This window comes from Propioniciclava sp. LT294 (assembly GCF_059516005.1).
In genome coordinates this window covers 168187-223233 of sequence record NZ_JCAKNG010000006.1, presented here as the reverse complement: position 1 = coordinate 223233, position 55047 = coordinate 168187, and the positions used below count along the sequence as shown (strand labels likewise).

60 protein-coding genes (2 of these 60 cut by a window edge) are annotated in these 55047 nt (G+C 71.7%); 31 read left to right on the top strand and 29 right to left on the bottom strand.

The genetic code is table 11. The annotated features are described in order from the left end of the window. The 6 genes from cysK to AC5YDA_RS10220 form a co-directional block, all read right to left on the bottom strand. A protein-coding gene (cysK, locus tag AC5YDA_RS10245) for a cysteine synthase A (RefSeq protein WP_496189272.1) crosses the window boundary here: on the bottom strand, positions 1-549 show its 5' portion. Its footprint begins 381 nt before the window's first position; 549 of the gene's 930 nt are visible here — the first part of the coding sequence; its start codon is at positions 547-549; its stop codon lies off the left edge, out of view. Positions 550-611: 62 nt separating this feature from the next. After that, positions 612-2429, bottom strand: a complete 1818-nt coding sequence (locus tag AC5YDA_RS10240; RefSeq protein WP_496189271.1) for a DUF429 domain-containing protein — start codon at positions 2427-2429, stop codon at positions 612-614. 106 nt (positions 2430-2535) lie between these two features. Beyond that, positions 2536-3381: a methyltransferase domain-containing protein gene (locus AC5YDA_RS10235; RefSeq protein ID WP_496189270.1), complete on the bottom strand. Its 846-nt coding sequence runs from the start codon at positions 3379-3381 to the stop codon at positions 2536-2538. 3 nt (positions 3382-3384) lie between these two features. Next, positions 3385-4143: an SDR family oxidoreductase gene (locus AC5YDA_RS10230; protein WP_496189269.1), complete on the bottom strand. Its 759-nt coding sequence runs from the start codon at positions 4141-4143 to the stop codon at positions 3385-3387. Continuing rightward, positions 4124-4924 carry an SURF1 family cytochrome oxidase biogenesis protein gene (locus AC5YDA_RS10225; protein WP_496189268.1) on the bottom strand — a complete coding sequence of 267 codons (801 nt, stop codon included), beginning with the start codon at positions 4922-4924 and terminating at the stop codon, positions 4124-4126. Before AC5YDA_RS10225 ends, AC5YDA_RS10230 begins: the two co-directional genes overlap by 20 nt. Further along, positions 4921-5250, bottom strand: coding sequence for a DUF3099 domain-containing protein (locus AC5YDA_RS10220; protein ID WP_496189267.1), 330 nt, complete (start codon positions 5248-5250; stop codon positions 4921-4923). Before AC5YDA_RS10220 ends, AC5YDA_RS10225 begins: the two co-directional genes overlap by 4 nt. Before the next feature lie 51 nt (positions 5251-5301). On the opposite strand from AC5YDA_RS10220, the gene fabG reads away from it, so the two are divergent. The 5 genes from fabG to AC5YDA_RS10195 are packed head-to-tail and all read left to right on the top strand — an operon-like array spanning position 5302 to position 9367. Further along, on the top strand, positions 5302-6015 hold the full coding sequence (gene fabG / locus AC5YDA_RS10215; protein ID WP_496189266.1) for a 3-oxoacyl-ACP reductase FabG: 714 nt from the start codon (positions 5302-5304) through the stop codon (positions 6013-6015). Positions 6016-6035: 20 nt separating this feature from the next. After that, a complete protein-coding gene (fabI, locus tag AC5YDA_RS10210) occupies positions 6036-6809 on the top strand; it encodes an enoyl-ACP reductase FabI (protein WP_496189265.1) in 774 nt (257 codons plus the stop codon). Positions 6810-6860: 51 nt separating this feature from the next. Continuing rightward, positions 6861-7667 (top strand): ABC transporter ATP-binding protein, encoded by an 807-nt coding sequence (locus tag AC5YDA_RS10205; RefSeq protein WP_496189264.1) that lies wholly within the window; start codon positions 6861-6863, stop codon positions 7665-7667. Between the two features lie 2 nt (positions 7668-7669). After that, on the top strand, positions 7670-8134 hold the full coding sequence (locus AC5YDA_RS10200; protein ID WP_496189263.1) for an NfeD family protein: 465 nt from the start codon (positions 7670-7672) through the stop codon (positions 8132-8134). 60 nt (positions 8135-8194) lie between these two features. Continuing rightward, positions 8195-9367 carry an SPFH domain-containing protein gene (locus AC5YDA_RS10195; RefSeq protein WP_496189262.1) on the top strand — a complete coding sequence of 391 codons (1173 nt, stop codon included), beginning with the start codon at positions 8195-8197 and terminating at the stop codon, positions 9365-9367. Here the strand turns inward: AC5YDA_RS10195 and AC5YDA_RS10190 are convergent, their stop codons facing one another. From AC5YDA_RS10190 to AC5YDA_RS10175, 4 genes are read right to left on the bottom strand one after another with little or no spacing between them, the layout of a single operon-like run. Further along, positions 9368-10354: an SDR family oxidoreductase gene (locus tag AC5YDA_RS10190; protein ID WP_496189261.1), complete on the bottom strand. Its 987-nt coding sequence runs from the start codon at positions 10352-10354 to the stop codon at positions 9368-9370. A 48-nt stretch (positions 10355-10402) separates the two neighbouring features. Further along, the gene (locus AC5YDA_RS10185) at positions 10403-10912 is read right to left on the bottom strand and encodes a uridine kinase (RefSeq protein ID WP_496189286.1); all 510 of its coding nucleotides are present in this window, start codon (positions 10910-10912) and stop codon (positions 10403-10405) included. A 59-nt stretch (positions 10913-10971) separates the two neighbouring features. Beyond that, on the bottom strand, positions 10972-12645 hold the full coding sequence (locus AC5YDA_RS10180; RefSeq protein WP_496189260.1) for a phospho-sugar mutase: 1674 nt from the start codon (positions 12643-12645) through the stop codon (positions 10972-10974). Next, the gene (locus tag AC5YDA_RS10175) at positions 12645-13448 is read right to left on the bottom strand and encodes a purine-nucleoside phosphorylase (RefSeq protein WP_496189259.1); all 804 of its coding nucleotides are present in this window, start codon (positions 13446-13448) and stop codon (positions 12645-12647) included. The genes AC5YDA_RS10180 and AC5YDA_RS10175 overlap by 1 nt, the downstream gene beginning before the upstream one ends. A gap of 70 nt (positions 13449-13518) precedes the next feature. Between AC5YDA_RS10175 and AC5YDA_RS10170 the strand changes: the two genes are divergently transcribed. Both AC5YDA_RS10170 and AC5YDA_RS10165 read left to right on the top strand, forming a co-directional pair. Further along, on the top strand, positions 13519-14937 hold the full coding sequence (locus tag AC5YDA_RS10170) for an NAD(P)H-quinone dehydrogenase (protein WP_496189258.1): 1419 nt from the start codon (positions 13519-13521) through the stop codon (positions 14935-14937). Positions 14938-15039: 102 nt separating this feature from the next. Continuing rightward, entirely contained in the window at positions 15040-15969 is a 930-nt protein-coding gene (locus AC5YDA_RS10165) for a DMT family protein (protein WP_496189257.1), read from the top strand. On the opposite strand, the gene AC5YDA_RS10160 is transcribed toward AC5YDA_RS10165, so the two are convergent. The 8 genes from AC5YDA_RS10160 to AC5YDA_RS10125 all read right to left on the bottom strand — a co-directional run bounded on the left by AC5YDA_RS10160 (position 15954) and on the right by AC5YDA_RS10125 (position 26319). After that, positions 15954-17006, bottom strand: coding sequence for a glycosyltransferase family 2 protein (locus AC5YDA_RS10160; RefSeq protein WP_496189256.1), 1053 nt, complete (start codon positions 17004-17006; stop codon positions 15954-15956). The two genes, AC5YDA_RS10165 and AC5YDA_RS10160, sit on opposite strands and share 16 nt — an antisense overlap. Before the next feature lie 107 nt (positions 17007-17113). Further along, the gene (locus tag AC5YDA_RS10155; RefSeq protein WP_496189255.1) at positions 17114-18880 is read right to left on the bottom strand and encodes an acetyl/propionyl/methylcrotonyl-CoA carboxylase subunit alpha; all 1767 of its coding nucleotides are present in this window, start codon (positions 18878-18880) and stop codon (positions 17114-17116) included. A 126-nt stretch (positions 18881-19006) separates the two neighbouring features. Then, complete coding sequence (locus AC5YDA_RS10150; RefSeq protein WP_496189254.1) at positions 19007-19906, bottom strand: decaprenyl-phosphate phosphoribosyltransferase; 900 nt, start codon at positions 19904-19906, stop codon at positions 19007-19009. A gap of 88 nt (positions 19907-19994) precedes the next feature. Further along, the gene (gene icmF / locus AC5YDA_RS10145; protein WP_496189253.1) at positions 19995-23174 is read right to left on the bottom strand and encodes a fused isobutyryl-CoA mutase/GTPase IcmF; all 3180 of its coding nucleotides are present in this window, start codon (positions 23172-23174) and stop codon (positions 19995-19997) included. A gap of 20 nt (positions 23175-23194) precedes the next feature. After that, entirely contained in the window at positions 23195-23812 is a 618-nt protein-coding gene (locus tag AC5YDA_RS10140; protein WP_496189285.1) for a Maf family protein, read from the bottom strand. Then, positions 23809-24441: a DUF937 domain-containing protein gene (locus tag AC5YDA_RS10135; RefSeq protein WP_496189252.1), complete on the bottom strand. Its 633-nt coding sequence runs from the start codon at positions 24439-24441 to the stop codon at positions 23809-23811. Before AC5YDA_RS10135 ends, AC5YDA_RS10140 begins: the two co-directional genes overlap by 4 nt. Before the next feature lie 67 nt (positions 24442-24508). Continuing rightward, complete coding sequence (locus tag AC5YDA_RS10130) at positions 24509-24748, bottom strand: acyl-CoA carboxylase subunit epsilon (protein ID WP_496189251.1); 240 nt, start codon at positions 24746-24748, stop codon at positions 24509-24511. Then, complete coding sequence (locus tag AC5YDA_RS10125) at positions 24745-26319, bottom strand: acyl-CoA carboxylase subunit beta (protein ID WP_496189250.1); 1575 nt, start codon at positions 26317-26319, stop codon at positions 24745-24747. The genes AC5YDA_RS10130 and AC5YDA_RS10125 overlap by 4 nt, the downstream gene beginning before the upstream one ends. Before the next feature lie 71 nt (positions 26320-26390). Here AC5YDA_RS10125 and AC5YDA_RS10120 point away from each other — a divergent pair, with 71 nt between their 5' ends. Beyond that, on the top strand, positions 26391-27164 hold the full coding sequence (locus AC5YDA_RS10120; RefSeq protein ID WP_496189249.1) for a biotin--[acetyl-CoA-carboxylase] ligase: 774 nt from the start codon (positions 26391-26393) through the stop codon (positions 27162-27164). Between the two features lie 75 nt (positions 27165-27239). Here AC5YDA_RS10120 and AC5YDA_RS10115 read toward each other — a convergent pair whose 3' ends face one another. After that, on the bottom strand, positions 27240-27878 hold the full coding sequence (locus AC5YDA_RS10115) for an alpha/beta fold hydrolase (protein WP_496189248.1): 639 nt from the start codon (positions 27876-27878) through the stop codon (positions 27240-27242). 39 nt (positions 27879-27917) lie between these two features. On the opposite strand from AC5YDA_RS10115, the gene AC5YDA_RS10110 reads away from it, so the two are divergent. After that, positions 27918-28352, top strand: coding sequence for a GtrA family protein (locus AC5YDA_RS10110; protein WP_496189247.1), 435 nt, complete (start codon positions 27918-27920; stop codon positions 28350-28352). Between the two features lie 13 nt (positions 28353-28365). Here the strand turns inward: AC5YDA_RS10110 and AC5YDA_RS10105 are convergent, their stop codons facing one another. Continuing rightward, entirely contained in the window at positions 28366-29079 is a 714-nt protein-coding gene (locus AC5YDA_RS10105) for a Type 1 glutamine amidotransferase-like domain-containing protein (RefSeq protein WP_496189246.1), read from the bottom strand. A 57-nt stretch (positions 29080-29136) separates the two neighbouring features. On the opposite strand from AC5YDA_RS10105, the gene AC5YDA_RS10100 reads away from it, so the two are divergent. The 3 genes from AC5YDA_RS10100 to AC5YDA_RS10090 all read left to right on the top strand — a co-directional run bounded on the left by AC5YDA_RS10100 (position 29137) and on the right by AC5YDA_RS10090 (position 32428). Then, positions 29137-30330, top strand: a complete 1194-nt coding sequence (locus AC5YDA_RS10100) for a 5-(carboxyamino)imidazole ribonucleotide synthase (RefSeq protein WP_496189245.1) — start codon at positions 29137-29139, stop codon at positions 30328-30330. Beyond that, positions 30323-30817, top strand: a complete 495-nt coding sequence (gene purE / locus AC5YDA_RS10095) for a 5-(carboxyamino)imidazole ribonucleotide mutase (RefSeq protein WP_496189244.1) — start codon at positions 30323-30325, stop codon at positions 30815-30817. Before AC5YDA_RS10100 ends, purE begins: the two co-directional genes overlap by 8 nt. 87 nt (positions 30818-30904) lie before the next feature. Further along, the gene (locus tag AC5YDA_RS10090) at positions 30905-32428 is read left to right on the top strand and encodes an LCP family protein (protein ID WP_496189243.1); all 1524 of its coding nucleotides are present in this window, start codon (positions 30905-30907) and stop codon (positions 32426-32428) included. A gap of 19 nt (positions 32429-32447) precedes the next feature. Here the strand turns inward: AC5YDA_RS10090 and AC5YDA_RS10085 are convergent, their stop codons facing one another. Then, the gene (locus tag AC5YDA_RS10085; protein WP_496192945.1) at positions 32448-33278 is read right to left on the bottom strand and encodes a serine hydrolase; all 831 of its coding nucleotides are present in this window, start codon (positions 33276-33278) and stop codon (positions 32448-32450) included. A 28-nt stretch (positions 33279-33306) separates the two neighbouring features. Further along, positions 33307-33993 carry a TIGR03089 family protein gene (locus tag AC5YDA_RS10080; RefSeq protein ID WP_496189241.1) on the bottom strand — a complete coding sequence of 229 codons (687 nt, stop codon included), beginning with the start codon at positions 33991-33993 and terminating at the stop codon, positions 33307-33309. A gap of 35 nt (positions 33994-34028) precedes the next feature. On the opposite strand from AC5YDA_RS10080, the gene AC5YDA_RS10075 reads away from it, so the two are divergent. From AC5YDA_RS10075 to AC5YDA_RS10065, 3 genes are all read left to right on the top strand, one after another. After that, positions 34029-35105 carry a mannose-1-phosphate guanylyltransferase gene (locus AC5YDA_RS10075; RefSeq protein WP_496189240.1) on the top strand — a complete coding sequence of 359 codons (1077 nt, stop codon included), beginning with the start codon at positions 34029-34031 and terminating at the stop codon, positions 35103-35105. An 11-nt stretch (positions 35106-35116) separates the two neighbouring features. Further along, positions 35117-35809, top strand: coding sequence for a hypothetical protein (locus AC5YDA_RS10070; protein ID WP_496189239.1), 693 nt, complete (start codon positions 35117-35119; stop codon positions 35807-35809). Positions 35810-35928: 119 nt separating this feature from the next. Next, positions 35929-36183: a WhiB family transcriptional regulator gene (locus AC5YDA_RS10065; protein ID WP_496192944.1), complete on the top strand. Its 255-nt coding sequence runs from the start codon at positions 35929-35931 to the stop codon at positions 36181-36183. Positions 36184-36185: 2 nt separating this feature from the next. Here AC5YDA_RS10065 and AC5YDA_RS10060 read toward each other — a convergent pair whose 3' ends face one another. Continuing rightward, positions 36186-36632 (bottom strand): metallopeptidase family protein, encoded by a 447-nt coding sequence (locus tag AC5YDA_RS10060; protein ID WP_496192943.1) that lies wholly within the window; start codon positions 36630-36632, stop codon positions 36186-36188. A 68-nt stretch (positions 36633-36700) separates the two neighbouring features. Between AC5YDA_RS10060 and AC5YDA_RS10055 the strand changes: the two genes are divergently transcribed. From AC5YDA_RS10055 to ahcY, 6 genes are all read left to right on the top strand, one after another. Next, on the top strand, positions 36701-37072 hold the full coding sequence (locus tag AC5YDA_RS10055) for a DUF3499 domain-containing protein (protein WP_496189236.1): 372 nt from the start codon (positions 36701-36703) through the stop codon (positions 37070-37072). Between the two features lie 9 nt (positions 37073-37081). Further along, complete coding sequence (locus AC5YDA_RS10050; protein WP_496189235.1) at positions 37082-38440, top strand: phosphohexomutase domain-containing protein; 1359 nt, start codon at positions 37082-37084, stop codon at positions 38438-38440. Then, a complete protein-coding gene (locus AC5YDA_RS10045; RefSeq protein ID WP_496189234.1) occupies positions 38437-38637 on the top strand; it encodes a Trm112 family protein in 201 nt (66 codons plus the stop codon). The genes AC5YDA_RS10050 and AC5YDA_RS10045 overlap by 4 nt, the downstream gene beginning before the upstream one ends. Continuing rightward, positions 38634-39647 carry an SIS domain-containing protein gene (locus AC5YDA_RS10040; RefSeq protein ID WP_496189233.1) on the top strand — a complete coding sequence of 338 codons (1014 nt, stop codon included), beginning with the start codon at positions 38634-38636 and terminating at the stop codon, positions 39645-39647. Before AC5YDA_RS10045 ends, AC5YDA_RS10040 begins: the two co-directional genes overlap by 4 nt. Beyond that, positions 39644-40090, top strand: a complete 447-nt coding sequence (locus AC5YDA_RS10035) for a type II 3-dehydroquinate dehydratase (protein ID WP_496189232.1) — start codon at positions 39644-39646, stop codon at positions 40088-40090. The genes AC5YDA_RS10040 and AC5YDA_RS10035 overlap by 4 nt, the downstream gene beginning before the upstream one ends. A 128-nt stretch (positions 40091-40218) precedes the next feature. Beyond that, complete coding sequence (gene ahcY, locus AC5YDA_RS10030; RefSeq protein ID WP_496189231.1) at positions 40219-41634, top strand: adenosylhomocysteinase; 1416 nt, start codon at positions 40219-40221, stop codon at positions 41632-41634. On the opposite strand, the gene AC5YDA_RS10025 is transcribed toward ahcY, so the two are convergent. The 3 genes from AC5YDA_RS10025 to AC5YDA_RS10015 are packed head-to-tail and all read right to left on the bottom strand — an operon-like array spanning position 41628 to position 43020. Continuing rightward, positions 41628-42242: a hypothetical protein gene (locus tag AC5YDA_RS10025; protein ID WP_496189230.1), complete on the bottom strand. Its 615-nt coding sequence runs from the start codon at positions 42240-42242 to the stop codon at positions 41628-41630. The two genes, ahcY and AC5YDA_RS10025, sit on opposite strands and share 7 nt — an antisense overlap. After that, positions 42239-42739 (bottom strand): SixA phosphatase family protein, encoded by a 501-nt coding sequence (locus AC5YDA_RS10020; protein ID WP_496189229.1) that lies wholly within the window; start codon positions 42737-42739, stop codon positions 42239-42241. The genes AC5YDA_RS10025 and AC5YDA_RS10020 overlap by 4 nt, the downstream gene beginning before the upstream one ends. Continuing rightward, positions 42736-43020 carry a DUF3039 domain-containing protein gene (locus AC5YDA_RS10015; RefSeq protein ID WP_496189228.1) on the bottom strand — a complete coding sequence of 95 codons (285 nt, stop codon included), beginning with the start codon at positions 43018-43020 and terminating at the stop codon, positions 42736-42738. The genes AC5YDA_RS10020 and AC5YDA_RS10015 overlap by 4 nt, the downstream gene beginning before the upstream one ends. A 41-nt stretch (positions 43021-43061) precedes the next feature. On the opposite strand from AC5YDA_RS10015, the gene AC5YDA_RS10010 reads away from it, so the two are divergent. The 4 genes from AC5YDA_RS10010 to AC5YDA_RS09995 all read left to right on the top strand — a co-directional run bounded on the left by AC5YDA_RS10010 (position 43062) and on the right by AC5YDA_RS09995 (position 48154). Further along, positions 43062-44429: an MFS transporter gene (locus AC5YDA_RS10010; RefSeq protein ID WP_496189227.1), complete on the top strand. Its 1368-nt coding sequence runs from the start codon at positions 43062-43064 to the stop codon at positions 44427-44429. 89 nt (positions 44430-44518) lie between these two features. Beyond that, positions 44519-45013, top strand: coding sequence for a MarR family winged helix-turn-helix transcriptional regulator (locus AC5YDA_RS10005; protein ID WP_496189226.1), 495 nt, complete (start codon positions 44519-44521; stop codon positions 45011-45013). Positions 45014-45053: 40 nt separating this feature from the next. After that, entirely contained in the window at positions 45054-47198 is a 2145-nt protein-coding gene (gene malQ / locus AC5YDA_RS10000; protein WP_496189225.1) for a 4-alpha-glucanotransferase, read from the top strand. Next, the gene (locus AC5YDA_RS09995) at positions 47198-48154 is read left to right on the top strand and encodes an acyl-CoA thioesterase (RefSeq protein WP_496189224.1); all 957 of its coding nucleotides are present in this window, start codon (positions 47198-47200) and stop codon (positions 48152-48154) included. Before malQ ends, AC5YDA_RS09995 begins: the two co-directional genes overlap by 1 nt. Before the next feature lie 7 nt (positions 48155-48161). On the opposite strand, the gene AC5YDA_RS09990 is transcribed toward AC5YDA_RS09995, so the two are convergent. Together AC5YDA_RS09990 and AC5YDA_RS09985 are read right to left on the bottom strand one after the other, a co-directional pair. Continuing rightward, positions 48162-48752 (bottom strand): isochorismatase family protein, encoded by a 591-nt coding sequence (locus AC5YDA_RS09990; protein ID WP_496189223.1) that lies wholly within the window; start codon positions 48750-48752, stop codon positions 48162-48164. Further along, the gene (locus tag AC5YDA_RS09985) at positions 48752-50095 is read right to left on the bottom strand and encodes a nicotinate phosphoribosyltransferase (RefSeq protein ID WP_496189222.1); all 1344 of its coding nucleotides are present in this window, start codon (positions 50093-50095) and stop codon (positions 48752-48754) included. The genes AC5YDA_RS09990 and AC5YDA_RS09985 overlap by 1 nt, the downstream gene beginning before the upstream one ends. 74 nt (positions 50096-50169) lie before the next feature. Between AC5YDA_RS09985 and clpS the strand changes: the two genes are divergently transcribed. The 6 genes from clpS to murI are packed head-to-tail and all read left to right on the top strand — an operon-like array spanning position 50170 to position 54439. Beyond that, positions 50170-50481, top strand: coding sequence for an ATP-dependent Clp protease adapter ClpS (gene clpS / locus AC5YDA_RS09980; protein WP_496189221.1), 312 nt, complete (start codon positions 50170-50172; stop codon positions 50479-50481). Further along, positions 50478-51035: a DUF2017 family protein gene (locus AC5YDA_RS09975; protein ID WP_496189220.1), complete on the top strand. Its 558-nt coding sequence runs from the start codon at positions 50478-50480 to the stop codon at positions 51033-51035. Before clpS ends, AC5YDA_RS09975 begins: the two co-directional genes overlap by 4 nt. Before the next feature lie 50 nt (positions 51036-51085). Continuing rightward, positions 51086-51343, top strand: coding sequence for a FeoA family protein (locus tag AC5YDA_RS09970; protein ID WP_496189219.1), 258 nt, complete (start codon positions 51086-51088; stop codon positions 51341-51343). Further along, complete coding sequence (gene feoB / locus AC5YDA_RS09965) at positions 51340-53334, top strand: ferrous iron transport protein B (RefSeq protein WP_496189218.1); 1995 nt, start codon at positions 51340-51342, stop codon at positions 53332-53334. The genes AC5YDA_RS09970 and feoB overlap by 4 nt, the downstream gene beginning before the upstream one ends. Further along, a complete protein-coding gene (locus tag AC5YDA_RS09960) occupies positions 53331-53618 on the top strand; it encodes a FeoC-like transcriptional regulator (RefSeq protein WP_496189217.1) in 288 nt (95 codons plus the stop codon). Before feoB ends, AC5YDA_RS09960 begins: the two co-directional genes overlap by 4 nt. An 11-nt stretch (positions 53619-53629) precedes the next feature. Next, positions 53630-54439, top strand: coding sequence for a glutamate racemase (gene murI / locus AC5YDA_RS09955; protein WP_496189216.1), 810 nt, complete (start codon positions 53630-53632; stop codon positions 54437-54439). Here murI and AC5YDA_RS09950 read toward each other — a convergent pair. Next, positions 54421-55047, bottom strand: partial view of a SulP family inorganic anion transporter gene (locus AC5YDA_RS09950; protein WP_496189215.1) — the 3' portion only. The gene runs 1164 nt beyond the window's last position; the window shows 627 of its 1791 coding nt (coding positions 1165-1791); its start codon lies off the right edge, out of view; the stop codon is at positions 54421-54423. The genes murI and AC5YDA_RS09950 overlap by 19 nt on opposite strands.

Here is a 55047-nt window from a genome sequence, read left to right as displayed (position 1 = left end):
CGTGATGGTGCCGCCGGTGCCGACGCCGGCCACGACGATGTCGACGGTTCCGTCGGTGTCGTTCCAGATCTCCTCGGCCGTCGTGCGGCGGTGGACGTCGACGTTCGCCTGGTTCTCGAACTGGCGCACGAGCACGCCGCCCTGCTCGGCGGCGATCTCGTTCGCCTTCGCCACGGCGCCACGCATGCCCTCCGGGCCGGGCGTGAGCACCAGCTCGGCGCCGAAGGCCCGGAGCAGGGCACGACGCTCCTTGGACATGGTCTCCGGCATGGCGAGCACGACGCGGTAACCGCGCGCGGCGCCGACCATCGCCAGGGCGATACCGGTGTTGCCCGAGGTCGCCTCGACGATGGTGCCGCCGGGCTTCAGCTCCCCGGACGCCTCCGCGGCGTCGATCATCGAGACACCGATGCGGTCCTTGACGGAGTTGGCGGGATTGTAGAACTCGAGCTTGGCCAACACGGTGGCCCGGGACTCCGGCAGGAGCTTGTTGATCTTGACCAGCGGCGTGCGACCGATGAGGTCGGTCACGTTCTCGAAGACGTTCATGGGGGAAACCTACCCGGGCGCCCGGCCGCCGATGAGGGATTTGGCCCCCATGGCGTCGTGCGTCACGACTCCTGGCGCCGGCTCGGGTCGTGGCCCATCTTCTCCAGTCGCGCACGCAACAGCCCGAGTCGGTGCGCGTTGCCGTGCAGTTCGAGGTACCGGCCGCCGAAGAGCGCGAGCAGGGCGTCGTCGAGGCGACGGACGGCGCCGGGCGGGTACTGGTAGCCCATGCGGTCGGTGATGCCCGAGGAATCCACGGTGGGAAGCAGCTTGGCGAGTTCACGCAGCGACGTGATGCCGAGCTCGAGCAGCAGGCCCGACACCCATGTGTAGTGCTCGGTGCGGGACCAGCCCGCGTCCGGGTAGTGCCCGGCCAGGAACGCCGCCAGTTCCTGGTGTCCGATCCGAGGGTCCAGGGCGTCCGTCTGGGGCAGTTCCGCGGATCCCTCCCGGCGCAGTTGCTCCCGGATGACCTCGAACTCGCGATCGGCCAGCTCGAGCAGTCCGGCGGCCAGCGTGAACCGCCTGTTCAGGTCGGGGGCGAGCACGTCCGGAATCGTGCCCTTGTAGCGGATGTCGTGCTCGAACTCGGCCCAGGCGTGCTGGAGCACCGTCCGGATCTGGATCTGGGCGCTCTGCACCCGCACGGCGTCGGTGGGCACGTCACCGACCCAGGCCGGGTCGAGGGCGACCTGCAGGTGCCGGCTGGTGTAGCCGTAGCGGCCCTCGCTGGCCGTCTCCCGGCCGAGGTCCTTGTCGGCGACGACGCGGAGCTGGTCGGCCACCAACTCGGCGACCGCCGCAACGTCGCTGGTCACGTACGTGATGACACGGACGCCGATCTGGTCGGTGATGTCGCGCAGCGGATCGACGTAGAGCAACACTCCGTCCGCCGCCTTGTTGGTCTTCTCGGCGAAGGAGGCCACGCTCTTGCCCCGCCAGGCCACGTCCAGGTAGTTGATGCCGGCGTCGTCCAGGACGCCGGTCAGCCAGGAGGCCAGTCGCGACGCCAGCTGCTCCACCACCGGCTGCACCTGCGGGTAGGCGTTGACGGCCTCCTTGGCCAGGTGTCCCGGCTCGCCCGTGGTGGGGGAGGGCTCCGCCGGGACGGGAGGGGCGGCCGCCGGTCGACGCGGTGCCGGACGCAATCCCTCGGGGAGTGTCGGCGTCACGATGGACCCGGACTCGGCGTCCCCGTAGGTGGTGAGCGATTCCGGACGCACGTGAGCCAGCATGGCCACGTACGCGCAGACGACGGCATCGACCGGGTCCTCCCATCGACGCAGCTCGCTCTTGCGGCTGGCCCCGGCCACGCCCGCGACGAGGGCGTCCCACTCGGCGCAGCCCTCCAACCGGAGGGGGACGGCCGCGTGCTCCAGCCCCTGGAGAAGGGAGATGAGGCGCAGCATCTCGGCGTGCAGCAGGTGGAACGGGCGGTTGGCGCGCTGCTTGTACTTCACCGTCCGCCCCAGCCGGAACAGAGCGACCATCGCGGCGTGCGGGTACACCTCCACGGCGCGACGCCGGGACGCCGAACCCGGGTCGATGTCGAGCCCGAGACGCGCGGCCACGCGGGCGCCCCGCGGGCCCTTGCTGAACTCAGGCTTGCGGGTGTTGGACGGGTGCGTGCCGGCATCGAAGCGGGCGAAGTCCCGGCTCAGTGCCGTCTCACACGGTCTGTTCCCGGTCGGGTTCGCGACGATCAGGGGGGCGTCGATGCCCACCACGCAGTCACCGGAGAGGTGGTCCGTGAGCGCCTGGACGATCGAATCGTCACTGGTGGCCCGGCCCAGGCGGAGCAGGTGTCCCGCGTCGTCCAGGACGGCCAGACCCGTCGGAGCGCGCTCACCCCAGGCGAGGTCGATTCCCACGAAGTGCACGGTGCCATCCTCGCGGACCGGGGGCGGATGTGGGGGCCGGAGCTGTAGACCAGCACGAAGTGGTCGGTACTCCAACCACGTCGTGCGGGTCAACGGGGCTCGGCGGTCACGGTGAACCATCTCCCGTGGGGATCGCCCGCCCCTTCCGGAACAGCCAGACGCTCACAGCCACCTCGGTGTCGACCGCGTCCACGGCGTCCGGGACCCCGTGGAACGCGTTGGGTCCCATGCCGATCAGGTCGCGGGCGAGCTCCGCACCCGCGGCCAGCGGCGTCCGGACGCGTTGGCGCGCCACCACCTCGAACAGGCCGGACGCGCTGCGCAGCAACCGTTCGTCCTTGTCGGCCTCGATGGACAGCAGGCCGTGGCGCCGGCGGAGCGAGGCGAGGTGCTCCGGATCCGGGGTGACGACGATGAGCAGCCCCGCGTCGGCGAGGACGCGGGCGAACTCGGCCATGTTCCGGGGGGCGAACAGGCACGTGACCAGGGTGAACCGGCGGGACCGCAGCGGCAGGGTGCCCCAGGCGTCCGCGACGATCGAGGCACAGCGGTCGTGCGCCTTCGCGGCCCGGCGTGCGGCGGGGACCGAGACGTCCACGGACAAACCCCGGGCGGCCGGCAGGACGTCCAGCAGCCGGGCCAGGTGGTGGCCGGTGCCGCCGCCGATGTCGAGGATCGTCCGGGCGCTCAGGGCCCGCTGGGCCAGGACGGCGTCCACGGCGTCGAAGGCGCCCGAGGCGAGGACGCGTGCCCGGGCGTCCACCATCGCGGCGGTGTCGGCGTTGGCGGGCTGTGCGGTGCCGAGCAGGTTGAGGTGTCCCTGCCGGGCGACGTCGTAGGAGTGGCCCGACCGGCAGGAAGCGCGGGCGATCCGGCCGCCCTCCTCGATGAGGTCGAGCGGCTCGGAACAGGCGGGGCAGGCGAGCAGCCCCCGAGCGGCGTCCAGCCCCACGGGTCAGAGGCCCCGCAGGCGGCCGCCGTCGACGGGGACGATGCAGCCGGTCATGAAGGACGCGGCGTCCGACAGCAGGAAGGCGGCGACGCGACCGAACTCGACCGGCTGCCCGATGCGGCGCATCGCCGAGGAGCGGCCCATGTCGGCCAGCGCGGCGTCCCTGTCCTGCGTCTGGTCGACCAGCCAGTTGATGCGGTCGGTCTGGATCGTCCCCGGCATGATGCCGAAGGCCCGCGACCCGGAGTCGCCGAACTCGTCGGCGAGCTGCGTGATGAGCATCGCCAGGCCGGGGCGGGTCACGTTGGAGGGAGCCATCGTCGCCAGCGGTTCCTTGGCCGAGGTGGAGAGCACGAACCCGAGCGCCACCGGGCCGGACGCCGCCTTCACGACCTCGCGGGCGGTGCGGAGCGCCGCCACGACGACGGAGTCGAAGGCGGCCAGGTACGTCGCGTCGTCGACCTCGAGCACCGAGCCGCGCGGAGGCCCGCCGACGCTGACCAGGGCGCCGTCGAGGCGTCCCCAGGTCGCGATCGCGAGGGCGGCGGCCCGGGCGGCGGTGTCGGGCTCGATCAGGTCGGCGGCCAGCGCCACGGCGTTGTCGGCGCCCAGCGCGGCCACGGCGTCGGCCAATGGCTGCTCGCGGCGGGCGACGAGCACGACGCGGGCCCCCTCGGCCACGAGTTGGTCGGCGGTCGCGCGGCCGAGGCCGCCGGACGCGGCGGTGACGAGGAAGACCTTGTCAGTCAGTCCGAGATCCATGGGTCGTCTCCTGGTTGGGTGCGGTGGCCTGGGCGGCGGTGGCCCGCGCGGCGCGCTCCCTGGCGCGCCGGCGGTCCTTGATGTCGTTGCGGATGAGGATGAGCAGGCCGATCCCCGCGATCGCGGTGAACGCGAACCACTGCATGGCGTAGCTCCAGTGCGGGCCCTCGGTCGGGGGCGGCGGGGTGATCGGGCGCAGCTCCGGTGACTGGGCCGGGGTGACCTCGATGAGTGAGATGAACCCGTTCACCAGGGGGCGGCCGACCCATGCGGTCAGCACGTCCGAGTTGACCAGCCGGACGGTGTTCTCCGTCGGGGTCATCTGGTTGAGGTTGCCCTGCTCGTTGCGCCGGACGTACCCGACGAGGCTGACCTCACCGGACGGGGGAGCGGGGAAGACCTTGGGGAAGTCCTGGCCCGCGGGACGCTCGACGAAGCCCCGGTCCACGAGCACCGTCTCGCCGGTGGCCGTCACCAGCGGCGTGACGAGCTCCCACCCGGTCGCGCCGTCGAAGCTGCGGTAGCGGGCCTGCACCTGCTTGTCGGCCAGGAACGTGCCCCGCACGGTGACCCGCTGCCACTGGTCCGCGTCCTGGATCTCGCGGGTGAACACCTGCTCGAAGGGTTGGACCGGGGCCGCCTCGTGCTCGGCCGTCGTCGCGTTGCGGTCGCGCCGCTGGTCCAGCCTGTCCAACTGCCACTGGCCGAGGTTCACGAACGTGAAGCCCACGGCCACCACGAACACCGTCATCAGTGCCCACCGCAGCCACGTCCGCCTCACTGATCGTCCTCCTGCTCCACATCACCCTGGATGACCTCGCCCGCCGTGAGGGAAGGGAGTTCGGGTGGCTCCCCGTCGCCGGTGACGGCGGTGCCCGGCCGATTGTCCTTGGCGTTGGCCAGCAGGACGGCGACGCCCGGCAGCAACGCGGCCGCCACCAGCAGGACCACGTTCCACGGGGTCGGGGCGACGACCGCGGCGAGGAAGAAGGCCACGCGGAACGCCATCGACACGAGGTAACGCCTGGTGCGCTGGTCGGTGGACAGGCTCGCGCCGGGCCGTGCGCTCGTGATGAGCGACGGGGCAGCGTGCACGCGTCCAGCCATGGTTGCCAGCCTACGCCTCACCCATGACCCTTCTCACGCTACGGTTGTCCGGTGAATCAGACCTCGCGCAGCATCCTCGTCACCGGTGGGGCCCGCGGCATCGGCCGGTCCATCGTGGAGGAGTTCCTCGCCCAGGGCCACCGGGTGGCCGCAGCCAGCACGTCCGGCAAGGCGCCCGAAGGGGCGCTCGGCATCGCGTGCGACGTCTCGGACGCCGCCTCCGTGGACGCCGCCTTCAAGGCCGCAGAGGGGGCGCACGGCCCCATCGAGGTCGCCGTCGCCAACGCCGGCATCACCAAGGACACCCTCATCCTGCGCATGAGCGAGGCCGACTTCGATGCGGTCATCGACGTCAACCTGAAGGGTGCCTTCAACGTGGCCAAGCGGGCCTCGAAGTCGATGCTGCGGGCCCGGTACGGCCGCATCATCCTCATCGGCTCGGTGGTCGGTCTCTACGGTTCGCCCGGCCAGGTGAACTACGCGGCGTCCAAGGCGGGCCTCGTGGGGATCGCCCGCTCGCTGACCCGCGAGCTCGGCAGCCGCAACATCACGGCCAACGTCGTCGCGCCCGGCTTCATCGAGACCGAGATGACCGCGGTCCTGTCCGAGGACACGGTCTCCGGCTACAAGGACGCGATCCCGTCCGGGCGCCTGGGCTCCCCGGCCGAGGTCGCCGCCGCGGTGGCGTTCCTCGCCTCGGACGCCGCGGGTTACATCTCCGGAGCCGTGCTGCCCGTTGACGGCGGCCTCGGCATGGGCCACTGAAACAAGGAGGAAGGGCAGGTATGGGAATCCTCGAGGGCAAGAGCATCCTCGTCACCGGCGTGACGATGAACACGTCCATCGCGTACAAGGTCGCCGAGATCGCCGCCGCGGAGGGCGCGACCGTCGTCGTGTCGAACTTCGGCCGCGCCATGGGCATCACCAGCCGCATCGTGCGGCGCATGGAGCCGGTCCCGGCCGTGCTCGAGTTGGACGTCACCAACGAGGAGCACCTCGCCGGTCTGGCGGACGCCCTGCGCGCGGTCGGCATCGAGCGGCTCGACGGTGTCGTCCACTCGGTGGCGTACGCCAACCCGGAGACCGCGCTGGGCGGTGCCTACCTGACCACGCCCTTCCCCGACGTCGCCCAGGCCATGCACGTGTCCGCGTACTCGCTGGTCAGCCTCACCATGGCCTGCAAGCCGCTGTTCGGGGAGACGGCCTCGGTCGTCGGGCTGACCTTCGACGCCCGCGTGTCGTGGCCGCACTACGACTGGATGGGCGTGGCCAAGGCCGCCCTGGAATCGGCCTCCCGCTACCTCGCCCGCTACCTGGGGCCCGAGGGCGTCCGCTCCAACATCGTCGCGGCCGGCCCGATCGACACCATCGCCAAGAAGGCCATCCCGGGGGCGACGTCGTTCAACGACATCTGGGGCGGCCGCGCCCCGCTGGGCTGGGACGAGTCCGACGCCACCCCGACCGCGAAGGCCGTCGTGGCCCTGCTCTCGGACTGGTTCCCGTCCACCACGGGCGAGATGATCCACGTCGACGGCGGCCTCCACTCCACCGGCGCGTGACACGGGCGCCCGGAGCCGCCGTGTCGGCGTCCGGGCCGGTAGGTTGGGGGCATGGCACCCGTCGTTGAACTCGCTGACGTCTCGATCGTGCGTGGCGGAGCCACGCTGCTGGACAAGATCACATGGACGATCGATGAGTCCGACCGCTGGGTGGTCATCGGCCCCAACGGCGCGGGCAAGACGACGCTGTTGCAGGTGCTGTCGGCCAACCTCCATCCGACCTCCGGCTACGCGGCGATCCTGGACGAGGTGCTCGGCGGGGTCGACGTGTTCGAACTGCGCCCTCGGATCGGCGTGACGTCGGCGGCGCTCGCCGACCGGATCCCGCGCGGTGAGGCGGTCGGCAACGTGGTCGTGTCGGCGGCCTACGCCGTGGTCGGACGCTGGAACGAGGGCTACGAGGTGGAGGACTTCCGCCGCGCCGCCATCCTCATGAAGCAACTCCGCATCGAACACCTCGGCAAGCGGACCTTCGGCACCCTCAGCGAGGGGGAGCGCAAGCGCGTGCAGATCGCGCGGGCCCTGATGACCGACCCCGAACTGCTGCTGCTCGATGAGCCCGGCGCCGGCCTCGACCTGGCCGGTCGGGAGCGTCTGGTGGCCACCATCGGGGACATCGTCGCCGACGAGTTCTCCCCGGCCACCGTGCTCGTCACCCACCACCTGGAGGAGATCCCACCGGGCATGACGCACGCGATGCTCCTCAAGGCCGGACGTGTCGTCGCCGCCGGCCCGATCGACGAGGTGCTGACCGACGCCCACATGGGCGAGGCCTTCGACCTGCCGCTGACGGTCACGCACGACCGTGGCCGGTGGTCGGCACGTGCCGCGCACCACCCCCAGCGCGCCCAGGAGTGACGATGCTCGAGTGGATGCAGGCGAACTGGTGGGTCGTGTGGCTCGTCCTGGCCGGTGGCCTGGCCATCTCCGAGATGCTCACGCTCGACATGACGCTGCTGATGCTCGCCGGCGGGGCCCTGGCCGGCGCGGGCGCCGCCCTGGTGTTCCCCGGCCTCGTCTGGGTGCAGGTGCTCGTGGCCGTCGTGGTCGCGGTGGCCCTGCTGGGCGTCCTGCGCCCGGAGATCCTCAAGCGGCTCCACATGGGTGCCGGCTACCGGAGCACGTTCGACCAACTGCTGGGCAGCAGGGGCCGCGCGCTGGGGGAGATCACGGCGTCCGGTGGCGAGGTGACCGTCAACGGTGAGACCTGGACCGCCCGCACTTGGGACGGCGAGCCCATCGCGTCCGGGGTGGAGGTCGAGGTGATCGAGGTGGACGGCCTCACCGTGGTCGTCCAGCCGCGCCACAAGCCGCTCTCGCACTGAGGAGCACCGGGACGGCGCCCGGGCTAGGCTGGGTGGTATCCCAGCCGGAGGAGACACCCCATGCCCGATCCGTTCCTGATCCTGATCATCGTCGTCGCGGTCGTCGCCGTGGTGGCCCTGGCGCTGTCGGTGCGGGTGATCCAACAGATGCAGGTCGGCATCGTCCAGCGGCTGGGCAAGTTCAACCGCGAGATCGGCCCCGGCCTGCACCTGATCGTGCCGTTCATCGACCGGGTCGCGTACACGATGGACATGCGGGAGGCCGTCGTCCCCTTCCCGCCCCAGGGCGTCATCACCGAGGACAACCTGATGGTCGGCATCGACTCGGTCATCTACTACCAGATCGTCGATCCCAAGCGGGCGGCCTACGAGGCGCAGAACTACATCCAGGCGATCGAACAGCTGACCATGACCACGCTGCGCAACATCATCGGCGGCATGGACCTCGAGCAGACCCTCACCTCCCGCGAGGAGATCAACCAGAAGCTCCGCGCCGTGCTGGACGAGGCCACCGGCAAGTGGGGCATCAAGGTCAACCGCGTCGAGCTGCGCTCCATCGAGCCGCCGGCCACCATCCGCGACGCCATGGAGAAGGGGGCCCGCGCGGAGCGCGAGAAGCGTGCCCAGATCCTGCTCGCCGAGGGCCAGCGCCAGTCGCAGATCCTGTCGGCCTCCGGTGACCGGGAGTCGTCGATCCTCCGTGCGCAGGGTGAGCGCGAGTCCCAGGTGCTGCGCGCCCAGGCCGACCGGCAGGCATCCATGCTCCGCGCCGAGGGCGAGGCGCAGGCCATCACGACGGTGTTCAACGCCATCCACGCCGCGGAGCCGGACGAGGGCCTGTTGGCCTACCAGTACCTGCAGATGCTGCCCAAGCTCGCCCAGGGCGACGCCAACAAGGTGTGGATCATCCCCTCGGAGCTCAACGATGCACTGAAGGGGCTCGGCTCGACCGCGGGCGAGGCGATCACCCGGTTCGCCGGGGGGAAGGTCGACCCGTCGAGGTTCAGCGCCCCGGAGAAGGTGGACGTCTTCGAGGAGATCGCGGCGTCCAAGCGTGCCGAGGAGGCCGAGTCGGAGCGCTCGGTGCAGCAGGCCATCGCCGAGGCCCAGAAGATCGAGCAGGGCAAGGCCGCGCGCCTGGCGACCGGTGGCCAGGCCACCGCGCTCGAATCCGATCCCCAGCCCGTCGAGGAGCCCCAGCCCGAGTCGCAGCGCGCGGTCCAGGAGCCGTGATCAGGCCCAGGAACGCACCTTCGCGGCGACCTCGTCGCAGAACGCGTCGAACGCCGGGTCCGGACGCCGCGACTCCGGGTGGGCCTGCACCCACTCCCACGCACGGGCGACACCCTCGGCCCACGTCACCCGCGCGTTGAACGCGGGCACCAGGGACTTGACCAGACCGTTGTCGAACACGATCGTGGACGCCTTGTCGCCCAGCAGCGTCGCCTCGAGTTCGGGCCGCAGGGCGGCGAGGGTGTCGCTGGCCACGTGCACCAGCTGGAGGTCGGCGCCGATCGTCTCGGCGACGGTGCGGAACGCGGCGTTCCACGTGATCGACTCGTCCGAGGTGATGTGCACGGCCCGGCCCAGCGCGTCCGCGTTCCCCAGCAGGCCGGTGAGGCCCACGGCGAAGTCCTCGTTCCAGGTGAAGGTCCACAGCGACTCGCCGTCCCCGTGCATGATGAGGGGCTTGCCGTCGAGGGCCCGCTGCCAGTGGGCCCACGGGGCGCCGAAGTGGAAGTTGGTCGGGATCGTCCGCTCGCCGTAGGTGTGGCTGGGACGCACGATGGTCCAGGGCAGCGACCCGTCCCCGGCACGGAGCACGTCCTCGCAGGCGATCTTGGCGCGTGCGTACGCCGAGTACGGGTTCCCCTGGGGCGACTCCTCCGTCACGACGTGGTGGGGGAGCGGCTTGAGGTAGGTGGAGCACGAGCTGATCAGCACGTACTGCCCGACCCGACCGGACAGGACCCGCAGGTCGCGCTCCACGTCGGCGGCGTCGAACGCCAGGAACTGGACCGCCGCGTCGAACTCGCGGCCGGCGAGCACCGCGCGCAGCGACGCCTCGTCGCGCACGTCCCCGACGAGGTGCTCCACGCCGTCCGGAAGGGGCTCGCGGTGTCCACGGTTCAGCACGGAGAGTTCGTGGCCCTCGGCCAGGATGCGGGCGACGACCGCGCGGCTGATCGTGCCGGTGCCGCCAGTGAGCAGGATGCGCATGGCGACCATCCTGCCGCAACGAGCGGGCGCGTGCGCAGGCTCGACGGGTCAGGCGGGGCCGAGCAAGCGGATGGCGCGGCGCATCGTCACGGGGGTGAACCCGGCCGCCAGCGCCGAGGCCCTCAGCGCGGGTTGGCTGCGGAAGAGCGCCCAGCCCCGACGCAGCAGGACCAGCGGTGGTTTGCGCCGGTGGGCGAGGTCCCGGCGGAGCCTGAGCGCCGCCACCAGCCAACGGGACCGGTCGAGGTAGAGGGGCTCGACGGGCAGCCCGGCACGGCGTGCGTGGGGGAGCAGGTCGACGGCGAAGATGCCCTCGGCCACGACCAACGCGTGTCCGCCCAGTTCCAGCGTGCGCCGCCCCACGCGCCTCGACTCGGCGATGGAGTACAGGGGCACCTCACAGCGCCCCTCGCGCACCAGGCGTCCCAGCGCGTCCACGGCGGCCGCGGGATCCCAGGTGGCGGGGTCGTCCCAGTCGACGATGCCGTGGGCGCGGGGGAGTCCCGGGGTGTCCGCATCGCGGTAGAAGTCGTCCAACCGCAGCGCCAGGGCCCCGATGTGGCGCGCCAGCCGAGACTTCCCGCCGCCCGAGGGCCCCGCCAACAGGATGACGCGGGTCACAGCCCCAGGGCCGCGGTCATGTCGGCCTTGAGCCGCTCCATCACCCCGGACGCCCGCGTCCGGGCCGCCGCGAGGTCGGCCGACGCGTCGGCGGGAAGGGCCACCTCCAGGTAGACCTTCAGCTTCGGCTCGGTGCCCGAGGGCCGGGCCACGGCACGCACCCCCTCGCCCTCCAGCAGGACGGCGTCGGTGGGCGGCAGGCCGTTCCAGCCCGCCCCCAGATCCGAGGCCGCCACCGGCACACCGGCCAGGTCCGAGGGGAGGTCCGCACGCAGGCGCGCCATGGCGTCGGAGATGATGGACAGGTCCTCCACCCGGAACGACAGCTGCGCCGTCAGGTGGACGCCGTGGGTCCGGGCGATGTCGTCCAGCCGCTCCGCGACGGAGGAGCCCTCCGCCTTCAGGGAGGCCACGAGCGCGAGGATCCGGGTCAGGGCCGTGATGCCGTCCTTGTCGGCGACCGATGCGGGGTCGGTGCAGTACCCGATCGCCTCCTCGTAGCCGAACGCGAGACCGGGCACGCGGCCGATCCACTTGAAGCCGGTGAGCGTCATCGCGAACGGCTGGCCGGCCGCACCGGCCATGCGTCCCAGCAGCGTCGAGGACACCACCGAGCATGCGTAGACGCCGGGCGTCCCGCGCCGCAGGGCGTCGTCGGCGAGCAGCCAGCCCAGTTCGTCGCCGGTCAGCATCCGCCAGGTGGGCCCGGCCAGAGCGCCGGAGGCCGCGGGGAAGGGAGCCGCCAGGGCCACCCGGTCGGCGTCCGGGTCGTTGGCGATCGCGACGTCCGCGTCGGTCTCGACGGCCAGGGCCAGCGCCAGGTCCATGGCGCCCTTCTCCTCGGGGTTGGGGAACGCCACGGTGGGGAAGGACGGATCCGGCAGTGCCTGCGCGTCGACCAGGGCCGGGACAGGGAAGCCGGTGCTCGCGAGCATGCGCGCCACGACCTCCGCGCCGACGCCGTGCATCGGCGTGTAGACCCAGCGCAGGTCGCGCGGGGCCTCCGCCGTCACCAGCGAGGCCGCCCGGGCCACGTAGGCGGCCAGCAGGGGCTCCCCGATCGTCTCGTAGGCGCCCGAGCGGGGGATCTCCGCGAGCGGTCGCGCGGAGGCGGCGACGATGTGGGCCGCGATCTCGCCGTCCGTCGGCGGGATGATCTGGGACCTCCCGACGTAGACCTTGTACCCGTTGTCCTGCGGCGGGTTGTGGGAGGCCGTCACGACGACCCCGGCGGCGCAGTCGAAGTGACCGATGCCGAACGCGACCACCGGGGTGGGCACGTGGGTGGCGGTCAGCATCGGGCGCAGGCCGTGCCCGGCGAGGATCTCGGCGGTGTCGCGGGCGAAGACATCGGAGTTGTAGCGGGCGTCGTACCCGACGAGCACCCGCGCCCCCCGGTGGCCGTGCTCGAGCAGCCAGCGGGCGAGCCCGGCGGCGGCCTGGGAGACGACGACGCGGTTCATGCGGTTGGGGCCGGGGCCCAGTGCCGCGCGCAGGCCCGCGGTGCCGAACTCGAGGCGTCCGGAGAAGGCGTCGACCAGCTCGGCCACGGCGTCCGACTCGCCCGCCTCGGCGCGCTCGACGAGGTGGTCGAGCGCGGTGACGGTCGCCGGGTCGGGGTCCTGGGCCTGCCACGCCCGGATGGCCGCGAGCTTCTCAGCGGGCAGCATCACAGCACCTCCAGCAGGCCCGCCAGCAGGGCGCGCAGGCGGGGCACGGCGTTGCGGCCGGCCTCGATCACCTCGCTGTGGTCGAGGACCTCGCCGGTGAGCCCCGCGGCGGCGTTGGTCACGAGCGAGATGCCGAGCACCTCGAGTCCGGCCTCCCGGGCCGCGATGCACTCCAGGGCGGTCGACATGCCCACCAGGGTGCCGCCGATCACGCCGGCCATCCGCACCTCGGCGGGGGTCTCGTACTGGGGTCCCGCGAACTGGACGTAGACACCCTCGTCGAGGTCGGGGTCGACCGTACGGGCGAGGTCGCGCAGGGCCGGGGACCAGGCATCCGTCATGTCGACGAAGGTCGCCCCGTGCAGCGGGGTGGCGCCGGTCAGGTTGATGTGGTCGGCGATCAGGACGGGCGTGCCGGGGGCCCAGTCGGGGTTCAGGCCGCCGCAGCCGTTGGTCAGGACCAGGCGGGTCGCGCCGGCCGCGGCCGCGGTGCGGACGCCGTGGACGACGGCGTCCGCGCCCTTGCCCTCGTAGAAGTGGGTGCGCCCGGTGAAGAGGGCCGCGACGCGACCCGAGGGCAGGCGCAGCGCGCGGACGGCACCGCCGTGGCCGACGACCACCGGCGCGGAGAAGCCCGGCAGCTCGGACAGGTCGACCTCCGCGATCACCTCGCCCAGGTCATGGGCGGCCGTCGACCACCCCGACCCGAGCACCAGGGCCACGTCGAGGCGCTCCACCCCCAGGCGGGAGATGAGGACGGCGGCGGCCTCCTGGGCCAAAGTGTGGGGGTCTGCGTGCGTCACGGGCCGAGCATACTGGCGCGGTCGGCCCGGCGCTTCGACCCGGCTGGGAGCTCGTGGAAGAATGCCGAGCGTGACTGACGTTGTGATCATCGGTGGTGGACCGGGCGGCTACGAGGCCGCGCTCGTCGGACGGCAGTTGGGTGGACGGGTGACGCTCATCGAACGCCGAGGGGTCGGCGGATCGGCCGTGCTGACCGATGTCGTCCCCTCCAAGACACTGATCGCGACGGCGGAGGTGATGAACCGCGTCCAACGGGCCACCCGCGTCGGCCTCGAGCCGAAGGACAAGGCGTACAAGACGCTGGCGGAGACGGTCCACGTCAACTTCGCCCACATCCACGAGCGGATCGTGGCCCTGGCCCAGCAGCAGAGCCGGGACATCCACGACCGGCTGGTCGCCGACGGTGTCCGGGTCATCCAGGGCACCGGGCGCCTCGACGGGACGGAGGCCGTGATCGCCACGACGCCGGACGGGCGGACCGAACGGCTCAAGGCCGACATCACGCTCATCGCGACGGGTGCCCGTCCGCGTGAACTCCCCGACGCCAAGCCGGACGGCGTCCGGATCCTGAACTGGACCCAGATGTACAACCTGACCGAGCCACCCGAGCGACTCATCGTCGTGGGCTCGGGTGTCACGGGGGCCGAGTTCGCGGGGGCCTACCGCACGCTGGGGGTGGACGTGGTGCTCGTGTCGTCCCGACGGCAGGTGTTGCCGAGCGCCGATGAGGACGCCGCGCGGGTCATCCAGGACGTGTTCGAGAACTCGGGCATGACGATCATCTCCAACGCGCGTGCCATCGCCGCGCGGGTCGAGGGGGACGGCGTCGTCGTGACGCTGGAGGACGGACGCACGGTCGAGGGCAGCCACGTCCTCATGGCCGTCGGTGCCATCCCGAACACCGAGGACCTGGGGCTGGCCGAGGTCGGCGTGAACACGACGGCGTCCGGGCACATCACGGTCGACCGCGTGTCGCACACCTCGGCCCGCGGCATCTACGCGGCGGGCGACTGCACCGGGGTGTTCAACCTGGCCTCGGTCGCGGCCATGCAGGGTCGCATCGCCATGTGGCACTCCCTCGGGGACGCCGTCACCCCGCTGGACCTCAAGGCGGTCTCCGCCAACGTGTTCACCTCGCCCGAGATCGCGACGGTGGGGGTCACGCAGGGCGAGGTGGACGCCGGCGTCGTCCGGGCGCGCGCCGTGGTGCTCCCCCTGGACTCCAACGCGCGCGCCAAGATGCGCGGACTGAAGGACGGGTTCGTCAAGGTGTTCTGCCGTCCCTCGACGGGCATCATCATCGGGGGCGTGGTGGTGTCGCAGCAGGCGTCCGAACTGATCCACGTGCTGGCGCTGGCCGTGCGCTCCAAGATCACGGTCGACGACTTCGCCCAGGCCTTCACCGTGTACCCGTCCCTGTCCGGCTCCGTGGCCGAGGCGGCCCGGCGTCTCCACGGTCACGCCGGTGACGAACACCTCATCTACTGATGAAGGCCCCCGGTTCCACGCGCGGATGGAACCAAGGCAACCCGTGGCCGGGTTGCGGGGCGGCCGCGCGCATTGCTCCGGTGAGCGGCTAGCGTAGGCGAAGTGACGCAGAACATCCCCCTCGCCATCGGACTGGTCCTCGTGGGCTCGTTCTGCTTCGCCATGTCCGCGCACCTCCAGCACGGTGCCGTCGACCGGCACCTCGGCGGCAACCGGCGCAAGGACCAGATGAGTTTCCGCTCGTTCCTGGTCGCGGTCCGCAGCCGGCGCTGGTTGCTGGGCCTGGTGCTGCTGGGCGTGTCCGCCGTGTTCCAGATCCTGGCGCTCACCCTGGCGCCCCTGACGGTCGTCCAGCCCCTGGGCCTGCTGGCCTTCCCCTGGTCGGTGCTCCTGGCCGCGCACGCGACGAGGACCTGGGTCCCGCCGCGCATCCAGTTGGCGGTCGCCGTCACCGTGGTCGCGACGCTGGCCTTCACCGTGGTGACGGGCGTCCACGCCTCGGCCTCGTCCGACCTCGTCATCAGGCGCGTCATCATCGGGGCCCTGGCCGTGTACGCGGTGGTCGGCCTCTTCTCGACGCTCGGGGCCAAGGGCCCCCACCACTGGCGCAGCCTGTTCTGGTCGTCGGGCGGTGCCCTGTTCTATGGGCTCGAGGCGTCGCTGGTGAAGTCGCTCATCGAGTACGTCCGCACCCACTCCTGGCCCTACTCACCGGCCATCTTCGGCATCGTCGTCGCCCTCGTGGTGGGCGCGGTGGCCGCCGGCTGGCTCATCCAGCAGGGGTACGCCACCGGCCCGGCCGAGGTCGTGGTCGGGTCGATGACCGTGACCAGCCCCGTCGTCGCCGTGGCCTTCGGCATCCTCGTGCTGGGGGAGGGCGCCGGGATCACCCTGGACGCCGCCGTCTGGATGGTCATCCTCGGCGCGATCGCCGTGATGGGGGTGGTCGCGCTCGCGCGCTTCCACCCCAGCAACCACGTCCAAGGGCCCCCGGAGCCGGGCGCCACGGCCGCCAGTCAGCTGAACCTGTAGAGCTTCTGGGCCGTCCGGTACAGGGCCACCGAGATGCGGCGTCCGAGCGGGCCGGGCAGGTTCGCGCCCAGCACGAGCGGGAGGCGCAGGCCCAGGCGGGTCTTCAGGACGGGGTCGACCGAGTCGATGTGCTGCCACATCTCGCGGCGCATGCGCAGGCCCCTCTCCGTGCCCTCGAGCAGCGCGAAGATGCTGGACGCCGTCACGATCAGGCCCAGGTACTGCTCCATGTAGCCGGCGAGGCGGCGGTTGCCGGCGCCCTCGGGGAGCTTGTGCGCCTCCACCATGACGCGGGTGACGCGCATCTGCTGATCCAGGCGCTTGACCTGGACGCTCTCGTTGACCGACTGGTCCTCGCGGCCGATGAAGTACCGGTAGAGGTTCACCGGCAGGTAGAACAGCGTCTGGACGCTCGGGAGCGGCTGGTAGACGAAGATGTTGTCCACGTAGAACGTGTGCTCGGGGAGGTCGACGCCCGAATCCCGCAGGACCTGCGTGCGGTAGATGGCCGAGTGCATGAGGATGTTCTGCCCGGGGCCGGAGAAGCCGACCTCGTTCCACGTGAACACACGGTTCTTCGGCAGCATGCCGCGATACCGGATGACCTTCTGCGTCCCCGAGATCGTGTGCTCGTAGACGTAGTTGGCGACCACCAGGTCGACGGGGGAGCCCGAGCCGATGAAGTGGCGGAGCTTCGACAGCATCAGGTTCAACGCGACGGGGTCGAGCCAGTCATCGGAGTCGACGACCTTGAAGTAGACACCCGTCGCCGCACGCAGGCCGGCCATGACCGCGCCGCCGTGGCCCTTGTTCTCCTGGTGGATGGCCCGGATCGTGCCGGGGTAACGCGCGGCCCAGGCATCAGCCTTCTCGGCCGTGTTGTCCTTCGTCGAGCCGTCGTTGACGATGATGATCTCGATGTCGCCCTTGCCGTGCAGGATCGAGTCGATGCAGTGATCCATGTACTCGGCCGAGTTGTAACAAGGGATGACGAAGGTGATTTCCTTCTGCTGGTCGTACGGGTGCTCGGCGGTCACGTGGTCCTCTTCGTCGGTGCGGGTTCCTACCCCGACAGGCTAGCCGGTCGACGCCCCGGGCCGCGTCCTCCGCGGCCCGGATCGCCGTCGTTGGCGTGTGATCGGCGTCACTCCGCGTCGATGATCTCGCACAGGGTGTCGCCGGAGGCGACCGTCTGGCCCGCCTCGACCTGCAGGCCCTTGATGACGCCCGCGCGATGGGCGTTCAGGGGCTGCTCCATCTTCATGGCCTCCAGGACCACGACGAGGTCGCCCTCGGCCACCGTGTCGCCCTCGGAGACCGCGACCTTGACGATCGTGCCCTGCATCGGTGAGGCCACCGCGTTGGTGGACGGGGCGGACGCCTTCGCGCCACCCCGGTCGCGGCGGGTCGGCTTCTTGGCCTTGGCGGATGCCGAGGGTGCTGACGCACCGAGCGTCGCCGGCAGCTTGACCTCGACGCGCTTGCCGTTGACCTCGACGACCACGGTCGTCTTCTCCGCCTCCTCGGACTCGCCGAGCGGGCCGGTGTACGCGGGGATGTTGTTCTCGAACTCGGTCTCGATCCAGCGGGTGTGGACGCCGAAGTCGCCGTCCGCGGCCACGTAGGCCGGCTCGGTGAGCACGACCTCGTGGAAGGGGATGACGGTGGGCATGCCCTCGAGCACCGTCTCGGACAGCGCCCGACGGGAGCGCGCGATCGCCTGCTCGCGGTCGGCGCCGGTGACGATGATCTTGGCGACCAGCGAGTCGAACGACCCGGGGACGGCCATGCCGGCGTTGTAGCCGTGGTCGACGCGGACGCCCGGCCCGGACGGCGCCTGCCACGCGGTCAGCGTGCCGGGGGCCGGCATGAAGTTGCGGCCGGCGTCCTCGGCGTTGATGCGGAACTCGATGGAGTGTCCGCGCACCTCGGGATCGTCGTAGCCCAGCGCCTCGCCGTTGGCGATGCGGAACATCTCGCGGACGAGGTCGATGCCGGTGACCTCCTCGGACACCGGGTGCTCGACCTGCAGGCGCGTGTTCACCTCGAGGAAGGAGATGCGGCCGTCCTGGGCGACCAGGAACTCACAGGTGCCGGCGCCGACGTAGCCGGCCTCCTTCAGGATGGCCTTCGAGGAGGAGTACAGCGTCGCGAGCTGCTCCTCGCTCAGGAACGGGGCCGGGGCCTCCTCGACCAGCTTCTGGTGGCGGCGCTGCAGCGAGCAGTCGCGGGTCGACACGACGACGACGTTGCCGTGGGAGTCGGCCAGGCACTGCGTCTCGACGTGGCGTGGCTTGTCGAGGTACTGCTCGACGAAGCACTCGCCGCGGCCGAAGGCCGTGACGGCCTCGCGGGTGGCCGACTCGAAGAGTTCGGCGACCTCGTCCAGGTGGCGGGCGACCTTGAGGCCGCGACCGCCGCCGCCGTAGGCGGCCTTGATGGCGATGGGCAGGCCGTACTCCTGGGCGAACGCGACGACCTCGTCGGCTCCGGCCACCGGGTCGGGCGTGCCGTGCACCAGCGGGGCGCCGACCCTGTTGGCGATGTGGCGGGCCTTGACCTTGTCACCGAGGGCGTCGATGGCGGCGGGCGGCGGACCGATCCAGATCAGCCCGGCGTCGATGACGGCCTGGGCGAAATCGGCGTTCTCGGCGAGGAAGCCGTAGCCGGGGTGGATGGCGTTGGCGCCGGAGCGCTCGGCGATGGCCAGGATCTTGGCGACGTCCAGGTAGGTCTCGGCGGGGGTCAGGCCGTGCAGCGCGAAGGCCTCGTCGGCCAGCTTCACGAACAGGGAGTCGGCGTCCGGGTCGGCGTAGATGGCCACGCTCGGCAGGCCGGCATCGCGGGCCGCGCGGATCACGCGGACGGCGATCTCACCGCGGTTGGCGACGAGAACCTTGGTGATAGGCACATTTCCTCCTTGAAAGTCCCAGTCTTCGGCGCAGGGCCGTGTCCGTTCCGGAGTCTAGGACCAAAGCCGGACGGGTCCGAAATCGGCAGGTCCGCCGTGACGACGTGTGCGCCGGGGGCGTCCGGCTCAGAGGAATACGGCGATGGCCACGGGAATCACCCACAACAGGCCGAGGGCCTGCAGCACGCGGTCGGACAGGACGACGTCCTCGGGTTCGCCGGCCGAGCCGGAGTCGATGACGTAGGCGTACCGCATCAGGGCCAGCGTGAACGGCGCGATCGAGATCGCATGCCAAGGAAGACGGAACAGGGCGACGTCCCGGGACTGCTCGAACGCCCACAGGCTGTACGACATGATCACCGCAGTGCAGGCGAGGGTCCACGCGAAACGCAGGTAGCTGTCGGTGTAACGGGCCAGGGACGCCCGGGTGCCGGCCTCGGCCCCCAGCTCCCGGATCTCGGAGTAGCGCTTGCCCGCCACCATGAACAGCGACCCGAACCCCGCCACCAGCAGGAACCACTGGGACAGTTCGATACCCGACGCCACGCCGCCCGCCACGGCACGGAGGATGAAGCCGGACGCCACCATGGCGAGGTCGACGATCGGCTGGTTCTTCAGGAAGACCGAGTAGCCGACCTGGAGCACCCAGTAGGTGGCCAGGGTGACGCCGAGCAGCGGCGCCACCGAGAAGCCGAGCACGAGGCTCGCCGTGAGGGCCACCCCGGCCAGCACGAGGGCGGTGGTGGGGGAGAGCTCACCGGCCGCGATCGGCCGGAACCGCTTCTTCGGGTGCGCGCGGTCCGCCTCGACGTCGCGGACATCGTTGATGAGGTAGATGGACGCGCTGACGAGGCTGAAGGCGACGAACGCCCACAGCGTGTTGACGAGGACGGCGGGCTGCAGCAGCGTTCCGGCCGCGACCGGAGCCGCGAAGACGAGGACGTTCTTCACCCATTGGCGGGGCCGCATCGCCCGGATCGCGGCGGGGAGGCGGTGGCGCGGTGTCGCGGATTCGAGCTCGGTCATGGCGGGGCCAGTCTAGCGAGGGAGCGCCGGGCGTCATCCCCAGCTGTGCCGAGAGTCCCCGAGGCGACGCCGTGTGGCCGCATGGGGCTCACATCCCCCGACGGTAGCGACCGCCCACCGCGAACAGGGCGTCGGTGATCTGGCCCAGCGAGCAGTGGCGCACGGCGTCCATGAGGGCGTCGAAGACGTTGCCGCCGGAGGTGGCGGCCTCCTGCAGCGACCGCAGGGCCGCGGGCGCCTCGTCGGCGTGCCGGGCGTGGAAGTCGCGCAGGCGTGCCAACTGGGAGGCCTTCTCCTCCTCGGTCGCGCGCGCGAGCGGGATGGGCGGCGCCTCGTCGGGGTGCTCGGGGAGGAACGTGTTGACGCCGACCAGCGGGATCGACCCGTTGTGGGTGCCCTGCTCCCACGCGAGTGACTCCTCCTGGATGCGTCCCCGCTGGTAGCCGGTCTCCATGGCGCCACGGACTCCGCCGCGGTCGGCGAGCCGCTCGAACTCCGCCAGGACGGCCTCCTCGACCAGGTCGGTGAGCTCCTCGACGAGGTGGGACCCCTGCAGCGGGTTGTCGAACGCGCCGAGGCCCCACTCGGAGTTGATGATGAGCTGGATGGCCAGCGCCCGGCGCACCGACTCCGGTGTGGGCGTCGTCACCGCCTCGTCGTAGGCGTTCGTGTGCAGGCTGTTCGCGTTGTCGTAGACGGCGCACAGGGCCTGCAGCGTCGTGCGGATGTCGTTGAACGCCATCTCCTGGGCGTGCAGGGACCGCCCCGATGTCTGGATGTGGTACTTCAGCTTCTGCGCCCGTTCACCCGCCCCGTGGACGTCGCGCATCGCGATCGCCCAGATGCGCCGCGCCACGCGCCCGATGACGGTGTACTCCGCGTCCATCCCGTTGGAGAAGAAGAAGGAGAGGTGGGGGGCCACCTCGTCGGCGCTCAACCCGCGGGCCCGGTACGCCTCCACGTACGTCAGCCCGTTGGCCAGCGTGAACGCGAGCTGGGTGATGGGGTTCGCCCCGGCCTCGGCGATGTGGTAGCCGCTTACCGACGCCGAGTAGAAGTGGCGGACGCCGTGGCGCACGAACCACTCCTCGACGTCGGCCATGACCCGCAGGGAGAAGTCGACGGAGAAGATGCAGGTGTTCTGGGCCTGGTCCTCCTTGAGGATGTCGGCCTGCACGGTGCCCCGCACCCGCGACCAGGTGGCGGCGGCGACCTCGGACGCCTCCGCCTCGGTCGGGGGGCGTCCGTGCTCGGCCTCGAAGGCGGCCAGCTGCTGGTCGAGCGCGACCGTGAGGAACATCGCCAGGATCGTCGGCGCCGGCCCGTTGATCGTCATCGACACCGACGTGGTGGGCGCGCACAGGTCGAAGCCGGCGAACAGGTCCCGCATGTCGTCCAGCGTGGCGATCGAGACGCCCGAGGTGCCCACCTTGCCGAGGATGTCCGGACGCTCGGCGGGGTCGCGTCCGTACAGGGTCACCGAGTCGAACGCCGTCGACAGCCGGGTCGTGGGCTGGCCGTCGGCGAGCAGGTGGAAGCGCCGGTTCGTCCGGGCGGGGTCACCCTCGCCCGCGAACATGCGGGTCGGCCGCTCGCCGTGGCCGCGCGAGGCGAACACCCCCGCCGTGAACGGGAACGAGCCCGGCGCGTTCTCCCTGCGCAGGTACCTCAGCAGGTCGGCCTCGTCGGCCACGCGCGGGCGGGCGACCCGGGGGAGCGACAACCCCGACAGCGTGTCGACCACCTCGGCCGGCTCGCGCTCGCGGGCCGCCGCCAGGGCGGCGCGGGAGTCGGGGCCCACCGCGGCGTCCAGCCGGGCGACCAGGTCCTCGAGGGCCGGGACGGGCCCGTCCAGGCGGCCGAGGGTGGCCCGGGCCTGCTCGGCCGCACGCACGGCGTCCACGAGCCGGTCGGTCTCGGCGTGGTAGGTGCGCACGGCCCGGGCCACCTCGGCCAGGTGCCGTTCCCGGCCCGGCGGCAGCACGGGCGGACGGGGCGGCAGGCCGGGGTCGCCCACGGGCTCGGGCAGCGCGACGCCGTGCGGAGCGAGCAACCCGCGCAGGTGGGCGTACAGGGCCGTGACCCCCGCGTCGTCGAAGGAGGCCGCGGACGTGAGGAACACGGGCATGTCCTGCCAGGGCGTGCCGAAGGCCTCCCGGTTGCGGACCAGTTGGCGGGCGACGTCGCGGCGGGCGTCCTCGGCGCCGCGGTGCTCGGCCTTGTTGATGGCGACGACGTCGGCGACGTCGAGCAGGGCGGTCTTCTCCAGCTGCGTCGCCGCGCCGTACTCGGGCGTCATGACGAACAGCGTCACGTCGGCGTGCGGCTGGACCGTGGCGTCCCCCTGGCCCACGCCGGGTGTCTCGAGGATGACCAGGTCGTGGCCCGCCGCCCCGAACGCCATGATCGCCTCGTCCAGCCCGTCGGGCAGGGTGCGGTCGCGATGGCGGACGGCCAACGACCGGAAGAACACGTTCCCGTCGAGGGCGTTCATGCGGATCCGGTCACCCAGGAGCGCGCCGTTGCCGCGCACACGGCTGGGGTCCACGGCGAGGACGCCGACGCGCAGCTCTCGGCCGCCGCCCTGCTGACCCTCGGCTCCGCCGAACTGCCTGATCCGCCGCAGGAGCTCGTCGACCAGCGACGACTTGCCCGACCCGCCCGCGCCCGTGACGGCCAGCACGGGCGGCCGCCGCCGCCCCAGGTCGAGGCCGGCGAGGCGGCCCGCCTGGCTCAGCGTGATCGTCCGGGCCAGCGCCCGGGGATCGCCGCGGTGGAGGCGCTCGGCGAGGCCGTCGGGGACCTCCGGCTCGACGTCGCACTCGCGCACGAGCTGGTTGACCATCCCGGGCAGGCCCAGGCGCTGGCCGTCCTGGGGGGTGAAGATGCGGACGCCGCGGCGTGCGAGTTCGGCGACCTCGCTGGGCACGATCACGCCGCCACCGCCGCCGTACACGCGGACGTGTCCCGCGCCGGCGTCGCGCAGCGCCTCGACCAGGTAGGTGAAGTACTCCAGGTGCCCGCCTTGGTAGGAGGACACGGCGACGCCCTGGACGTCCTCCTGGAGCGCGGCGGTGACGACGTCGGCGACGCTGCGGTCATGGCCGAGGTGGATCACCTCGCAACCCTGGGCCTGCAGGATGCGCCTGATGATGTTGATCGCCGCGTCGTGCCCGTCGAAGAGCGCGGCGGCCGTCACGAGCCGCACCGGGTGGGTCGGCTCGTGCAGCCCGGACGCCGTGGGGCGCACCGCTGGGCCCTCCGCCATGCGCCGATGCTACCCCCAGCTCAACCTCGCGGGAGGTGCCAGAGGTCGGGCCACGCCACGCCCGCGTCCGCGAGCATGCGCCGCAGCAGGGGCAGGCTGAGCCCGATGACGTTGTGGTGGTCCCCCTCGAGGCGCTCGATGAACGCTCCGCCGTACCCGTCGATGGTGAAGGCGCCCGCGCAGTGGTGGGGCTCGCCGGTGGCGATGTAGGCCTCGACCTCGGCGTCCGTCACGTCGGCGAACGTGACGCGCGTCGCCGCGGGGCGGGTGTCGCGGTGCACGGCCCGGTCGCGGACGACGATGAGGTGGTGGCCGGTGACCAGGTCCCCGGTGCGTCCGCGCATGGCCCGCCAGCGGGACCGGACGACGTCGTCGGTGTGGGGCTTGCCCAGGAGTTCCCCGTCGAGGGCCAGCAGCGAGTCACAGCCGAGGACGGCGACGTCGGCGTCCGTGCCGATCTCGGCCAGCACCGCCTCGGCCTTCAGGCGCGCCAGGGCGGACGCCACCTCCGCGGCGTCCGCCCCGTCGACCTGGGACTCATCCACGCCCGAGACGTGCACGATCGGATCGAGGCCGGCCGCCCGCAGGGTCTGCAGGCGGCCCGGCGACGCCGACGCCAGGATGAACCGCACGGTCAGCGGCGCCCGCCGAGCAGGATGTCCCGCAGCAGCCCGCCGAGGAGGTCACCGGCGCCGCCGGCCGGTGCCTGCTGCTGGGGGGCCTCCGCGGCCGGGGTGCCCGGATCCATGCGCAGGCCGGTGTCGCCGGTGCCCGAGGTCGGGATCTGGAAGCCGCGATCGCCCGGGGACGGGGCCTTCGGGGCGGGGGCCTGCGGGGCGGGGGCCTGCTGCTGGGGGGCGCGGGCGCCGCCGCCCATCCGCTCCTGCAGCTTCTGGGCGAGGTACCCCATGACGATCGGGGCGAGGAGGGGGAGGAGCCGTTGCAGGAGACTGCCCGCGACGCCACCGCCGAGCGTCTGGATGTCCTGGCCGGAGAAGACGTGGCCGACGATCTTCTCGCCGTCGAGGGCGTCGATGTCGTTGATGTCGACGCTGTCGCCGTACGCCGCGCTCGCGACGTGGTCGTCCAGGGCCGCGCGGGAGAGGTCCGCCGCGGCCCGGGGATCGGCGGCGTGACCGCCCATGGAACCCACCAGCTGGGCCAGTGCCTGGTCGAGGGCCTGTTGCGCCGTCTGCTCGTCTGTGCCGAGGAACTGGGCGATCTGGGAGACGTCGAGGGTGGACCTGATGTCGTCTACGGCAGCCATGCCGGTACTCCTTCGCTTGGTGACGGACGCATCGAGCCTAGCGGCCGTCACCAGCGGGTGACAGGAGTCAGCGACGGGCGGTGCTCCGCCAGGCGCCGTGTCCCTGGAGGACGGGGTGGCGGACGAGGTGCCAGTGAGAACGCCAGCCGCCGGCGATGGCGGAGTTCACCGGAGCGTGCGGGCGCCCGCGTCCCCGACGGACGACGGCGAGGACGGCCGTCAGGGCCGCCAGCTCCTCGTCCGTCAGGTTCCCGGCCTCCACCGTGAACAGCGGGCCCTGGTCGAGGGCCCGGTCGTCGCCGGTCACAGCGGGATGTTCCCGTGCTTCTTGGGCGGCAGCGTCTCCCGCTTGGTGCGCAGCAGACGCATGACCCGGATGATCGTGGCGCGCGTGTTGTGCGGGTGGATCACCTGGTCGATGTAGCCGCGCTCGGCCGCCACGTACGGGTTCGCCAACTCGTCGTTGTACTCCTGGACGAGCTCCTTGCGGCGTGCGACCGGATCCTCGGCGACGGCGAGCTCCTTCTTGTAGAGGATCTCGACGGCACCCTCGGCACCCATGACGGCGATCTGCGCTGTCGGCCAGGCCAGGTTGACGTCCGCACCCAGGTGCTTGGAGCCCATGACGTCGTACGCGCCGCCGTACGCCTTGCGCGTGATGACGGTGACGAGCGGCACGGTGGCCTCGGCGTAGGCGTAGATCAGCTTGGCGCCGCGCCGGATGATGCCGTTGTGCTCCTGGTCGACGCCGGGCAGGAAGCCGGGCACGTCCACGAACGTCACGATCGGGATGTTGAACGCATCGCACGTGCGGATGAAGCGGGCGCCCTTCTCGGACGCGTTGATGTCGAGGCAGCCGGCGAAGACCATCGGCTGGTTGGCCACGACGCCGACGACGCGACCCTCGATGCGGCCGAAACCGGTGACGATGTTGCCCGCGTACAGCTCCTGCACCTCGAGGAACTCGTCGTCGTCCAGCACCGTCTTGATGACCGTGCGGATGTCGTAGGGCTGATTCGGGCTGTCGGGGATCAGGGTGTCGAGCTCGCGGTCGTGGTCGGTGATCGTGAGGTCGGCATCCTCCTCGTCGTAGACGGGGGGATCCTCGAGGTTGTTCTGCGGCAGGTAGCTCAGCAGCTCACGCACGTACTCGATCGCGTCGGGCTCGTCCGCTGCCAGGTAGTGGGCGTTGCCCGACTTGCTGGCGTGCGTCCGGCCGCCGCCCAGCTCCTCGAGGGTGACGTCCTCGCCGGTCACGGTCTTGATGACGGCCGGGCCGGTGATGAACATCTGCGAGGTCTTGTCGACCATGATCGTGAAGTCGGTCAGGGCCGGCGAGTAGACGTGGCCGCCGGCCGCGGCACCCATGATGAGCGAGATCTGCGGGATCACGCCCGAGGCGAGGGTGTTGCGGCGGAAGATCTCGCCGTACAGGCCCAGCGAGACCACGCCCTCCTGGATGCGGGCGCCACCACCCTCGTTGATGCCGATCAGCGGGCAACCGGTCTTGATGGCGAAGTCGATGATCTTGACGATCTTCTCGCCGTAGACCTGGCCGAGCGCGCCGCCGAAGAGGGCGACGTCCTGGCTGAACACGCAGACGGGACGGCCATGGATGGCGCCGACGCCGGTGATGACGCCGTCGGTGTAGGGGCGCTTGGCCTGCATGCCGAACGCCGTTGAACGGTGGCGGGCGAACTCGTCGAACTCCGCGAAGGTGCCCTCGTCCAGCAGCGCGGCGATGCGCTCGCGGGCGGTGAGCTTGCCCTTGGCGTGCTGCTTCTCGACAGCAGCCGGGGATGCAGCATTCTCAGCAGCGAGAATCCGTTCCCCAAGATCGGCGATCTTCCCCTTCGTCGTGTGGATGTCGATCTCCATGCGCTGACCCTAACGCCTACGACCGCTTTCGCCCCAAGCCCACCTGTCCGCCGCTGGATAGAGTGGAGGGCGTGAGTCCCTTCCTTGATGCCGAAGCCCTCTCCCTGGCTGTGGTCGGAGGACTGTGGCAACACCTCGACGTGGTGCCCACCACGGGGTCGACCAACGCGGACCTCAGCCGGATCGCCGGTGAGGGGGCGCCGCCCGGACGCATCCTGGCCTCGGCCCACCAGAGTTCCGGCCGCGGCCGCCTCGCCCGCCGGTGGGAGGCCCCGCCGGACACCTCCATCGCCTGCTCGGCGCTGGTCGCACCGCGACGTCCCCTGGCGGAGTGGGGGTGGCTGCCCCTGCTGGTCGGCATGGCCGTGACCGACGGCGTCCGCGCCGCGACCGGCCTCGACGCGCGCCTGAAGTGGCCCAACGACGTCCTGGTCGACGGGCGCAAGCTGTCCGGCATCCTCTGCGAGTCGGTCGGCGGGGCGGACGCCCCGCGCGCCGTCCTCGGGTTCGGCCTCAACGTCACCCTGCGCCGGGACCAACTGCCCGTGCCGACCGCCACGTCCACGCGCCTGGAAGGGTCGGACGCCGAGGCCACGGCGATCCTCGCCGGCGTGCTGCGGTCCCTGGAGACCTGGTACTCGGCCTGGGACGAGGGCGGCGACGTCGTCGAGGAGTACCGGCTCCGGTGCGACACCATCGGGCGTGACGTCGCGGTGCACCTGCCGAACGCCGACGTCCGCGGGCTGGCCACCGGGGTCGACGCCGGTGGCGGGCTCGTCGTCCGTTCGGAGGCGGGCGAGCGCGTCTTCATGGCCGGCGACGTCGAGCACCTGCGCCCGGTCTGACCTGCGGATCTCACCGGCGCGATGTGGTCGGTGTATCGACCCCATCGTGCTGGTGGGTGCGGCACTCGCCGGCCGTCAGGCTTCGTCGGTCAGGAACGGCCAGACGAGGGCGTTCAACGCGTCCGGTGCCTCGACGTTGGGCTGCGCGCCCGCACCGGGAAGCACCTCCAGCCGCGCTCCGGGGATGCCGGCGGCCAGGTCGCGCGCGGCCGCCTGGTTGGCCTTGTCGTCGGCCCCGACGAGGACGAGGGTCCTGGCGCGCACCTGGCCCAGGCGGGAGCGGTAGTCGACCTTGGCCGACTCGTCCAGGGCCTGCAGGAAGCGCCTCTTCTCCACGCCCATGCCCGCCAGGCGACGCGCAGGGATCATCGAGAACACCAGCCGCTGCATGCGGGCCACCGACTTGGGCGGGTTCACCTGACCCGCCACCAGGACGAGGTGGGAGATCGCCTCGGGGGCGCGGATGGCGGCGTCCAGGGCGACCACGGCGCCGATGCTCACGCCCACGAGCGACATCTGCTCGGCGCCGTGCTGGTTGAGCAGGCGCAGCACGTCGTCGGCCGCGCCCTCGACGCTGAACTCCTCGGCGCGACCCGGACGCGTCCCCTTCAGCCAGGGCGCCACGGCCTTGAAGCCGGGCGGCATCGCGGTGACCTGGTCCTGCCAGGACTGGGGGCTCTGGCCGAGGCCGTGGAGGAGTGCCAGCAAACGCATGCGGACAACCTAGCCGTCCGGCGTGGGACGATGAGGGGTGTGACCCAAGCACCGGACCCGGCCGCCTCCACCCCCGCTCGCGAGCAGTTGCCGCTGGCCACCCAGTTGTTCCGCTTCGTCGCCACGGGCGGCCTCTCGGCGGTCGTGGACTACGGGCTGCTGGTGGCGGGGATGTGGGTGGGCCTCGGGTACGCGTCCGCCAAGGCGATCTCGTGGGTGTTCGGGACGCTGACCGCCTACGCCATCAACAGCCGCTGGACGTTCCAGTCCGACGGCAGCAAGCGCAAGCTGGCCGCGGTCGTCACCCTGTACCTGCTCACCTTCGTCCTGCAGGTGGGCACCTTCACGCTCATCTACCCGCCGCTGGAGGGGATGTGGGGCGTCGGCGTGGCCCAGATCGTCGGCTTCGTGATCGCCCAGGGCATCGCCACCACCGTGAACTTCATCGTCCAGCGGGCGTGGATCTTCCGCTGAGCGCCGGTACCTCCTAGAGGACCTCGACCGGCAGTTGCTCCACCAGCACCCCGGACGCCGTGGGCATCGTGGACGGCTGGACGGAGAACACGCGCTGGCCGGGCCCCTCGGCGATGCAGCCGGCCAGCTTGCCGTCGACGAAGTGGACGCCGGCGCCGTCGTCCGCGGCGTAGCCGCCGGGCAGGTCACCGGAGGCCACGGCATCGGTGTACACGGCCACGCGGCCGTCCTCGTTGGCGAAGTGGCTGCAGAAGCTGCCGCGGGCCAGCCCCAGGCCGCCCCGGTAGGCCCGGAAGTCGCCGAAGGAGTCGGTGACGCACCCGTCGAACCACACGTTGCCGCCGGCCGCCGTCCCGGCGAGCACGACGTCGCCGTCGTGGTAGCGCTTGGCGATGGCCCGGTCGACGCCGTGCGCCCGCCACAGGGCCAGGGCGTTCACGGTGGCGCCGTTGCCGACCAGGATCAGGTCGGCCTCATGGATCCGGGAGACGGCTTGCGCCGCACCCTCCCACAGCGTCAGCACCATCGGGCGGATGCCGAGCGTGCCGTAGGCCACGAGGAACTTGTTGATGTACTGCGCGTCATCACGCGACGCCGTGGGGACGAAGCAGACCAAGGGAGCCGACTTCCCGGTCAGTTCGACGAGGTAACGGTCGAGGTTGGTGGGGGCTCCGAGCTGCGACGTCGCGAACCCGCCGCCACCCATCGCGACGATGTGAGCGGTCATGTCGTCATCTTGGCATCGACCAGCCACCGAACGCGAAGCCAAGTAACCTTCCCTTTCGTGACGGACCTGACGATCGGCATCGTGGGCGGTGGGCAGCTGGCCCGCATGATGAACGAGGCTGCCACGCCGCTCGGATTGGGTGTGCGTCTGCTGGCCGAGGCCGAGGGCACCTCCGCCGCCCAGGTCGTCCCGGGCGCGCTGGCGGGGGACTACACCGACGAAGCGACCCTGACGGCCTTCGCCGAGGGCACGGACGCCGTGACGTTCGACCACGAGCACGTCCCGGTCGCGCTGCTGCGCCGCCTCGAGGACGCCGGGATCCCCGTCCGGCCCGGCCCTGACGCGCTGGTCCACGCCCAGGACAAGGCCGTCATGCGGGAGCGCCTCACCGCGCTCGGCATCCCCGCGCCGGCCTGGCGCGTCACGCGGACGCCGGCGGAGTTCGCCGCGTTCGGCGACGAGATCGGGTGGCCCCTGATCGCCAAGACGTCCCGCGGCGGCTACGACGGCAAGGGTGTCTGGAAGGTGGACGGCCCCGACGGCGCCGGCGTCCCCTTCGAGGCCCTGGGGCGCACCCTCGGCCCGACCGAGCGCGCCGGCACCGGCGAGACGTCCGCCGACCAGGGGGTGGTCATCGTCGCGGAGGAGTTCATCCCGTTCACGCGCGAGCTCTCCGTGCTCGTCGTCCGGCGTCCGGGTGGGGAGTCGGTGGTGTACGCGGTCAGCGAGACCGTCCAGCGCGACGGCATCTGCCACGAGACCACCACGCCCGCGCCGGGTCTCGACCCCGAGCGAGCCGCCCGGATCCAGGCCTTCGCCACCCGCATCGCCGACGAGTTGGGCGTCGTCGGGGTCCTCGCGGTGGAGCTCATGGAACGTCCCGGCGGCGAGGTCGTCGTGAACGAGCTCGCGATGCGCCCGCACAACACCGGCCACTGGACGATCGAGGGCGCGGTCACGAGCCAGTTCGAGAACCACCTGCGGGCGGTGCTCGACCTGCCCCTGGGGTCGACGCGGCTGACCGCCCCGGTCGTCGTCATGAGCAACGTGCTCGGTGGCGACAACCCCGACCTCGTCGGGTCGCTGGGCACCGTGCTCGCGAACCCGGACGCCCGCGTCCACCTCTACGGCAAGTCGGTCCAGCCCGGCCGCAAGGTGGGGCACGTCACCGTGCGGGGCACCGATGTCGCCACCACACAGGACGCCGCGCGCGCGGCGTCGGACCACCTGGAAGGCAGGACCCATGGCTGAACAACCCCTCGTCGGGATCGTGATGGGGTCGGACTCCGACTGGCCCACCATGGAGGCGGCAGCCCTGGCGTGCGCCGAGTTCGGCATCCCCTACGAGGCCGACGTCGTCAGCGCCCACCGCATGCCGGACGACATGCTCCGCTACGGGCGCGAGGCCCACACCCGCGGCCTGAAGGTCGTGATCGCCGGCGCCGGGGGCGCGGCCCACCTGCCCGGCATGCTCGCCGCCGTGACGCCCCTGCCGGTCATCGGGGTGCCCGTGCCGCTGAAGTACCTCGACGGCATGGACTCCCTGCTCTCGATCGTCCAGATGCCCGCGGGCGTCCCGGTCGCCACGGTCGCGATCGGCAACGCGCGCAACGCCGGACTGCTCGCCGTCCGGATCCTGGCGGCGAGCGATGAGACGCTGCGGGCGAGGATGCTCGACTTCCAGGACGAGTTGCGCGCCGTAGCCACGGCCAAGGGTGCCAACGTCCGGGGACACTGACACGCCGGGCGTCCTGCGCCCCTGCCGCCGCCGGACCCACCAGACTGGGTGGAACCTGCTCCTGCTGTCTTCCCCCAGAGGTGAGGTATGTCCGAAGCGACCGTGCCCACGGCACGCCAGCGCAGCGAACGCATCGCGTTCCGGCGCGGCGTGGCGCTGCTGGTGCTGACCCTGCTCATCCCCGGCTCGGCCCAGGTGATCGCCGGCGGCGTCGGGCTGGGCCGGTTCGCCCTCCGCGTCTGGATGTCGGTCGTCGGCGTCGCGCTGGCGTTCGTCGCGCTGGTGCTGCTCCGCCGCGACTGGGCGCTGGCGCTCTACGCCCACCCGGTCACCCAGTCGGTGGGTTCCGTGGTCGTCCTCGCCCTCGGCGTGGGCTGGGCGCTGCTCCTGCTGGACGCCTGGCGCCTGTCACGCCCGCTGCAGATGGGGGGCCGGGCCTGGGGGATGGCCGCGCTGTCCGGCGTCCTGGCCCTGGTCGTCGGGTTCGGGTCGGTGCAGGCCTCGGCCCTGTCGCGCAGCCAGGCCGAACTCTTCGCCTCGCTGTTCGGCGGCGGTGGGGACGCCGTGGCCACCGACGGCCGCCTCAACGTCCTGCTGCTGGGGGCCGATGCCGAGCCGGACCGACCCGGCATCCGCACCGACACGATGATGGTCGCCTCGGTGAGCGTCGAGACGGGACGCACCGTCCTGTTCAGCCTGCCCCGCAACCTGCAGTGGGCGCCGTTCCCCAAGTCCTCGCCCTTGGCGAGGTTGTACCCCGACGGTTACTGGTGCGAGGACCAGAGCTGCCTGCTCAACGCCGTCCACTCCGAGGCGGAGAAGCACCCCACCCTGTTCACCGGGGTGGCCGACCCCGGGCTGAAGGAGGTCCGGGGCGTGGTCGCGGAGACCCTCGGTCTCAAGCTGAACTACTACGCGATGGTCGACATGCGGGGCTTCGAGTCACTCGTGGACGCCCTCGGGGGCGTCACGCTCGACATCGCCAGGCCCGTGCCGATCGGCGGGGGTTCGGCGAAGGTCGAGGGCTACGTCCCGGCGGGGGAGGACGTGCACCTCAACGGCTTCCAGGCGCTGTGGTTCGCACGGTCGCGGCACGGGTCGTCCGACTACGAGCGGATGGCCCGGCAGAAGTGCGTGGTCAACGCGCTGGCCAAGCAGGCCACGCCGCTCAACGTCGTCACCCGGTTCACCGAACTGGCCGCCGCCGGCAGTTCCATGGTGCGCACGGACGTGCCGACCACCGAGCTCCTCCGGCTCGCGGAACTGGCCGACGCCGGCCGGCGGCTCCCCATCGCGTCGGTGAGCTTCGCGCCCCCGCTGATCGAGCCGGTCAAGCCCGACCTCGGCCTCATCAGGTCGACCGTGAAGGGCGCCATCGCGGCGTCGAAGCAGCTCGACCGGGAGGCCGCGGCAGCCGCGGCAGCCGCGGCGGCGTCCACGACTCCCGCCGTGGCACCTGTCTCCGCGCAACCGGCCGCCGAGCCGGCACCCACGGCGTCCGCACCGCAGGCGCCGGTGCCGACGGAGCCGGTCGTCGCTGCGAAGGCGGGGGCGGAATTCAGCCAGGAGCGCCGAACGGACGACCTCGAGGTGATCTGCGGCGTCGGCTGAGGCCGGCCCTCAGGCCAGCTCACCCCTCCAGGATGCGGAAGAGGTCGGCCCCGATGGCGTCGACGAGCTCGCGGCCCTCGTTGAAGGTCGGCATGCGGGTCATGATCGCCGCCACGTAGTCGCGGCCCCTGCCCCGCACGTGGCCCATGGAGTTCACGCCCCACAGGTTGTCGATGCTCTTGAACTGCACCCAGCCGTTCTTCATGCTCACATGGACGCCCTTGCCCTTGTCGTGGCCGATGCCCCAGGTCTGGGTCGGGTTCGTCTTCGACATCAGGTCGGCCAGGTACATCCGGTCCTCCTGGTGGACGGCCGGGGTGCCGTCCACGAGCAGGCCGGCCAGCCGGCGCTGGTCGTCGGGCGTGGTGGTCGTCCACGACCAGAACTCGCTGTCGGGGTTGCCGCGCGTGTTCGGCAGGCCGAGCTCGCCGGCCAGGGCGGTGTAGGCGTCGCGCCCGCCGGCCCATTCCCAGAGCTCGTCGGCGGGGTCGTTCGCGGAGTCGATGATCGCCCGCGACGCGCGCCCGTAGTTCTCGAAGCTCAGCTCCTCGCCCGCCCGCCGGGCCTTGTCGAGCGCCATCAGGACGATCATCACCTTGGCCATCGACGCCGAGTTCGTCACGAAGTCACCCCGCCACGCGAACTCCCGGCCGGTGCGCAGGTCCTTCACCGACAGGCCGAGCTTGTCGGTGTTCTTCCCGTAGGTGTCCATCACCGACTGGAGTTGCTCGCGGACGGAACCGGTCGGCGCGGCGGTGGGGGTCGTGAGCGGGGCGGGCCCGCGGGAACACCCCGCCAGCACCAGCGCGGAGCTCGCGCCGAACAGCAGGTTGCGGCGGGAGAGGGTCATCGCGGGGTCCTTCCGAGCGCGGGTCGCCTCATGCTACGACCCGTGCCTTCTCCGCGGACGCCGTGCGCGCGGGGTCCCCGGAGGTTTCGGTCAGGACCACCGAGCCGCCGCCCAGGATCGCGCGGGCGAGCAGGGAGACGGCCTCCCACGCCGACGTGGGCCTGGCCAGCACCCGATCGGTGATGGGCTCGAGGGCCGACACGTCACCGACGGTCAGGGTGCGCTCGGCGTCGAGCCAGGCGGGGGCCTCCGGTCCGCCGGGGCGGACGGCCGCGGCGTCCGGCTGGGCGAGTGCCTCGGAGCTGTAGTCGGCGACCCCGGCCGGCAGGTCGCTCAGCGGGCGCCCCCAGGGGTCGAGGGAACAGGCGAGCGTCGTGGGGGCGACCGGAGTGGGAGAGGTCGGGCCGATGACCGCCACGTCCGGGTCCTCCGCCAGCACCGCGGCGGCCAGGCCCGCCTGCCACAGGGCGAAGGGCCACACCAGGCCCATCCAGTGGGCCGGGCGCTCGGCCAGCACCGGCAGCACGACCACCGCGTCCTCGTCGACACCGAGGTCCTCGAGCAGGTTGGTGGTCTTGGCGACCCAGTTGGCGAAGCTGGCCACCGAGAGCTCGGTGCGCTCGCCGGCCGGACCGTAGTGCGTCACCAGGGGAGCTCCCCCCGCGGTGCGGACAAGGCGCTCCAGATGGACGCTGACGGGGCGGAGTGGGCTCACGGGCCCAGCATAGGCGGGCCGCTAGCATGCCGATCATGCGCTACGTCGTCATCATGGCGGGCGGGTCCGGCACGCGCCTGTGGCCCCTGTCCCGGCGAGGAACACCCAAGCAACTCCTCAGACTGATCGGCGGCACCAGCCTGCTCAGGCTGGCCTTCGAGCGGGCGACCCGCGTCGTCCCGGCCGAGCGGGTGCTGGTCGTCACCGGCGCCCCCTATCTGGACGCCGTGCGCGAGGACCTGCCCGAGGTCGCCCCCGAGAACCTCCTGGGGGAACCCGTCGGGCGCGACTCCCTGAATGCCGTCGCCTGGCCGGCGGCCGTCCTCTCGCGGCGAGACCCCGACGCCGTCATCGCGCAGCTGACCGCCGACCAGCTGATCGAGCCGGTGGACGCCTTCGTCGAGGCGCTGGAGGAGGCCTTCGCGGTCGCGGAGGCGGACGAGCGGGCGCTGGTCACCCTGGGGGTCGTCCCGACCACGGCCCACACCGGGTACGGCTACCTGCACCGCGGCGAGCCCGTGCCCGGGTTCGCCAGCGCGTGCGCCGTGAAGGAGTTCCGCGAGAAGCCGGACGCCGCCACCGCGGCCGCCTACCTGGCCTCGGGTGAGTACTGGTGGAACGCCGGCATGTTCGTCTGGCGCGCCTCGACGTTCCTGGACCAGCTGGCCGTCCTGGAACCCGAGACCCGCGCGTCGGTGCTCGACCTCGCGGCCCGGCCGGACCGGTTGTCGGAGGTCTTCCCGACGCTGCGCAAGACCTCGGTCGACTTCGCGATCATGGAGCCGGTCTCCCAAGGGCGGGGCACCGGACACGTCGTCGCGGTCGCCCTCCCCATCGACTGGCGCGACGTCGGCGGGTTCGCCAGTCTCGCCGAGGTGCTCACCGCTGACGCCGCGGGCAACGTGGTCGACGGACTGGCCGTGCTCACCGACGCCTCGGGCAACCTCGTGATCAACACGGTCGGTGAGCACCTCGTCGCCGCGTCCGGGGTGCAGGGGATGGTCATCGTCCACACGCCCGACGCCACGCTCGTCACCACCCTCACCGGCGCGGAGTCGGTCAAGGCGGTCGTCGCCGCCGTGGCTGACGCGGCCGGGCCCCAGTTCACGTGAAAGGCGACCGAATGATCGAGAATCTCCTCAGGCTGCGCGAACCGGCGGCGTGGATCATGGTGGCCGTCACGGCGGCGAGCATCGCCCTGGCCGTCGTCCGGTTCGTGTTCGCGCTGGCCACCGGAGGCGCATCCCTGGCGGCGGCCGCGCAGGACGTCGCGTTGGAGGCGATGGGCCTGACGTCGCTCCTGGCCCTCGTGGCGCTGGTGATCGTCTGCGTCTTCCACCACCCCGTCGGTTCCGCGCGCAGGCTGGTCGCCGCCGCGGTGGCCGTCGTCACGGTCGGCACGGTGCTCACGATCTTCGGTGCCCTGCTCGGCCTGCCGGCCTCGGCGGGGCCCCTCGCCGTCGTGCTGGAGTTCCTCGGAGGGGTGCTCGACATCGTGCTCAAGGTCGTCGCCACCGTGACGCTGTGGCTGATCCACCGCGGCATGACCGCGGGTCGGATCGAGGTGGGTGCGCCCGCGGCCGCGACCACCGTCCCGCTGTCCGAGCCGGGGGCCGTGGAACCGGAGGCGCCGCCCGCACCCACCTGGCAGCCGGACGCCGCGGCCGGGTCGGTGTGGACGTCGGCCAGCGATGCCGCGAGCGGGGCGCGGCCCACGGCCTACGGGGTGCCGGGGGAGGGCTCGGGCTGGCGCCCGGAGCCCCGAGCCCTGGGTGATTCGCCGCAGCCCGACGACGCCGGGGAGGGGCGCGACTGAGACGAGCCCGCTGGGATTTGTCGACAGATGTACCCGTTCTGGCTTGACGAAACCGTAATGACAGGGATGTAATTCCTGTGTCAAGCATCGTCATCGGCGAGTCGAGGAGGGTCCACCGCATGCGCGAACTCACGATAGTCGCAGCCGAGGAGGGCCTTCTCGGCTGGCAGGAGCGCGCCCTGTGCTCACAGACCGATCCCGAGGCGTTCTTCCCCGAGAAGGGCGGCTCCACCCGCGAGGCGAAGAAGGTCTGCCAGACCTGTGAGGTCCGCTCCGAGTGCCTCGAGTACGCGCTGGCCCATGACGAGCGCTTCGGAATCTGGGGTGGCCTGTCCGAGCGTGAGCGCCGCAAGCTGAAGCGCCGCGCGGTCTGAGCTCAGTCCCAGTCGTCGTCCGCGGTGTGGCCCTGCGGGTCGATCTCGTCCACCGGGATGCCCGTTGCCTCGCTGAGCTGCTCCACGATGGTCCGGAACACCAGGATCCGGAGGCCCCGACGCGTCTCGGCGCGGCGCTCGAGCGGGCGGCGGAACACCACCACCTGGCCGTTGCGGTCGGGCAGGGCCGACACCGCGGCGGCGAGCGGTACCCGATCCCGGGTCCAGGCCACGCCCACGTCCGGCACGTCCTCGATGCCGACGTCCATGCCGGCCAGGGCTCGCGGGCAGTGCTCGGAGATCTGCGCCAGGGCGTCGCGGACGCACAGCGTGAAGAACTCGGCCCTCGACTGGCGCGACCGGATCGGCACCGGCGCCCCGGTGTACGGGTTGGGCCAGGCCAGCCGCCCGCGCAGCCCCCGGTTGTGGCGATCGCGACTCCTCAGCATGGCGTCACTGTAGTCCCGACGGGTGTCGCAGCCCCGAGGAGGACGCCCCGACCGCTACGGTGCTGCCCGTGAAGCAGCGGCAGTGTTCCCGGACGGGGTGCCAAGAGGTGGCCGTCGCCACCCTGACGTACGCCTACGCCGACCGCGCCGCCGTCGTCGGGCCCCTCGCGCTGCGCCACGAACCGGGCACCCACGACCTGTGCCGCGAGCACTGCGCCGGCCTGAGCACCCCTCGCGGGTGGGAGTTGATCAGGCTCCCCCTGGAGGAGGGCGGTCCCGCCCACACCCACGACGACCTGCTCGCACTCGCCGACGCGGTCCGCGAGGTCGGGCTCACCTGGGACGAGCCGCGCAGCGCCCACCTGAGCGCGGAGCCCCACCTGAGCCGCCGCAAGGGTCACCTCGGCATCGTGGCCGATCCGGCCGACCCCAGCCGATAGTCTGGGGCGGTGCTCACACCTGCCATCTTCAAGGCCAATGACATCCGGGGCCTGATCGGGGTCCCGGAGGCCGAATGGGACCTTGCCGGCGTACGGGCCGTGGGGGCCGCCTTCGTGCGCGTCTTCGGGCTGAGGGGTGGGGAGTTCGTCATGGGCCGCGACATGCGTGTCACCGGGCCGGACGTGGCCGCCGCCTTCGCCGAGGGGGCCCGGGCGCAGGGTGCCTCGGTGGTGGACGCGGGCCTGACCAGCACCGACGCCCTCTGGTACGCCTCGGGCACGCTCGGTCTGCACGGCGTCCAGTTCACGGCCTCCCACAACCCGGCCGACTACAACGGTGTGAAGTTCTGCCTGCCGGGCGCCGCGCCCGTCTCGGCCGATGCGTTGGTCGAGCTCCGCGACCTCGCCCTGGGGGAGTCGCTCCCGGCGGCGGCCGAACAGGGCGGGTACCGCCGCGTCGACGTGCTGGCCGGCTACACCGAACACCTGCACTCGCTGGTCGACCTGTCCGGCCTGCGCCCGCTGAAGGTGGTCGTGGACGCCGGCAACGGGATGGCCGGGCTCACGACACCTGCCGTCCTGGGGCCACTCGGCCTCGACCTGACCGGCCTGTACCTCGACCTCGACGGCACGTTCCCCCACCACATGCCGAACCCGCTGATCCCCGAGAACCTCGCCGACGCCCAGGCCGCGGTGCGCGAGCACGGCGCGGACGTGGCGCTCGTCTTCGACGGCGACGCCGACCGCTGCTTCATCATCGACGAGCGCGGCGAGGTCGTCCCCCCGTCCGTCGTGACCGCGATGATCGCCGCCCAGGAACTCGCCCGCGAGCCGGGGGGCACGATCGTCATCAACAAGATCACGTCCCGTTCCGTCGGTGAGGTGGTGGACGCGTTGGGCGGCACCCTCGTGGTCAGCCGCGTGGGCCACACGTCGGTGAAGGCCCACATGGCCGAGCACGACGCGATCTTCGGCGGCGAGCACTCGGCCCACTACTACTTCCGCGACTTCTGGGGTGCCGACACCGGCATGCTCGCGGGCCTGCACGTGCTGGCGATGCTGGGCCACGGTGACGCGTCGATGTCGGAACTGGCGGCGCGGTACGCGGGGTGGGAGGCGTCGGGTGAGATCAACTCGACCGTGCCCGCCGTCGAGCCCGTGCTCGACAGGGTGCGCGCCGCCTTCGAGGGCCGTGGCACCATCGATGAGGAGGACGGCGTCACCGTCTCCGGCGACGACTGGTGGGTGAACGTCCGACCGTCCAACACCGAGCCCCTGCTGAGGCTCAACGTCGAGGCGCGCGAGGAGGCCACGATGGCCGCCCTGCGTGACGAGGCGCTGGCTGTGATCCGAGGAGGAGAACGATGAGTGACCTGGTTCCCGGTGTCCTGGAGCTGCTGGTGTGCCCGGCCTGCCACGGGCCACTCACGTGGGCCTACGAGGCGTCCGAGCTCGTCTGCACCACGCCCGAGTGCGGGCTGGCCTATCCCGTGCGCGGGGGCATCCCGATCCTGGTGGTGGACGAGGCGCGTCCCACCCAGGCGCCCGGGGTGGTCGACGCGTGAGTACGTTCGACGACGGGCGCCTCGAGGATCCCGAGGTCCTGCAGGGTGCGGACCGGCTCCTCCGGCCCCTGGCGGAGGCGGGGGCGCGCCTGCGTCGTGAGGCCGCGGCCGCCGAGCCCGCCATCGCGTCGCTGGCCGGTGAGGACCGGCCCCGCGCGATCATCGCCGTCGGCCCCGAGGCGCGCCTGCTGCGCGCCGTGCTCGAGCCGGTCTGCCCGGTTCCGTTCCTCGCCTGGCCGAGCCTCGGCCTGCCCGGCTGGGTCGGGCCCCTCGACCTCGTCGTCGTGCTCGGCGGCGGCTCCGCGGCCCTGACGTGCGTGCACGAGGCCCTGCGCCGGGGCTCCCGCGTGATCGTCACGGCCCTGGAGGACTCGACGCTGGCGCGCCAGTCCGAATCCCGCTCCACGACGCTGCTGCCCGTCTCGTCCGACAACCCGCTGACGGCCGCCATCGTGGCCATGTCCGCCCTCCATCAGATGGGGCTGGGTGGCCCCGTCCCGACCGCCGCCGTCGCCGATGCGCTGGACGCGGTCGCGGCCGCGTCGGGGCACGCCCTCGACATCGCCGCCAATCCGGCCAAGGCGCTGGCCATCGAACTCGGGGACGCCCAGCCCCTCGTCTGGGGGGGCTCGGTGCTCGCGGCCCGGGCCTCGCGCCGCATCGTCGAGGCCGTGCGGGCGGCGTCCGGACGCGTGGCGTTGGCTGCGGATGCCGCCGCGCTCCTGCCGATCCTGGCGGGCACCAAGCCCCGCGACCCCTTCGCCGACCCGTTCGAGGCCTCCGAGGAGGCCCGCCCGACCCTGGTCGTCATCGACGACGGCTACGGCGACGGCGCCACCGACGAGCAACGCGAGGTGCTCGAGGAGAACGCCCGCATCATGGACGTGCGCGTCAGCGAGATCGCGCACGCCACCGGCTCCACCATGGAGCGCTATGCCACGGTCCTGGCCAAGGGCCTGTTCGCGGCGGCGTACCTGCAGATCGGCCTCGGAAGGGACAACCGGCCATGAAGGTTCTCGTCCTGAACGGCGTCAACCTCGGACGCCTCGGCCGCCGCCAGCCCGAGGTCTACGGGTCGACCACGCACGCCCAACTCGCCCAGCACCTCGTCGACACCGGTGCCGGCCTCGGCCTCGACGTCGAGGTGCGCCAGACGGATGCCGAGGGCGAGATGGTCCGCTGGCTCCACGAGGCGGCGGAGAACGACTGGGCGGTCGTCATCAACCCCGGGGCCTGGTCGCACTACTCGTACGCCATCGCGGACGCCGTGGTGCAGGTGCCGACCGTGGTCGAGGTGCACATCAGCAACGTGCACACCCGCGAGGAGTGGCGCCGCGACCTGGTCATCTCGCCGTACGTCGTCGGCACGATCATGGGCCTGGGGCTGGGCGGCTACGACCTCGCGCTGGCCCACCTCGCCTCGCTGGCGGATCGGGACGCCGCCGAGTCGTGACCGTCCGCCCCCCCGGGGATCCCGGCGCTCGCTCAGGCCGACCGCGTCACGTTGCCGGCGAGGATCACCTCCAGCACGGAGCGGAACCCCGGCGCAGGGTGGCGGTGGGGCGGGTACCCTTGCCCCTCGTGGACTACAAGGTTGCCGATCTGACCCTGGCCGACTTCGGGCGCAAGGAGATCACGCTCGCGGAGCACGAGATGCCCGGGCTGATGGCCATGCGCGCGCGTTACGGCGAATCCAAGCCGTTGTCCGGGGCCCGTATCGCGGGCAGCCTGCACATGACGGTCCAGACGGCGGTGCTGATCGAGACGCTGGTCGACCTCGGCGCCGAGGTGCGCTGGGCGTCCTGCAACATCTTCTCCACCCAGGACCACGCCGCGGCCGCGATCGTGGTGGGCCGGGACGGGACGCCGGAGGACCCGCGGGGAGTCCCGGTGTTCGCCTGGAAGGGTGAGACGCTCGAGGAGTACTGGTGGTGCACCGAGCAGATCCTCGACTGGGGCGGCCGCCAGCCCAACATGATCCTCGACGACGGCGGCGACGCCACCCTCTACGTCCACAAGGGCGTCGAGTACGCCAAGGCGGGCGCTGTCCCCGAGGCGCAGCCCGGTGACTCGGTCGAGTGGAAGGTGATCCTCCAGACCCTGCGTGCGTCCAGCCTCGACTTCGTGACCCTGGCCAACAGCATCCGTGGCGTGACGGAGGAGACCACCACCGGCGTCCACCGGTTGTACGAGATGGCGCGCGCGCAGGCCCTGCTGTTCCCGGCGATCAACGTCAACGACTCGGTCACCAAGAGCAAGTTCGACAACAAGTACGGCATCCGGCACAGCCTGATCGACGGCGTCAACCGTGGTACCGACGTGCTCATCGGGGGCAAGGTCGCCGTGGTGTGCGGGTACGGCGACGTCGGCAAGGGTGCGGCCGAGGCCCTGGCCGGTCAGGGCGCCCGGGTGGTCGTCACCGAGATCGACCCGATCTGCGCGCTGCAGGCCGCCATGGACGGCTACCAGGTCACCACCCTGGAGGACGTCGTCGGTGAGGCCGACATCGTCATCACCACCACGGGCAACCGCGACGTCGTGAGCGCCGCGCACATGGCCGCCATGAAGCACAACGTGATCGTGGGCAACATCGGCCACTTCGACAACGAGATCGACATGGCCGGCCTGGAGGCGATCCCCGGCATCGAGCGCCGCACCATCAAGCCGCAGGTGGACCAGTGGGTGTTCCCGGACGGCCACGGCGTCATCGTCCTGTCGGAGGGCCGCCTGCTCAACCTGGGGAACGCGACGGGCCACCCGAGCTTCGTCATGAGCAACAGCTTCACCAACCAGGTGCTGGCCCAGGTCGAGCTGTTCACCAAGCCCGAGGAGTACCCGACCGGCGTCCACGTGCTGCCCAAGCACCTGGACGAGGAGGTCGCCCGGCTCCACCTGGACAGCCTCGGGGTCAAGCTCACCACCCTCACCCCGACCCAGGCCGACTACCTCGGTCTCAGCGTGGACGGCCCGTACAAGGCGGAGAACTACCGCTACTGAGTCAGGTCGAGCACGTAGGCGTTGCCCTCGGGGCGGAAGCCGACCAACTCCAGGTAGTTGCGGTGCAACGAGGTGTGCGCCTTCGCGACCAGGCGGGTGAAGCCCGCGTCGGTGAACGTCGAGCGTCCCGCCCCGAACAGCCACTTGGCGGTGGAACTGTCCCGGTAGGCCGGGCTCACGTAATCGAGCTTGACCAGCAACTCCTTGCCGGCCGGCTCTCCGATGAGGACGCCGGCGGGCAGGCCGTCACGGTTGACGAGCCGGACGAACTTGTCGTGCTCGGACGGGTGGTAGCCCGGCTGGCTGTTGGTGATCTCGTCGGCGTTGGCGGCCAGGTAGTCGACGAGGAACGGCGCATCGGAGTCGATGGGGACCAGCGTGACCGAGGACGCGGACGACGCCAGCTCGTGGCGCAGGCCGATGACGTTCGCCACGGCCACCGCCACGTTGGTGAAGACCACGGGCCAGGAGCCGATCAGGAGGCCGTAGGCCATGAACAGGGCCGAACCGACGAGGGAGACCCAACGCAGTCGGAGCAGTGACCGCATGAAGAAGGACGTCGCGACCAGGGCGGAGGCGATGTACCCGACGACCTCGATCCAACTCATCCGCGGGGGACCTCGAACGCGGCCAGTTCCGCCGAGCCGGGCCCGAGCTCGTCCCAGGCGCCGCCGTGGGTGAGCACCGCGATGGCGGAGGTGGGGAACTTCTCCCGGACCGCCGCCGTGAGGGGCGAGGGGGCCGCCAGGGTGAGGACCAGGTCGCTCAGGGTCGGCTCATGGCCCACGACCAGGACGGTGTGGGCCGCGGAGGGCAGGGCCTGCAGCACGCGGATGACCTCGGGCGTCCACGCGTGGTAGAGCTCGTCGACCGTCCGGACGTCCGCGCACGACACGCCGCCCATCTGCAGCGTCTGCCATGTCTGCCGCGCCCGGGTGGCCGGCGAGACCAGTGCCAGGTCGAAGTGCAGGGGCGCCAGCTGCTGGCCGGCGACGACGGCGTCGCGGGTGCCGCGGGACGCCAGCGGCCGGTTGTGATCGCGTTCGTTCGTCTTCCACGAGCTCTTCCCGTGGCGGACGCAGACGATCGTCCGCGGCCGGGTCACGACTCCTCGCCGCCGCCGTTGTCGCCGCCACCCTCGTTTCCGCGGAACGTCTCCCAGATCTCCTTGCACTCGGGGCAGACCGGGAAGCGGTCGGGGTTGCGGCTCGGCACCCAGACCTTGCCGCACAGCGCGACCACCGGCGTTCCCATCACCATCGCCTCGGTCAGCTTGTTCTTGGCGACGTAGTGGCTGAAGCGCTCGTGGTCACCCTCGTCGAGCCGCATCGCGGTGCGCTCGTCGACGATCGTTTGCGAGCCGGGAGCCGGAGTGAGCTGGGTCATGCATTTCATCCTAGGACCGATGGGTGGTGGAATGGCTGTCCGTGTCCTCAACCACCGCTCGGCGCGGCCTCACGGTCGGCCTGCTGACGTGCGTGACAGCCGTGGCGTTCGAGGGCATGGCCGTCGTCACCGCGATGCCGGCCGCGGCGGCCGACCTGGGGGACCTCGAGCTCTACGCGTGGGCGTTCACCGCGGTGATGATCGCGCAACTCATCGCGATCGTGGTGGCGGGGCGCACCACCGACGTGATCGGGCCCGTCAGGCCCCTCCTGGTGGGGCTGGTCGTGTTCGCCCTCGGTGTCGTCGTCGCGGCGCTCGCCCCCACCATGGCGGTGCTGCTGGCCGGACGCTTCGTCCAGGGACTCGGCGGGGGAGCGGTCAACCTGGCGCTCATGGTCGTCACGGCGATCGCCTACGACCCGGTCGAACGTGCGCGGCTCATGACGTGGTACTCCGCCTGCTGGATCCTCCCCTCCTTGGTCGGGCCGGCCGTCGCCGCCTGGCTGAGCGAGACGTTCTCCTGGCACTGGGTGTTCTGGGCGGTCCTGCCCCTCGTGCTCGTGGGGGTCGTCCTCATGGCGCCCGGGTTGGCCCGCCTCGCCTCCCGCGGACGGCGGCACGCCGAGGACGCGGCCGCCCCGGTGCCCACCCATGCCGCGGTGGCCGTGGCGCTCGGCGTCGCCGCCCTCCAGGTCGCGGGCCAGAACCTCGGCCCCGCGTCGCTGGTGTGGCTGGGTGTCGGCGTCGCCCTGTGCGGGGTGTGGTTCCGGCGGCTGATGCCGGTCGGGTTCTCGCCCGCGGCGTCCGGGTTGCCGGCGGTGGTGACCACGCGCCTGCTCGTGTCGGGCACCTTCTTCGGGGCCCAGTCCTTCCTGCCCCTGATGCTGACCGGGCGAGGCGTCCCGCTGGCCGTGGCGGGTCTGGTGATCACCGTGGGGTCGATGGGCTGGGTGGGGGGCTCGTGGCTGCAGGCGCGGCCATGGTTCCGCCTGTCCCGGAACCGGATCATCGTCGCCGGTGCCGCGTGCGTCGCCGGCGGCGTCGCCCTCCTGGCGGGGAGCGGCTGGCTCGGGGGGACGGACCTGGTCCTGCCCACCCTCGCGAGCGTGCTGGCGGGAGTGGGCATGGGGCTGCAGAGTTCCTCCACGTCGCTGGCGACCATGCAGCTGTCCGCCGAGGCCGAGCTCGGCCGCAACACCGGTTCGCTCCAGGTGGGGGAGACGGCCGGCAACGCGCTCCTCGCCGGTGCCGCCGGCACGATCTTCGCCGCGCTCAGCCCGGTGGCCCCGGACGTGGTGACCTTCGGCTGGCTGATGACGGCCCTGGTGGTGACGGCCGTCGGTGGCGTGCTCGCCGCTGGCCGGATCGGCCACGTCGAGAACCACCTGCTGGCTGTCGCCGATTCGTGATGCAACCGCCCTACGTCCCCGGCCTCTCGGTCGCTAGAATCTCACCACGATCAATCTTGACGTGAAGATTCTTTCTGGAGGAGGTGTTGATGGACGAAGTGGACCGAATCCTCAAGGCTTGGGCGCGCGAGACCCCCGACCTCGACGTGGGTCCGTTGCGCGTGCTGTCGCGGGTGAGCCGTCTGGCCCGTTACCTCGACCTCGCACGTCGTGAGGCGTTCGCCCAGCACAACCTCGACACCTGGGAGTTCGACGTGCTGGCCGCGCTGCGCCGCGAGGGGTCGCCCTACGAGCTGTCCCCGGGCCAGCTGATCCAGCAGACCCTCTCGACGTCCGGCACGATGACCAACCGCATCGACCGCCTGGCCGAGCGTGGCCTGGTCGAGCGACTGCCGGATCCCCGTGACCGTCGCGGCGTCCGGGTGCGCCTCCTGCCCGAGGGGCGTGCGATCGTGGGGAAGGCCCTGGCCGACCTCGTCAAGCGCGAGGAGCAGATCCTCGCCGGCCTGTCGCCGCAGCAGCGCGAGGACATCGCCAACCTGCTGCGACGGTTGGTGGAGCCGTTCGAGTCGAACGAGGGCTGATCTTTCGCTCGTGTCCGCACCCTGCAATAGGGTGCTGCCCATGCCCTTGACCAACCGCGTCCTCGCGGACCTCGCCGCCACGTTTGGCATCTCCACCGAGTTCTGGGACTGGAAGGGTCGCCTCAGTGAGGTGTCCGACGCGACGGTGGTCGGCATCCTGGCCGGGATGGGGGTGGACGCGTCCACTGAGGAGTCGGCGCACCGCGCGTTGACGGAGCACGGGCTGCGGTCGTGGCGTCGGGCGGTGCCGCCCTGCACGGTGATGCGGGCGGGCACGGAGACCACGGTGCTCGTCCACGTCCCCGCGGGAGCACCGGCCGCCGTGCACATCCGCCTCGAGGAGGGCGGGCGCCGGGAGGCGGGGCAGGTCGAGAACCTCGAACCCGACCGCGACGTGGACGGCACGTGGACGGGCGAGGCGACCTTCGTCGTGCCGGGTGACCTGCCGCTGGGCTACCACCGGCTCGTGCTGGAGACCTCGTCCGGCACCTTCGAGGGAGCCCTCGTCGTCACGCCGGACTTCCTGGACTTCCCCGAGGCCATGGGCGGCCGTCGGGTCTGGGGGTACGCCACCCAGCTGTACAGCGTGCGCTCCGCGGATTCGTGGGGGATGGGCGACCTCGCCGACCTGGCCGACCTCGCGACCTGGTCGGGGACGCAGCACTTCGCCGACTACCTGCTCGTCAACCCCCTGCACGCCGCCCAGCCGGAGCCGCCGCTGGAGCCCTCGCCCTACCTGCCCAGCTCGCGCCGTTACATCAACCCGCTCTACATCCGCCCGGAACTGGTCCCCGAGTACGCCCGCCTGAACGAGAACAAGCGTGAGCGCGTGGCCAAGCTCAAGGCCGACCTCCACAAGTCCCTGGCCGGAACGGACCGCATCGACCGCAACGCCGTGTGGCCCACCAAGCTGGGCGCCCTGCGCATCATCTACGACGAGGGCCTCTCCGAGGTTCGGGTGATGGCCAAGGAGAACTTCGTCCGCGGCGAGGGGCGCATGCTGACCCAGTTCGCGACGTGGTGCGTGCTCGTGAGCCGGTTCGGCATGAACTGGCGTGACTGGCCCACCGAGTACCGTCGGCCCAGTTCGCCCGAGGTGGCCGCGTTCGCCGCGCAGCACGCGCGCGAGGTCGACTTCTTCGTCTGGCTGCAGTGGGTCGCCGACGACCAGCTCCGCGAGGCGCAGTCCGCCGCCAAGGCGGCGGGCATGCGGGTGGGTGTCATGAACGACCTCGCCGTCGGCGTCAGCAGGACCAGCGCCGAGGCCTGGGTGCTGGGTGACGCCTTCGCCCAGGGCATCGGGGTGGGTGCCCCGCCGGACCACTACAACCAGCTCGGACAGGACTGGGGGCAGGCGCCCTGGCGCCCGGACCGGCTCGAGGAACTCGGCTACGCCCCCTTCCGCGCCATGGTGGCGGGCAATCTGCGCCACTCCGGTGGCCTGCGCGTCGACCACATCATGGGCCTGTTCCGCCTGTGGTGGATCCCCGAGGGCATGCGCCCGGGCGAGGGCGCCTACGTCCGCTACGACCACGAGGCCATGGTGGGCATCCTCCTCCTCGAGGCGCACCGGGCCGGCGCGCTCGTCATCGGTGAGGATCTCGGCACCGTCGAGCCCTGGGTGCGTGACCACCTGCGCGACCGCGGCATCCTCGGCACGTCCGTGGCCTGGTTCGAGATGCAGGGCGACGGCAACCCCCTGCCGCCGGAGGCCTACCGCGAGTACTGCATGGCGTCGGTCACCACCCACGACATGCCCCCGACCGCGGGTTACCTGGCCCTGGACCACATCCGGCTCCAACACGCCCTCGGCATCCTCACCGAGCCACTGGAGGACGAACTGGCGCTCGCCGAGCGCACCTTCGCATCCTGGCAGCGTGCCCTCACCGAGCGCGGCCTCCTGGCCGAGGGGGAGTCCGACGTCGCCGAGAAGGTGCTCGCCATGCACCGCTGGATCGTGGCGTCCCCCGCCCGCGTCCTCTGCGCCGCCCTCACCGATGCCGTGGGTGACCGCAGGACTCAGAACCAGCCGGGCACCGTCGACGAGTACCCCAACTGGCGGGTGCCGCTGTCGGGGCCGGACGGTGAACCCCTGAGCCTCGAGGAGGTCTTCAGATCCGAGCGGGCTGCGCGCCTCGCGGCCGTGATGAACGATTTCTCCGTCCACGCGATCGGACGACGCTGATGGCCGGCCAGAAGACCGTGACGCTGCGGTTCCTCGCGGCGCCGATGGACGCCAACGTCCGCGGCTACGTGGGCGGCGGCAAGATCCTGGAGTGGATCGACAAGGCCGGTTACGCCGCGGCGGCGGCCTGGTCGGGTCACTACTCCGTGACCGCCTACGTGGGCAACATCCACCTGTACAGGGTGGTCAACGTGGGGGACATGGTCGAGGTCGAGGCACGGGTGGTCTACACCGGCCGCACGTCGTTGCACGTGGTGTGCACGGTCACCAGCCACAACCCGCGCGACGACCTCCCCGTCACCAACACGCAGTGCCTGCTGGTGTTCGTCGCGATGGACGCCGACGGCAGGCCCACCCCCGTTCCGCCGTTCACGCCGCAGGACGCGTGGGAGCGCGAGGAGAACGAGCGCGCCCAGGTGCTGTCGGCGGTACGCCGCGAGGTGGAGGAGGCGATGGCGCTCCAGGAGTACACCGACGCCACCGAGACCTGCCGGGAGACGCTCCGCTTCCTGGCCGCGCCGACGGACGTCAACTGGGGCGGCAAGGTGCACGGCGGCTACGTCATGCACTGGATCATGACGGCGGGCAAGCTCGTCGCCGAGCGCTGGTTCCACGGCCACGCGCGAGCCAGCTATGCCGGCGGGTTCCGGTTCTACCGGCCCATGTTCATCGGCGACATCGTCGAGGTGGACGCGCGCCTGATCTACACCGACGGTGCCGAGATGCACGTGTCCGTCTACGTCCGCTCGGGCGACCCGCGCGGTACCCAGCTGCACACGACGACGCACTGCACGATCGTCTACACGGCGCTGGACGAGGACGACGACGAGGTGCCGGTGCGCCCCTGGGTGCCGCGCCTCCCGGAGGACCGCGCGCTGGAACGCCACGCCCTGGACCTCATCGAGATCCGGTCGAAGCTCGGGCGGCCGGTGCCGCACGAGCCCCACGACGACTGAGGAGGGCTCAGGCGTCCGTCGTGCCACTCACCCAGATGCCGACGTCCTCCCACGAGTCGGTGAGGTCGGGGATGGACGCCGGGGTGACCGCGGCCGTCAGGTCGACCAGCACGGTGGTGGAGAAGCCGGCGACCTTGGCGTCCCGCGCGGTGGCGTTCACGCAGTGGTCGGTGGCGATGCCGCAGACGTCCACCTCGGTGACACCGCGGTCGTGCAGGAAGTTCGCCAGGTCGACGCCCTGGGTGTGGTCGCGCCCCTCGAAGCCGGAGTAGGCCGCGGTGTACTCGCCCTTGTCGAAGACCCCGTCGAAGGTGGGGGATCCGAGGTTGGGGTGGAAGTCGGCGCCCGGCGTCCCGGCGACGCAGTGCGGCGGCCAGGAGGCGACGAAGTCGGGGGTGTCGGAGAAGTGGGCGCCGGGGTCGATGTGGTGGTCGCGGGTCGCGACGACGACGTCGTAGCCATGGTCCCCCGAGAGCACCTCGGCGATGGCCGTCGCCACACCGGCCCCGCCCGCCACGGCGAGGGAACCCCCCTCGCAGAAGTCGTTCTGGACGTCGACGACGATGAGGGCCCGAGTGGTCGGGCGTGGCGTGGCCATCATTCCTCCGGTGCGTAGGGGTTGAACGTCTGGCCACCCTCGGCGTCCAGCATGATCGTGACGATGGCAGGGTAGCCGCGGCTCATCTTGAACGCGGCGCTGGGCAGTTCGCCACGCGCCCGCAGGTGGCGCTCGCGGGCCGCCGACAGCGGCTCACGCCCGACGACCTCGCCGTCGCGCACGAGTTCGACCAGCAGCGGCCGGTCGTTGGTGTCGCTCTGCGGCGGTGCGCCGACCCCGATGACCTCCGCCTCGGCGATGCCGTGGTCGTCCAGCCGGCGCAGGGCGAACTTGCGACCGCCGACCGACCCCTTGTTCACCGACTTCTTGGCGACGGGCAACACCTCGGCGTCGGGGTCCTGGGAGTCGGCGCGGGCCACGAGCTTGTAGACGAAGCCCGAGGTCGGTGCGCCCGAGCCGGTGACCAGGTTGGTGCCCACGCCGTAGCCGTTGACCGGTGCCGAGCGCAGGGCCGCGATCTGGAACTCGTCCAGGTCGGAGGTCACGATGATGCGGGTGTTGACCGCCCCCAGCGAGTCCAGGAGCCTGCGGACGTCGACGGCCTGGGTGAGCAGGTCGCCCGAGTCGAGGCGGACGGCCCCGAGGCGTCCGTTCGTCAGCTCCACGCCCTTGGTGACGGCCTGGGCCACGTCGAAGGTGTCGACCAGCAGGGTGGTCTTGCTGCCCAGCGCGGCGAGTTGGGCGCGGAAGGCGTCCTCCTCACTGTCGTGCAGGAGGGTGAAGCTGTGCGCGGCCGTCCCGGCGGTGGGGACGCCGAAGGTTCGGCCGGCCTCGAGGTTGGAGGTGGACGCGAAGCCGGCGATGTAGGCGGAGCGGGCCGCCACGACCGCGGACCACTCGTTGGCGCGGCGTGACCCCATCTCGATGCACGGCCGGTCGCCGGCCATCGCCGTCATGCGGGAGGCGGCGGAGGCCACGGCGGAGTCGTAGTTGTAGATGCTGAGCAGGAGGGTCTCGAGGATGACCGCCTCGGCGAAGGTGCCCTCGACGACCATGATCGGGGAGCCCGGGAAGTAGATCTCGCCGTCGGGGTAGCCCCAGGCGCTGCCGCGGAACCGGTACTCCGAGAGCCAGTGGGCCAGCGCGTCGTCGACGATGTCCTTCTCGCGCAGGAAGGTCACGGTCTCGTCGTCGAAGCGGAACTTCTCGATCGCGTCCAGCGCGCGGCCGGTTCCCGCCACGACACCGTAGCGGCGACCCTCGGGGAGGCGGCGCGGGAAGAGCTCGAACACCGATCGGCGGAAGGCCGTGCCCGACCCCATGGCGGCCTTCACCATCGTCAGCTCGTAGTGGTCGGTCAGCAGGGCTGTCGTCTCCAGCATGGGGTCAGCGTAGCGACCGTCGGGCCACCGCCACGGCGGGGCCGCCGTCCGGACCGCGTGACACAATGGACGCCATGTCCTCGCCCGTCACCCCGATCAGGCCGGCGTCCGGTACCGCCGTGGCCGAGCGTCCGGCCCAGGACGCCCTCGCGCTGCCCCCTTGGGTCACCCTCGTGTGGGACGACCCGGTGAATCTGATGAGCTACGTCACCCACGTGTTCGTGACCCACTTCAAGTTCGACAAGGCCAAGGCCACCCGCCTGATGATGCAGGTGCACACCGAGGGCAAGGCCGTCGTCGCGTCCGGCTCCCGTGAGGAGATGGAGCAACACGTCAACGCCCTGCACGGCTACGGCCTGTGGGCCACGCTGGAGCTCGACCGGTGATCCCCTTCGTGCGCGAGGGGAACGCGCTCGTCGCGGACCTGGACGACTTCGAGGTGGCCCTGGTGGTCTCCCTGGTGTCCCAGGTCGTGGAGCTCATCGGGGGTGACGCGGCGACGGAGGCCGCATCCGACCCCTTCGCCCAGTGGACGCGCGAGATGTCCGGAGCCGCGGGGCTGGATCGCTCCGACCCCGTCGTGGCCCGACTCTTCCCCGACGCGTACTCCGACGAACGGGCCGCCGCCGAGCACCGGCGCTTCTCCGAGGACGCGCAGCAGCGCGCCCGGGTGGCCGACTCCCGGGTCGTCCTGGCGGCCCTCGCCGCCACCCGTGAGGGTACCGAGCCGCTCGTGGTGCCGGACGCCGAGGTGGGGGCGTGGTTGAAGACGCTCAACGGTGTCCGCCTCAGCCTGGCCGTGCGGCTGGGGATCGAATCCGAGGCCGACCACCATGCACTGGACCGGCTCCCGGCCCGGGATCCACGCACGCAGCTCGTGGCCCTGTACGACTGGCTCGGCATCGTCCTGGAGAGTCTCGTCGACGCCGTGTCGGACTGACGGAGGCTACTACTGGACGTCGTACAGAAGGTGAGGCTACCCTCACTTCCGTGACCTCATGCACGCTGGCGCCACTCGCGCCGACCACGCTGGATCGGGCGCCGCTCGGCGCCGCCCTGGTGCTGACCGGTACCCACCCGGACGACGACATCGCCCGACGCCTCGCCTCGCTCGGCCTGCGCCGCGGGGTCCGTGTCAGCGCGGTGCAGAGGTTGGCCGGTGGCGGACGGATCGTGTCGGTCAGCGGTGGCCGCGTGGCCGTGGACGCCGGCGTCCTGGCTCACCTCACGGCCGAGGAGGTCGCGTGACGACCACCGTCCGCGCCGCGTGCCACGGCCCGGTGGGGGAGTCCGCCCCGGCCGGGGCGCCGATCATCGCGCTGGCCGGTGCGCCGAACGTCGGCAAGTCCACGCTCTTCAACGCCCTCACCGGGTTGCGTGCCACCACCGGCAACTGGCCCGGCACGACCGTCGACGTCGGGCGCGGCGTCTGGCGCTTCAAGGCGACCGACAAGGTGTGCGCCTGCACGTCCTGCCCGGACGACTGCGCCGCGGACCGCGTGAGCGAGTTCACGCTCATCGACCTGCCCGGCGCCTATGGCCTCGACCCACTCAGCCCCGACGAGGCGCTCACCCGGACGTTGCTGGTGGAGGCGCCGGTCGGCGAGCGTCCCGACGCCGTGGTCGTGGTCGTCGATGCGGCCCACCTGACCCGGTCGCTGTTCCTGGTGGCCCAACTCCGTGAGACCACCCACCGCGTCGTCGTCGCGCTCACCATGAACGACATGGCGCGCAAGGCCGGTGTCGAACTCGACCCGGACGCGTTGGCCGGCGACATCGGCTGCCCCGTCGTCGTGGTCGATCCGCGACGGCGCCAGGGGCTGACCGACCTGACGCGGTCCGTGCGGGGGGTGCTCGCGCGGCCGGCGCCGAAGGCCCGCCCCGTCCCCGCGGTCGCGGACGACCTCGCCCGGGACGACGAGCGCTTCGCGTGGGTCCGGGCGGCGACCGCCGCCGGGACCGTGGCGTCCGGCGCCGACCGGGTCAGCACGTCGGACCGCATCGACCGGGTGGCGACCCACCCGGTCGCCGGCCCGGCGCTGTTCCTCGCCGTGATGTGGGTGGTGTTCCAGATCACCACGTCGGTGGCCGCGCCCCTGCAGGGGGCCCTGGACGCTTTCTTCGCGGGCCCGGTCTCGGACGCCGCCCGCGGCCTGCTGGCCGGGATCGCCCTGGGTGGCAGCTGGGTCGAGGGCCTGCTCGTCGAGGGGATCATCGCCGGAGTGGGCATGCTGTTGACGTTCGTGCCGCTGATGGCGCTCATGTTCGTCCTGCTCGCGCTGCTGGAGGATTCCGGCTACATGGCCCGCGCGGCCGTCGTCACCGACCGGCTCATGCGGCGCCTCGGGCTGCCGGGGAAGGCCTTCCTGCCGCTGGTGGTCGGCTTCGGGTGCAACGTCCCCGCGATCGCGGCGACGAGGATCCTCGGCCAGGCGCGCCAGCGGATCCTGGTTGCGCTGCTGGTGCCGTTCACCTCCTGCAGCGCGCGGCTGACCGTCTACGTGATGCTCGGCACCATGTTCTTCGGTTCCGCGGCGGGCACGGTCGTGTTCGTGATGTACCTGGCCTCCATCGTCGCCGTCATCGGCGTGGGCCTGGTGCTGCGCAGGACGCTGTGGCGGACCATGGGCTCCGAACCGCTCGTCCTCGACCTGCCGCCCTACCAGGTTCCCACGGTCCGGCTGACGGCCTCCGTCGCGTGGACCCGGCTCCAGGGGTTCCTCCGCACGGCGTCCGGCATCATCGTCGTGACCGTGTGCCTGGTCTGGCTGCTGCAGTCGCTGCCGGCCAAGGCGGGGTACGGCTTCGGCGAGGCGCCGGTGCAGGAGTCGGCCTACGGTGTCGCCGCCCAGACCATCGCCCCGGTGTTCGCCCCGGCCGGCTTCGGCCAGTGGCAGACGGCCTCCGCGCTCGTGGTCGGCTTCGTGGCCAAGGAGGCCGTCATCAGTTCGTGGGCCCAGACCTACGCGGTCGAGGAGCCGGCCGAGGGTGCGGCCGACCTCGGTGACTTCGGGAGCCAGGTCCGTGCGGCGTTCGAGGAGTCCTCGGGCGGGCACACCCTGCCGGCGGTGTGGGCCTTCCTGTGGTTCCTGATGGCGTACACCCCCTGCGTGGCCACGCTCGCCGCGCAGCGGCGCGAGGTCGGCCGGGGGTGGACCGCCTTCGGTGTCGCCATGGGCCTGACCGTGGCCTGGCTGGGCGCGGTGCTCATCTTCCAGGTCGGAAGCCTGTTCTGGTGAGCGGGCCGTTGTCCGCGGTGCTCGCGGCGTTGGCCGACGGCACGCCGTCGCTCGCCGAGGTGGGACGACGCACGGGGCTGCCCGCCGAGGCCGTCCGGGCCTCGGTGGATCACCTCATCCGCCTGGGGCGCCTCGAGGCCAAGGAATGGGCGATGGGCTGCCCGGTGTCCGGGTGCGGATCGTGCGCGTCGGCCACCGCCGAGGGGACGCCCGGGTGCGGCGCCGAGGCGCCTGCCGCCGGACGCCGTGGGCCGGTTCTCGTGGCGCTGTCGCTGCGCCGGTAGGCTGCCCGGTTGTGGGGAACCAGGACGCACCGATCGGCATCTTCGACTCCGGCTTCGGGGGGTTGACGGTCGCCCGCGCGGTCTGGGACCAACTCCCGAACGAGGACATCGTCTATCTCGGCGACACCGCCCGGGCCCCCTACGGCCCCAAGAGCATCCCCGAGGTGCGCGAGTACGCGATCGAGTGCCTCGACCACCTCTACGGCATGGGCGTCAAGGCGTTGGTGATCGCCTGCAACTCGGCCTCCTCGGCGGTGCTGCGTGACGCCCGCGAACGGTACGACGTGCCCGTGGTCGACGTGATCCTGCCGGCCGCGCGGCGAGCGGTCCGGGCCACCCGCAACGGCCGCGTGGGCGTCATCTGCACGGTGGCGACCGCGAACGCGCTGAGCTATGACGACGCGCTCACGGCAGTGCCGGACGTCGAACTGCACACGGCGCCCTGCCCCCTGTTCGTCGACTACGTCGAGCGCGGGATCACCGGCGGCATGGAGCTGCTCGACCTCACCCGCCAGTACCTGGCGCCGCTGCAGATCGCGGGCGTCGACACCCTGATCCTCGGGTGCACGCACTACCCCCTGCTGGCGGGCGTGATCTCCTACGTCCTGGGCGACGGCGTGACGCTGGTCTCCAGCGCCGACGAGTGCGCCCGGGAGACCTACCAGACCCTCACCGACCTCGACCTCGTGCACGCCGAACCCCGGGAGGCCTCGCGGCGGTTCCTCACCACCGGCAGCCCGGAGAGGTTCGAGGGCATCGGACGCCGCCTGATGAACGGGTTCGTCGACCGGGTGGAGCAGGTCTACACGATCGGCGGCTGAGACCCGGCCGGCTTCTTCGGGTGGATGAGCGGCCCGGGGTCGCCCAGCCCCGGCTCCGCGATCGCGATGGCGCGTGCGAGCGCCTCGGACAGCTGCCACACGTGCTGGTCCTCCGCGACCGCGCCCGTGACCAGGGTCGTCCGGATCTGGGCTTTCGTCATGCCCTGCACGATCACCGGGATGTGGCGGCGCCTCAGGACGCGCATGATGTCCTTGATCGCCTCCGCGCCCGAGGCGTCCAGCACGCTCATGCGGTGGAAGCGGAGGATGACGGCGGCCACGTCCTCGACGGAGGTCACCTCGTCACTGAAGCGGTGGGCGTTGCCGTAGAACAGGGCGCCGTCGACGCGGAAGATCGCGATGCGGTCGCGCAGGGATTCCTGGTCGGGCTTGAGGTCGATGATGCCCTCGCGGGTGTCCGCCGGCAGGTGCTGGCGCCGGACGACGGTGTAGTTCGCCATGTGGCGCAGGCTCATGAACGCGGCCATGGCCACGCCGAGCAGCACGGCGGCGACCAGGTCGAGCGCCACGGTCGCGATGAAGGTGATGAAGAAGGTGTGGCGGTCCGCACGCGTGGTCCGCCAGATCGTGGTGACGGTGCGCCAGCT

Coding starts and splice junctions, on each gene's coding strand:
- AC5YDA_RS10230 (WP_496189269.1), bottom strand. CDS start 4,143: ATGGATCTCGGACTGACTGACAAGGTCTTCCTCGTCACCGCCGCGTCC.
- AC5YDA_RS10220 (WP_496189267.1), bottom strand. CDS start 5,250: ATGGCTGGACGCGTGCACGCTGCCCCGTCGCTCATCACGAGCGCACGG.
- fabI (WP_496189265.1), top strand. CDS start 6,036: ATGGGAATCCTCGAGGGCAAGAGCATCCTCGTCACCGGCGTGACGATG.
- AC5YDA_RS10205 (WP_496189264.1), top strand. CDS start 6,861: ATGGCACCCGTCGTTGAACTCGCTGACGTCTCGATCGTGCGTGGCGGA.
- AC5YDA_RS10200 (WP_496189263.1), top strand. CDS start 7,670: ATGCTCGAGTGGATGCAGGCGAACTGGTGGGTCGTGTGGCTCGTCCTG.
- AC5YDA_RS10195 (WP_496189262.1), top strand. CDS start 8,195: ATGCCCGATCCGTTCCTGATCCTGATCATCGTCGTCGCGGTCGTCGCC.
- AC5YDA_RS10190 (WP_496189261.1), bottom strand. CDS start 10,354: ATGCGCATCCTGCTCACTGGCGGCACCGGCACGATCAGCCGCGCGGTC.
- AC5YDA_RS10180 (WP_496189260.1), bottom strand. CDS start 12,645: ATGCTGCCCGCTGAGAAGCTCGCGGCCATCCGGGCGTGGCAGGCCCAG.
- AC5YDA_RS10150 (WP_496189254.1), bottom strand. CDS start 19,906: ATGACCGAGCTCGAATCCGCGACACCGCGCCACCGCCTCCCCGCCGCG.
- icmF (WP_496189253.1), bottom strand. CDS start 23,174: ATGGCGGAGGGCCCAGCGGTGCGCCCCACGGCGTCCGGGCTGCACGAG.
- AC5YDA_RS10135 (WP_496189252.1), bottom strand. CDS start 24,441: ATGGCTGCCGTAGACGACATCAGGTCCACCCTCGACGTCTCCCAGATC.
- AC5YDA_RS10125 (WP_496189250.1), bottom strand. CDS start 26,319: ATGGAGATCGACATCCACACGACGAAGGGGAAGATCGCCGATCTTGGG.
- AC5YDA_RS10115 (WP_496189248.1), bottom strand. CDS start 27,878: ATGCGTTTGCTGGCACTCCTCCACGGCCTCGGCCAGAGCCCCCAGTCC.
- AC5YDA_RS10105 (WP_496189246.1), bottom strand. CDS start 29,079: ATGACCGCTCACATCGTCGCGATGGGTGGCGGCGGGTTCGCGACGTCG.
- purE (WP_496189244.1), top strand. CDS start 30,323: ATGGCTGAACAACCCCTCGTCGGGATCGTGATGGGGTCGGACTCCGAC.
- AC5YDA_RS10090 (WP_496189243.1), top strand. CDS start 30,905: ATGTCCGAAGCGACCGTGCCCACGGCACGCCAGCGCAGCGAACGCATC.
- AC5YDA_RS10085 (WP_496192945.1), bottom strand. CDS start 33,278: ATGACCCTCTCCCGCCGCAACCTGCTGTTCGGCGCGAGCTCCGCGCTG.
- AC5YDA_RS10075 (WP_496189240.1), top strand. CDS start 34,029: ATGCGCTACGTCGTCATCATGGCGGGCGGGTCCGGCACGCGCCTGTGG.
- AC5YDA_RS10070 (WP_496189239.1), top strand. CDS start 35,117: ATGATCGAGAATCTCCTCAGGCTGCGCGAACCGGCGGCGTGGATCATG.
- AC5YDA_RS10065 (WP_496192944.1), top strand. CDS start 35,929: ATGCGCGAACTCACGATAGTCGCAGCCGAGGAGGGCCTTCTCGGCTGG.
- AC5YDA_RS10060 (WP_496192943.1), bottom strand. CDS start 36,632: ATGCTGAGGAGTCGCGATCGCCACAACCGGGGGCTGCGCGGGCGGCTG.
- AC5YDA_RS10045 (WP_496189234.1), top strand. CDS start 38,437: ATGAGTGACCTGGTTCCCGGTGTCCTGGAGCTGCTGGTGTGCCCGGCC.
- AC5YDA_RS10035 (WP_496189232.1), top strand. CDS start 39,644: ATGAAGGTTCTCGTCCTGAACGGCGTCAACCTCGGACGCCTCGGCCGC.
- AC5YDA_RS10025 (WP_496189230.1), bottom strand. CDS start 42,242: ATGAGTTGGATCGAGGTCGTCGGGTACATCGCCTCCGCCCTGGTCGCG.
- AC5YDA_RS10015 (WP_496189228.1), bottom strand. CDS start 43,020: ATGACCCAGCTCACTCCGGCTCCCGGCTCGCAAACGATCGTCGACGAG.
- AC5YDA_RS10005 (WP_496189226.1), top strand. CDS start 44,519: ATGGACGAAGTGGACCGAATCCTCAAGGCTTGGGCGCGCGAGACCCCC.
- malQ (WP_496189225.1), top strand. CDS start 45,054: ATGCCCTTGACCAACCGCGTCCTCGCGGACCTCGCCGCCACGTTTGGC.
- AC5YDA_RS09995 (WP_496189224.1), top strand. CDS start 47,198: ATGGCCGGCCAGAAGACCGTGACGCTGCGGTTCCTCGCGGCGCCGATG.
- AC5YDA_RS09990 (WP_496189223.1), bottom strand. CDS start 48,752: ATGGCCACGCCACGCCCGACCACTCGGGCCCTCATCGTCGTCGACGTC.
- AC5YDA_RS09985 (WP_496189222.1), bottom strand. CDS start 50,095: ATGCTGGAGACGACAGCCCTGCTGACCGACCACTACGAGCTGACGATG.
- clpS (WP_496189221.1), top strand. CDS start 50,170: ATGTCCTCGCCCGTCACCCCGATCAGGCCGGCGTCCGGTACCGCCGTG.